This is a genomic window from Nostoc sp. LPT (genome assembly GCF_017115165.1).
Classification (GTDB): Bacteria; Cyanobacteriota; Cyanobacteriia; order Cyanobacteriales; family Nostocaceae; genus Nostoc.
In genome coordinates, this window is sequence record NZ_JABXKF010000029.1 from 1 (window position 1) to 43,785 (window position 43,785).

The 43,785-nt window shown below is 41.9% G+C and carries 40 protein-coding genes, 2 pseudogenes, 1 CRISPR repeat array and 2 riboswitches; of the genes and pseudogenes, 20 read left to right on the top strand and 22 right to left on the bottom strand.

The genetic code is table 11. From position 1 onward, the window contains the following. Positions 1–295, top strand: a 295-nt coding sequence (locus HWQ58_RS05925; RefSeq protein ID WP_292859040.1) for a hypothetical protein, incomplete at its 5' end; no start/stop codon positions are given. 123 nt (positions 296–418) lie between these two features. Here HWQ58_RS05925 and HWQ58_RS05930 read toward each other — a convergent pair. The 3 genes from HWQ58_RS05930 to HWQ58_RS05940 all read right to left on the bottom strand — a co-directional run bounded on the left by HWQ58_RS05930 (position 419) and on the right by HWQ58_RS05940 (position 1,823). Beyond that, a complete protein-coding gene (locus HWQ58_RS05930; protein ID WP_292859043.1) occupies positions 419–547 on the bottom strand; it encodes a hypothetical protein in 129 nt (42 codons plus the stop codon). Next, positions 540–1,142, bottom strand: coding sequence for a hypothetical protein (locus HWQ58_RS05935; protein ID WP_292859046.1), 603 nt, complete (start codon positions 1,140–1,142; stop codon positions 540–542). Before HWQ58_RS05935 ends, HWQ58_RS05930 begins: the two co-directional genes overlap by 8 nt. A gap of 66 nt (positions 1,143–1,208) precedes the next feature. After that, entirely contained in the window at positions 1,209–1,823 is a 615-nt protein-coding gene (locus tag HWQ58_RS05940; RefSeq protein WP_292859049.1) for a Uma2 family endonuclease, read from the bottom strand. Positions 1,824–2,028: 205 nt separating this feature from the next. Between HWQ58_RS05940 and HWQ58_RS05945 the strand changes: the two genes are divergently transcribed. The 3 genes from HWQ58_RS05945 to HWQ58_RS05955 all read left to right on the top strand — a co-directional run bounded on the left by HWQ58_RS05945 (position 2,029) and on the right by HWQ58_RS05955 (position 6,046). Then, entirely contained in the window at positions 2,029–2,238 is a 210-nt protein-coding gene (locus HWQ58_RS05945) for a hypothetical protein (protein ID WP_292859052.1), read from the top strand. An 879-nt stretch (positions 2,239–3,117) separates the two neighbouring features. After that, positions 3,118–4,344, top strand: coding sequence for a pentapeptide repeat-containing protein (locus HWQ58_RS05950; protein ID WP_292859055.1), 1,227 nt, complete (start codon positions 3,118–3,120; stop codon positions 4,342–4,344). 172 nt (positions 4,345–4,516) lie between these two features. Further along, entirely contained in the window at positions 4,517–6,046 is a 1,530-nt protein-coding gene (locus tag HWQ58_RS05955) for a YifB family Mg chelatase-like AAA ATPase (RefSeq protein WP_292859058.1), read from the top strand. A gap of 220 nt (positions 6,047–6,266) precedes the next feature. On the opposite strand, the gene HWQ58_RS05960 is transcribed toward HWQ58_RS05955, so the two are convergent. The 3 genes from HWQ58_RS05960 to HWQ58_RS05970 form a co-directional block, all read right to left on the bottom strand. Further along, positions 6,267–9,344, bottom strand: coding sequence for a tetratricopeptide repeat protein (locus tag HWQ58_RS05960; protein WP_292859061.1), 3,078 nt, complete (start codon positions 9,342–9,344; stop codon positions 6,267–6,269). Beyond that, the gene (locus tag HWQ58_RS05965; RefSeq protein WP_292859063.1) at positions 9,341–9,817 is read right to left on the bottom strand and encodes a hypothetical protein; all 477 of its coding nucleotides are present in this window, start codon (positions 9,815–9,817) and stop codon (positions 9,341–9,343) included. Before HWQ58_RS05965 ends, HWQ58_RS05960 begins: the two co-directional genes overlap by 4 nt. Positions 9,818–10,251: 434 nt before the next feature. Further along, positions 10,252–10,908, bottom strand: coding sequence for a type I restriction endonuclease (locus tag HWQ58_RS05970; RefSeq protein ID WP_292859065.1), 657 nt, complete (start codon positions 10,906–10,908; stop codon positions 10,252–10,254). Between the two features lie 63 nt (positions 10,909–10,971). Between HWQ58_RS05970 and HWQ58_RS38330 the strand changes: the two genes are divergently transcribed. The 6 genes and pseudogenes from HWQ58_RS38330 to HWQ58_RS05995 all read left to right on the top strand — a co-directional run bounded on the left by HWQ58_RS38330 (position 10,972) and on the right by HWQ58_RS05995 (position 16,455). Beyond that, on the top strand, positions 10,972–11,079 hold the full coding sequence (locus HWQ58_RS38330; RefSeq protein ID WP_366837439.1) for a hypothetical protein: 108 nt from the start codon (positions 10,972–10,974) through the stop codon (positions 11,077–11,079). Positions 11,080–11,516: 437 nt separating this feature from the next. After that, positions 11,517–12,218: a microbial rhodopsin family protein gene (locus HWQ58_RS05975; RefSeq protein ID WP_292859067.1), complete on the top strand. Its 702-nt coding sequence runs from the start codon at positions 11,517–11,519 to the stop codon at positions 12,216–12,218. Positions 12,219–12,505: 287 nt separating this feature from the next. Then, positions 12,506–13,522, top strand: a complete 1,017-nt coding sequence (locus HWQ58_RS05980) for a YihY/virulence factor BrkB family protein (protein ID WP_292859070.1) — start codon at positions 12,506–12,508, stop codon at positions 13,520–13,522. Positions 13,523–13,678: 156 nt separating this feature from the next. Beyond that, positions 13,679–14,230 (top strand): DUF421 domain-containing protein, encoded by a 552-nt coding sequence (locus HWQ58_RS05985; RefSeq protein ID WP_292859073.1) that lies wholly within the window; start codon positions 13,679–13,681, stop codon positions 14,228–14,230. A gap of 40 nt (positions 14,231–14,270) precedes the next feature. Further along, positions 14,271–15,566 carry an adenylosuccinate lyase gene (purB, locus tag HWQ58_RS05990; protein WP_292859076.1) on the top strand — a complete coding sequence of 432 codons (1,296 nt, stop codon included), beginning with the start codon at positions 14,271–14,273 and terminating at the stop codon, positions 15,564–15,566. Positions 15,567–15,888: 322 nt separating this feature from the next. Continuing rightward, positions 15,889–16,455: pseudogene (locus HWQ58_RS05995) on the top strand (DUF4126 domain-containing protein). 149 nt (positions 16,456–16,604) lie between these two features. Here the strand turns inward: HWQ58_RS05995 and hemH are convergent. Continuing rightward, a complete protein-coding gene (gene hemH, locus HWQ58_RS06000) occupies positions 16,605–17,771 on the bottom strand; it encodes a ferrochelatase (protein ID WP_292859079.1) in 1,167 nt (388 codons plus the stop codon). A 93-nt stretch (positions 17,772–17,864) separates the two neighbouring features. On the opposite strand from hemH, the gene HWQ58_RS06005 reads away from it, so the two are divergent. The 3 genes from HWQ58_RS06005 (at position 17,865) to HWQ58_RS06015 (ending at position 21,228) form a co-directional block, all read left to right on the top strand. Then, on the top strand, positions 17,865–18,488 hold the full coding sequence (locus tag HWQ58_RS06005) for a class I SAM-dependent methyltransferase (protein ID WP_292859081.1): 624 nt from the start codon (positions 17,865–17,867) through the stop codon (positions 18,486–18,488). A 95-nt stretch (positions 18,489–18,583) separates the two neighbouring features. Next, positions 18,584–19,105, top strand: a complete 522-nt coding sequence (locus tag HWQ58_RS06010) for a DUF29 family protein (protein WP_292859083.1) — start codon at positions 18,584–18,586, stop codon at positions 19,103–19,105. A 5-nt stretch (positions 19,106–19,110) separates the two neighbouring features. Then, a CRISPR array of direct repeats spans positions 19,111–20,090; the repeat unit is 37 nt; unit sequence GTTTCAATCCCTAATAGGGATTTTGATGAATTGCAAT. A 307-nt stretch (positions 20,091–20,397) separates the two neighbouring features. Then, positions 20,398–21,228: a dienelactone hydrolase family protein gene (locus tag HWQ58_RS06015; protein ID WP_292859126.1), complete on the top strand. Its 831-nt coding sequence runs from the start codon at positions 20,398–20,400 to the stop codon at positions 21,226–21,228. Between the two features lie 12 nt (positions 21,229–21,240). Here HWQ58_RS06015 and HWQ58_RS06020 read toward each other — a convergent pair whose 3' ends face one another. From HWQ58_RS06020 to HWQ58_RS06035, 4 genes are all read right to left on the bottom strand, one after another. Continuing rightward, positions 21,241–22,182, bottom strand: a complete 942-nt coding sequence (locus tag HWQ58_RS06020; protein WP_292859085.1) for a PHB depolymerase family esterase — start codon at positions 22,180–22,182, stop codon at positions 21,241–21,243. Positions 22,183–22,300: 118 nt separating this feature from the next. Further along, complete coding sequence (locus HWQ58_RS06025) at positions 22,301–22,543, bottom strand: hypothetical protein (RefSeq protein ID WP_292859087.1); 243 nt, start codon at positions 22,541–22,543, stop codon at positions 22,301–22,303. 280 nt (positions 22,544–22,823) lie between these two features. Beyond that, positions 22,824–23,105, bottom strand: coding sequence for a hypothetical protein (locus HWQ58_RS06030; protein ID WP_292859089.1), 282 nt, complete (start codon positions 23,103–23,105; stop codon positions 22,824–22,826). Positions 23,106–23,416: 311 nt separating this feature from the next. Continuing rightward, complete coding sequence (locus HWQ58_RS06035; protein ID WP_292859091.1) at positions 23,417–26,530, bottom strand: MFS transporter; 3,114 nt, start codon at positions 26,528–26,530, stop codon at positions 23,417–23,419. 486 nt (positions 26,531–27,016) lie between these two features. Between HWQ58_RS06035 and HWQ58_RS06040 the strand changes: the two are divergent. From HWQ58_RS06040 to HWQ58_RS06055, 4 genes and pseudogenes are all read left to right on the top strand, one after another. Next, positions 27,017–27,222 (top strand): annotated as a pseudogene (locus HWQ58_RS06040) (high light inducible protein). Between the two features lie 44 nt (positions 27,223–27,266). After that, positions 27,267–27,470 (top strand): high light inducible protein, encoded by a 204-nt coding sequence (locus HWQ58_RS06045; protein WP_292859093.1) that lies wholly within the window; start codon positions 27,267–27,269, stop codon positions 27,468–27,470. Positions 27,471–27,513: 43 nt separating this feature from the next. Then, positions 27,514–27,726 carry a high light inducible protein gene (locus HWQ58_RS06050; RefSeq protein WP_292859095.1) on the top strand — a complete coding sequence of 71 codons (213 nt, stop codon included), beginning with the start codon at positions 27,514–27,516 and terminating at the stop codon, positions 27,724–27,726. A gap of 43 nt (positions 27,727–27,769) precedes the next feature. Beyond that, on the top strand, positions 27,770–27,982 hold the full coding sequence (locus HWQ58_RS06055; protein WP_292859095.1) for a high light inducible protein: 213 nt from the start codon (positions 27,770–27,772) through the stop codon (positions 27,980–27,982). A gap of 426 nt (positions 27,983–28,408) precedes the next feature. Here the strand turns inward: HWQ58_RS06055 and HWQ58_RS06060 are convergent, their stop codons facing one another. The 4 genes from HWQ58_RS06060 to ntrB form a co-directional block, all read right to left on the bottom strand. Continuing rightward, positions 28,409–29,029 (bottom strand): universal stress protein, encoded by a 621-nt coding sequence (locus HWQ58_RS06060; protein ID WP_292859129.1) that lies wholly within the window; start codon positions 29,027–29,029, stop codon positions 28,409–28,411. Between the two features lie 202 nt (positions 29,030–29,231). Next, positions 29,232–29,448: riboswitch (cyclic di-AMP (ydaO/yuaA leader) on the bottom strand. Between the two features lie 16 nt (positions 29,449–29,464). Next, positions 29,465–30,301 carry a nitrate ABC transporter ATP-binding protein gene (locus HWQ58_RS06065; RefSeq protein WP_292859132.1) on the bottom strand — a complete coding sequence of 279 codons (837 nt, stop codon included), beginning with the start codon at positions 30,299–30,301 and terminating at the stop codon, positions 29,465–29,467. A gap of 50 nt (positions 30,302–30,351) precedes the next feature. Next, positions 30,352–31,794, bottom strand: coding sequence for an ABC transporter substrate-binding protein (locus HWQ58_RS06070; protein ID WP_292859097.1), 1,443 nt, complete (start codon positions 31,792–31,794; stop codon positions 30,352–30,354). 87 nt (positions 31,795–31,881) lie between these two features. After that, positions 31,882–32,733 (bottom strand): nitrate ABC transporter permease, encoded by an 852-nt coding sequence (gene ntrB, locus HWQ58_RS06075; protein WP_292859099.1) that lies wholly within the window; start codon positions 32,731–32,733, stop codon positions 31,882–31,884. A 97-nt stretch (positions 32,734–32,830) separates the two neighbouring features. Beyond that, positions 32,831–33,031: riboswitch (cyclic di-AMP (ydaO/yuaA leader) on the bottom strand. A gap of 443 nt (positions 33,032–33,474) precedes the next feature. Between ntrB and HWQ58_RS06080 the strand changes: the two genes are divergently transcribed. Further along, positions 33,475–34,665, top strand: coding sequence for a HAMP domain-containing sensor histidine kinase (locus HWQ58_RS06080; RefSeq protein WP_292859102.1), 1,191 nt, complete (start codon positions 33,475–33,477; stop codon positions 34,663–34,665). Between the two features lie 346 nt (positions 34,666–35,011). Here the strand turns inward: HWQ58_RS06080 and HWQ58_RS06085 are convergent, their stop codons facing one another. After that, complete coding sequence (locus tag HWQ58_RS06085) at positions 35,012–36,322, bottom strand: aminopeptidase P N-terminal domain-containing protein (protein ID WP_292859105.1); 1,311 nt, start codon at positions 36,320–36,322, stop codon at positions 35,012–35,014. A 396-nt stretch (positions 36,323–36,718) separates the two neighbouring features. Between HWQ58_RS06085 and HWQ58_RS06090 the strand changes: the two genes are divergently transcribed. Together HWQ58_RS06090 and HWQ58_RS06095 are read left to right on the top strand one after the other, a co-directional pair. Further along, a complete protein-coding gene (locus HWQ58_RS06090) occupies positions 36,719–37,003 on the top strand; it encodes an NUDIX domain-containing protein (protein ID WP_292859108.1) in 285 nt (94 codons plus the stop codon). A 702-nt stretch (positions 37,004–37,705) separates the two neighbouring features. Continuing rightward, positions 37,706–38,947, top strand: coding sequence for a VCBS repeat-containing protein (locus tag HWQ58_RS06095; protein ID WP_292859111.1), 1,242 nt, complete (start codon positions 37,706–37,708; stop codon positions 38,945–38,947). A 104-nt stretch (positions 38,948–39,051) separates the two neighbouring features. Here the strand turns inward: HWQ58_RS06095 and HWQ58_RS06100 are convergent, their stop codons facing one another. The 6 genes from HWQ58_RS06100 to prfB all read right to left on the bottom strand — a co-directional run bounded on the left by HWQ58_RS06100 (position 39,052) and on the right by prfB (position 43,483). Next, positions 39,052–39,819 carry an MBL fold metallo-hydrolase gene (locus tag HWQ58_RS06100; protein WP_292859114.1) on the bottom strand — a complete coding sequence of 256 codons (768 nt, stop codon included), beginning with the start codon at positions 39,817–39,819 and terminating at the stop codon, positions 39,052–39,054. 3 nt (positions 39,820–39,822) lie between these two features. Continuing rightward, the gene (locus HWQ58_RS06105; protein WP_292859117.1) at positions 39,823–40,422 is read right to left on the bottom strand and encodes an aminodeoxychorismate/anthranilate synthase component II; all 600 of its coding nucleotides are present in this window, start codon (positions 40,420–40,422) and stop codon (positions 39,823–39,825) included. 476 nt (positions 40,423–40,898) lie between these two features. Then, positions 40,899–41,354 (bottom strand): diacylglycerol kinase family protein, encoded by a 456-nt coding sequence (locus tag HWQ58_RS06110; protein WP_292859120.1) that lies wholly within the window; start codon positions 41,352–41,354, stop codon positions 40,899–40,901. Between the two features lie 153 nt (positions 41,355–41,507). Further along, positions 41,508–42,035, bottom strand: coding sequence for an rRNA maturation RNase YbeY (ybeY, locus tag HWQ58_RS06115; protein ID WP_292859135.1), 528 nt, complete (start codon positions 42,033–42,035; stop codon positions 41,508–41,510). 39 nt (positions 42,036–42,074) lie between these two features. Further along, positions 42,075–42,230 (bottom strand): DUF3285 domain-containing protein, encoded by a 156-nt coding sequence (locus HWQ58_RS06120; RefSeq protein WP_104904774.1) that lies wholly within the window; start codon positions 42,228–42,230, stop codon positions 42,075–42,077. Positions 42,231–42,360: 130 nt separating this feature from the next. Beyond that, a protein-coding gene (gene prfB, locus HWQ58_RS06125) for a peptide chain release factor 2 (RefSeq protein ID WP_292859123.1) occupies positions 42,361–43,483 on the bottom strand; the annotation gives its coding sequence in 2 pieces (ribosomal slippage) (positions 42,361–43,410 and positions 43,412–43,483; 1,122 coding nt in all). Positions 43,484–43,785: the final 302 nt, after the last annotated feature.

The window sequence follows — 43,785 nt, forward strand, 5'->3', positions numbered from 1 at the left end:
CCCGGACGGCAAAACCATCGCCACGGCTTCTTATGACAAGACAGCGCGGTTGTGGACGCTCAACGGGCAACTGCTACAAGAATTCAAAGGGCATCAAGGCCCAGTCTATAGTGTGAGTTTCAGCCCGGACGGCAAAACCATCGCCACGGCTTCTTATGACAAGACAGCGCGGTTGTGGCTTGTGGAGAATTTAGACCAATTGCTGGTGCGGGGCTGCAATTGGCTGCATGATTATTTGCAGAATAACCGGAATTTGAACGATCGCACCAAGCATCTCTGCGATGATATCAAGTAAAAGCCAAGCGAAAAATTATGCATCGCCGGATTAATATCAGCTTGCCAGATAAAACGTCATTGCGAGTGCAACGAAGCAATCACAATGACTCTGCGATTACTTCACTGCACTTCGTTCCGTACCCTACGGGAACGCCAAGGGCGAACGTAATGACATATCACCGAACATTATATAATTGCTCCATCCGGTAGCAATGCGATCGCCAGAAAACAGATTCCCATTGTAGGACAGGCGATCGCCTGCATCAGCCATTTTGCACCATCCAAACCAGTTTGCCCAAAATTTGCTCAACCGGCGGCAGTGGATAATCGGTCAGGTCAATCGTAACAGTTTGCCCTTCCAGTTTAAGAAACCGCCAAACTGTACCACTCGTTACCGTTCCGTAGATGATTGAAATCGGCTGCTGCTTCTGTTGATTAAAGCGTTGAGCTGCCACCATCTCGGCTAAACATTGTCCCAGTGCTGGTTTAAGGTCTTCTTTCTTCGCTGACACCAAAACCACCGCAGGAGCCTTAATAAACAACTGCTCTGGAGAACGACTAATTAGAAAATCGACATAACCCGTCAAATCAATTTCTGGCTGCACGCTGAACTCTTCACCCGAAAAGACACTAATTTGTCCTTTGAACTGACGTTTGACTTCTAACAAAACTGGATTGATAATACCTTCAGAACGCGCTTTTTCAGTACTGACTGCGATCGCCCAAGGCAGCGTTTCTTTGAGTGTATCTTTGAGTAAAGAACTTGGATTGACTGGGGAAATTTCAGGCAGAAAGCGATCGCCTTCAATGATAGTCAGTTGAAAATCCTCTACAGCTTTACTGAGGGTAAATTTACTATAAGGCATCAGGATTTTCCCTATTATTTTCTTATATAAAAACTATTTAATTAACCCGTAGCGAGCAAGATGCTTTCAATCCCACACCCGTCGCAAATTCAAGACAAAACCCGGCAACACCGCTTCACCCGACAACTCAGCAGGATTCTCTAACACTTCCACATCCTTAGCCAGTCGATAAATTTCCACCCGTCGCTGCTGCGGGTCGATTAACCAACCAAGTTTAGCGCCATTGTCGATATACTCCCTCAATTTATCTTGCAGGGACTTGAGGGTATCTGAACTAGAGCGTAACTCAACCACAAAATCGGGGCAGATATTAGCAAACGTTCCTTTTTGTGCCGAAGTAAGCACCTGCCATCGTTCTCCACTCACCCAAGAGGCATCGGGGGAGCGAGTCGCACCATTGGGTAAAATGAAGCCTGTAGAAGAGTCAAAGACCTTACCAGGTTCACCCGCATTACGCCACCACAAATACAATTCGCTAGAAATACTGCAATTTCGCTCTCCAGTTTCCCAGCCTGTTGGTGGGTTCACTATTAATTCTCCTTGTGCGGTTCTTTCCAGTCTCAAGTCTCGGTTGGCTGCGGCTAAAGCAGCAAACTGTTCTTGGGTAACATACAGCCCAATTGACTTAGGCAACTCAATCAATAGGGTTTCGGTTTCTGGACTAGCGGGTGTTTGTACCATCTTGACCTCTTAGGGACTTCCAACTAAAAAAATATCCCATCGCTTTCAGGGCAGGGGGCAGGGGGAAAGAGGGTTTCCTGGTTTTTGCAAAAATGCACCGAATTATAACTAATTAGGCGGACATGATATAACAAATTCTACAAGCTTTCTTAGCGTCCGCCTCCGGCACTGTACGATCGCCCAAGCGTCTCGAACGCAAGCCCAATTGCAGATAATTATAGAAGAAGGAACTGACAAAGCGATCGCTCAACTACGCAAAGAACTATTTACAATAAGATTGCCATGCAAAACAGAGCGAAAAATTATGCATCGCCGGATTAATATCACTTTACCAGATGAGACAATTGAACTAATTGATCGAGTTATTGAAAAAGGCGATTCTCCAGAGGAGATGCTACGCGATTCTCCAGAGTAGAGGCTACGCCAACGCAGTCGATTCATCAACGAAGCTGTGCAATATTATATTGCTCAAAAAGCCTTAGTCAATCTTAGAGAACAGTTAAAAGAGGGAGCCATCCAACGCGCAGAACGTGATTTGGAGTTGGTGAAGTTTTATTGAGGCGATGTCTAGCGACAAACCGAGTCAGCGTCTACGCACCTTCTAAAATTATCTCAGGCGATCGCCATCTTTTCTCTAACCCCCTTCTCCTCTCATGGGATGATCAAGTAAAAGGGACTCTTTATTGGGGATTAGGGATTGGGGATTGGGTAATCTGGCAATTTACGATGACCCAGAAGATTTGCTACAGCATTATGACTCTTCTATTCTGGGCGCAAATGCTTAAATATTAAAAGGGTAAGCGATTCTCCAGAGGAGAGGCTACGCCAACGCAGTCAATTCATCAACGAAGTTGTGCAATATTGTATTACTCAAAAAGCCTTAGTCAATTTTAGAGAACATTTTGGGCAGCGATCAATCAGCCTCCCGTTGGTGCTTTACCTCCCGCACCTCATGCTCAAAAGGAGAGCAACTGATGAATGTTCTCCGTTTTCTCCTTTTGGAAGACAGCGTGTTAGATGCAGAGCTAGCCCAAGCGATACTAACCGAAGAACGCATATTTAACTTTACCAGATGTCTAATCATTCATGAATAATCAGATCCCTGACTTCTCTAGGAAGTCGATAATCTTGTTGATCGTGAATGATTCAGGATTGTTATATAGATAATTTTTATATAGTAGATTTAATATTTCGCCAATTTTATCCGTGTTTGTACTCTATCATAACTTTACGAATACTCTTAGAATCAACCTAAATTTATTTCCGTAAGGAGTCGGATATGAAGACTTATGACATGTCTTTCATAAAGACCAATGGACTCACGACTTTATTGGGATTTGTCTCAGTTATATTTATTTTATCATTCACTCTAATTATATTATTTTTTGAAAATATTCAAGGATTTTCAAATCAAGAAAAAATTGAATATATTACTCAAGCATTAACAACGATTGCCATAATTATTGGGGGATTGGCATTAATTCTTAATGCTTACTATACCTCAAGACTCTCTCTGGATGAGAATCACAGCTTGTTAACGCAACTCCTAGCTGGAACACTAGCTTGGGATAACAATATCGTAAATTGTATTAATCAGACACAACCAACTCCACAAGAAATTGTTTCCGAACGCTTTTCTAAAGCGATTGAACAACTGGGAAATGAAAAGATTGAAACGCGATTTGCCGCAATTTATGCTTTGGAACGAATTGCCAAAGATTCCCCGAAAGATCATTGGACAATCATGGAAATCCTCGCTGCTTTTATCCGCGAGAATGCCCCAGTGAATAGGGAATATGAGGATGAGTCACTACAATCATCAAAACTTCCTACAGATATTCAAACAGCCTTAACTGTGATTGGAAGACGCGACTCATACAAAGATCCAGTCAATCAGAAACTCGATTTACGCAATACAGACCTCAGCAATGCAGATTTAACAGAAGCTAACCTCTCTAGAGCAATTTTTGTCGGGGCTAACTTGCAATGGGTCAATTTTACCAGAGTAAACCTCTCTGAAGCAGACTTATCAGTGACCTGTCTTTGTGGCTCAATCCTTTATGAAGCCAACCTGCAAAAAGCAATCCTCCCAGAAGCCAATCTCCAAGGCGCAGTTCTTAGAAAAGCGAACCTTTCCCAAGCAATCCTTTACGATGCCAACTTGGAAGGGACAGTTCTTTGTGATGCCAACTTAACAGGAGCAGTTCTTTGTGATGCCAACTTGGAAGGAGCAATCCTTTGTGATGCCAACTTGGAAGAAGTCAACTTCGAGGGTAGCAATCTCCAAGATACAAACCTGATTGGCAGTAACTTGCAAAGGGCAAAACTTGCTGGCGCTAATCTAGAAAGTGCATTACTGAGTACAGCTAACCTCCAAGAAGCTAATCTCCAAGAAGCTAACCTCTGTGGAGCCAACTTGAGCGGCTCGGAAAATGTAGAATCACAACAGATTGAACAAGCAATTGGCGATCGCACAACCATCCTACCGGAAAATCTGAAAATACCTCAACATTGGCGGTAACGTAATGTGCAACTTACAACAGTTTTCATATATTTGAACCACATTTGTCATAGGGGCAATTCTAAATACCTGAAAATTGCTGTAATTGAGAAAAATCGTCTATGTGGTTTTACTAATGCCAATCTCCCAAATCATCTGCTAGAGATCCTAAAGGTTTACTCTTATATAAGAAATGCTTGCTAGAGTCTGGAGTGCATCAATTGTGGGCATCGATGCTGTCAAAGTAGGCGTAGAAGTCGATGTGTCAGGGGGATTACCGGGAATAGTTGTCTTGGGACTGCCAGATTCAGCGATTCAAGAATCAAGAGAAAGAGTCAAAGCAACTCTGAAAAATACTGGCTTTGCCTTTCCCATGCGAAAGATAGTAATTAATTTAACTCCGGCAGATTTACGCAAAGAAGGCCCCTGTTTCGATTTGCCTATTAGTGTGGGAATTTTGGCGGCTTCTGAGCAAGTTAGCGCTGATTTATTGGGGGATTATCTATTTTTGGGCGAAGTCTCTTTGGATGGCAGTTTGCGTCCCGTGGCTGGTGTATTACCGATCGCAGCAGCAGCCCAAAAGATGGGAATTGCAGGTTTAGTTCTCCCTGCTGATAATGCCCAAGAAGCAGCAGTAGTTGAAGATTTGGCTGTTTACGGCTGCAAACATCTGTCTGAGGTGGTGGATTTTTTAAATAATCCGGGGCGTTACAAACCTGTGCAGATAGATAGTACAACACAGACAACAACAGTATCCTACCCTGGCGCAGATTTGCATGATGTGAAAGGACAAGCTCATGGGCGTCGTGCTTTAGAAATTGCTGCGGCTGGTGGGCATAATCTCATTTTTGTCGGGCCGCCTGGTAGTGGGAAGACGATGCTAGCAAGGCGCTTACCAGGAATTTTACCGCCGTTGAGTTTTGCCGAATCTTTGGAAGTGACTCGCATTCATTCGGTAGCTGGTTTATTGAAAAATCGTGGTTCATTGGTACGCAATCGCCCTTTTCGCAGTCCCCACCACTCGGCATCCGGGCCTTCTCTGGTGGGTGGTGGTAGTTTCCCTCGTCCTGGAGAAATCTCATTATCTCACAGAGGTGTACTTTTTCTCGATGAACTCACGAAATTTAAACGAGATGTTTTAGAATTTCTGCGCCAACCTCTAGAAGATGGCTACGTCACAATTTCCCGCACCAAATTATCGGTAATGTTTCCCGCGCAGTTTACTTTGGTGGCGAGTACTAATCCCTGTCCTTGTGGCTACTATGGCGATACCATCCAACAATGTACTTGTTCTCCCCGCCAACGCGAGCAATATTGGGCAAAGCTTTCTGGGCCGTTGATGGATCGAATTGATTTACAAGTTGCAGTGAATCGCTTGAAACCAGAAGAAATTACCCAACAACCTACGGGAGAAACATCAACATCAGTACGCGAACGAGTGCAACAAGCAAGCGATCGCGCCATTACCCGTTTTCAAGGAGAAGCAAATCTGCGTTGTAATGCCCAGATGCAAAGTAGTCATCTCCAGAAATGGTGCAAGTTAGATGATGCTAGCCGCAATTTATTGGAAGCAGCAATTAGAAAATTAGGTTTATCGGCAAGAGCAAGCGATCGCATTCTCAAAGTAGCACGAACGATTGCAGATTTGGCAGCAGAGGAAAAACTCAAACCGAATCATGTAGCAGAAGCAATTCAATATCGCACAATTGATAGAATGCAGTAAGAAGAATTCAGAATTCAGGAGTCAGAATTCAGAATTAGAATAGGCTCTGTGTCTAGCTTTGAAGGCTAGACACTGTACTTCATTAACTTGAAATCTGCTGTATGTTTACTACCCTAGATGAGCTAATTGAGTTCTACCAAGCTAGTGCCGGATAGATGCATTTAGAAATCGCCCCTATGCGAAACTAGTACTACCACAATTAAAAACCAATACGCTTGGGTTAAGCCCAACCTCTAATTATCATGAAGACTATGATCGCTAGAATTGCGATCGCCCCTATCTTAAACACTCTTCGCACCAGAGGGACTAAGTGAAGATATTTCAGGTTTTTACGACATTCAACTGTATTAGGATGATTGACACCTAATTTTTGCTCAAAAATTGCCAAAGCTTGCTGTAACAAGGGTTCGGCTGCGGTGTAATTTCCTTGGGAGAAGTAGAGTAAAGCCAAGTTGTTGAGGTTGCCGGCAACGTCGGGATGTTCATCTCCTAGCAGGCGTTTTCTCATTGCCAAAGCTTGCTGATACAAGGGTTCGGCTGCGGTGTAATTTCCTTGGAAATAGTAGAGTGAAGCCAAGTTGTTGAGACTTTGGGCAACGTCGGGATGTTCATCTCCTAGCAGGCGTTTATACATTGCCAAAGCTTGCTGATACAAGGGTTCGGCTGCGGTGTAATTTCCTTGGGAACGGTAGAGTTCAGCCAAGTTGTTGAGGTTGCGGGCAACGTCGGGATGTTCATCTCCTAGCAGGCGTTTTCTCATTGCCAAAGCTTGCTGATACAAGGGTTCGGCTGCGGTGTAATTTCCTTGGAAATAGTAGAGTGAAGCCAAGTTGTTGAGACTTTGGGCAACGTCGGGATGTTCATCTCCTAGCAGGCGTTTATACATTGCCAAAGCTTGCTGATACAAGGGTTCGGCTGCGGTGTAATTTCCTTGGGAACGGTAGAGTTCAGCCAAGTTGTTGAGGTTGCGGGCAACGTCGGGATGTTCATCTCCTAGCAGGCGTTTTCTCATTGCCAAAGCTTGCTGTAACAAGGGTTCGGCTGCGGTGTAATTTCCTTGGGAGAAGTAGAGTAAAGCCAAGTTGTTGAGGTTGCCGGCAACGTCGGGATGTTCATCTCCTAGCAGGCGTTTTCTCATTGCCAAAGCTTGCTGATACAAGGGTTCGGCTGCGGTGTAATTTCCTTGGGAACGGTAGAGTTCAGCCAAGTTATTGAGGCTTTGGGCAACGTCGGGATGCTCATCTCCTAGCAGGCGTTTATACATTGCCAAAGCTTGCTGATACAAAGGTTCGGCTGCGGTGTAATTTCCTTGGGAGAAGTAAAGTAAAGCCAAGTTGTTAAGGCTGCTGGCAACGTTGGGATGTTCATCTCCTAGCAGGCGTTTATACATTGCCAAAGCTTGCTTATACAAGGGTTCGGCTGCGGTGTAATTTCCTTGGGAGAAGTAAAGTAAAGCCAAGTTGTTGAGGTTGCCGGCAACGTCGGGATGTTCATCTCCTAGCAGGCGTTTTCTCATTGCCAAAGCTTGCTGATACAAGGGTTCGGCTGCGGTGTAATTTCCTTGGGAACGGTAGAGTTCAGCCAAGTTGTTGAGGTTGCGGGCAACGTCGGGATGTTCATCTCCTAGCAGGCGTTTTCTCATTGCCAAAGCTTGCTGATACAAGGGTTCGGCTGCGGTGTAATTTCCTTGGGAACGGTAGAGTTCAGCCAAGTTGTTGAGGTTGCGGGCAACGTCGGGATGTTCATCTCCTAGCAGGCGTTTTCTCATTGCCAAAGCTTGCTGATACAAGGGTTCGGCTGCGGTGTAATTTCCTTGGAAATAGTAGAGACTAGCCAAGTTGTTGAGGCTTTGGGCAACGTGGAGATGTTCTTCTCCCAAACGGGTTTTGACTGTTGATAAACACTGCATACGCCAAGGTTCTGCTAACCTATATAAACCCTGTCCTTCATAAAACTTACCCAAGCCAACAAACACCAAAATTAAATCTTCATCCTTGACAACATCAATTAAATTTTGGGCTACTTCTTGAATATGGGGAATAGTATCTTCTACTGACTCGATAACTTTACGGGTGAGAGTTTCAGGAATTTCTTTTGCCTTTGCTACCATCGCTACTGCAAAAGCTTGTTTGAACTCCACCCCTAACTCTTCCCCACCTGCAATGAGGGGAACTTGTCTAAATTTCCCTTGAAAAAATTCCCGAATTAAGGGATGAATTTGATAACAAGCGTTTTTCTCTTTTAATATTTGAATGAGATTACGTTTGTAGAGTTGCTTTCTGGCTTCTGTTACATCTGCTTTTGCCCAATTCAGCAACTCACTGGTAGACTCTACCAATTGCCAAGGTATGACATCAGGGGCAAATAAACTCAATAATGCACCTACTAGCTGGGTTTTTTCATCCAGTTCTCGCCAGCTTAATTCAAAGGCAGCTTTAACTCCTAGCTGTGCTGCACTCAGGGTTGAGTGTCTCCTTTCTAGTGCTTCATCGTCCAGGTGTTGCGCCTTCAGCCTTTCAAGCATTTCTGCTAAAGATAAATCTGGATCTTCTGCTAAATACTGTCCTACTAACTCCAACCCCAAGGGTAAATATCCCAACCATTTACACAAGTCTTTAGCTGTTATTTCTTCTTGTTGTATCCGCTTTTCACCCACAAAAGCTGTTAGCAGTTCTAAAGCTTTGATTTCCGGGAGTACATCTAAGGAAATTTCCTGCACAAAATTGGGGTTGAGGTTGCGTAACCGGGTAGTGATGAGTACCCGGAAGCGGTTCGCTGTCGGCTGTATCTCTCCCAGACTTTCTAAATTCGTGACATCATCTAATACTACCAACACCAAACCCTCAAACGGTTGCCAATGCTGCCAACACCACTGTACTTGTTCTTGGAGATTCAGCAGTTTTCCGCCGAATTCTTTTGGGATTTCTTTACCAATGTACAACCGATAAAATTGCACAATGCTGGCTGCTAAATCCGTTGCTCTCGCATTCAGCCAGCAGATACCGCCTGGATAATCAGCCTCATGTTTTCGTGCATATTCAGTTACTAGTTGTGTTTTACCAACACCACCCATCCCAGCCACCGCCGAAATTGCGACTTTATCTGACTGCTGCAATTGGTGATGGATTTTGGTAAGTTCATCGTCTCGCCCAACAAACTTAACCACGCTTTTGTAAATTAGATTGTTGGGGATATTTGGTGGAGAATTTTGCTCTGGTGAACCAAAATTGATGATTGGGTTGTTGATGTTAGTCTCACCACCCCCAATGTTTACCCCTTGCCAATTCTGATTGGTCATTTGCTGCCAAAGTTTAAGGTTGGATTGCTGATAGTATTCTCGCCACCCTTAATATTTATACCTTGCCAGTTCTCTACTATTGTCGGACTTTGCGCTTTAATAGCTGCGGTTAACTCTGCAATAGCCTTTGCCAGTTCCGGGTTAGCTTGTGCAGCCGTACTGACTTGATTTCCTAATGCTTCTACAGCTTCTTTAATTTCCGGGTCTGCTTCTGCTGCTTTTTTTACCTGTTCTACTAACACTGCCTCACCAATATCTTTTCGTTCTCCCGGTGGTAAGGCTGCTTGTGCGGCTGCGGTTTCTAAAGCTGCGGCTGTTGCAGGTGATTTTTTTGCTAGAATTTGCTTGGCTTTGGCTATAAGTTGCTTAACTTTGGCTAAACCAGCATCCAAAGTCTTTTCTGTTGACCACTCGACAACCTTATTGCCGATTAAAGGTAAAAGAGCGATCGCACCAGAGATAATTGGTTCCATATAATTGAGTATGATACTAGACCATTACAAACGATTCTAGTTAATTTTCTCAGTAAACTTAGGGAGGCAACTCTAAAAACTTAGTAGCACAAAAATTTTCTGCCCCCAACCACGAGATTTCTTATTCTCAGCCGTAGTCTGGGAATAGTTTTTTTAACAACATGTTATGCAATTGAGTCTTTGAACTCCATTAATGAGTCTTTGAGCTCCATTAATGAGTCTTTGGACTCCTTTAATGAGTCTTTGAGCTTCATTAATGAGTTATTGAACTCCATTAATGAGTCTTTTAGCTCCATTAATGAGTCTTTGAGCTCCATTAATGAGTCTTTGAGCTTCATTAATGAGTTATTGAACTCCTTTAATGAGTCTTTGAGCTTCATTAATGAGGCTTTGAACTCCGTTAACGAATCTTTTTTTCTCTTTCTTTAGCTTTATTAAAGCCTCGACTCCGCTGTTCCAAAAGAGATTACCTGACCAATACCCTTGAGAATTTGCAAAACCGCGTACAGTTCTCTCGCAGATGCAAACGGAGCAAAAACTCTTGACAAATCGTACTGTAGTGTATTTGTTTGCGTCACTTTGACAAATAAAATATCGTCTCCATTCGTCACCATCCTAAACACAGGTTTACTGGGGTTGGGGTTAGCCATCATATAAGCTAGGGCTTGCGGTACAGCCGACCAAACTGACAGCGTGATTTTTTTCGACTCTAACACCATCACCCACAATTGATTTTGTAGGACTAAAACATCAATCCGTCCGCGCAGTATCTCCTCGCCATCATCTAGCACTAGTTCCACAGATGATTCAGCCTTAATTCTGAAAGGAGGATCGTAAAATCCAGAGAGTGCAAGTATTGGTGACACCAACAACAATATGACTGTCCCTTCTAGTAAATCACCTCCGGCACGGTGATAGAGATACCTACGCCGCACGACATCCACACAGGCTTTTTCCGCTTCCGTAATTTCAGACAATCCCTCATACCACTCTGGGAAAAATTGCTCGTCTTCAACACGGACAAAACCGAATCGATTTTCTGCATCCTGAAGAGTGGTAATCGCTTCTGTAATTGCTGCCGTCTGTGTCATTGCTTTTAGGTAACAGTTGCTTTGTTATATTATCAACATGGGCGGATCTTTAATTATCGCCAATTGACGCGACGCCGAATAGCCCGTCGTAGACATCGCATTCTCAAACTAGCACGGACTATTGCAGATTTAGCAAGAAAGTATTGCTCTAGACGAGACTGCTTGTACTGAACTAAAGTGCAAGCTACTAAAGTCTAATTTTTGATTGTATTTAAATCAGATTTTTACTAATTTTTTATTAATCTAAAATCTCCCTTAAAATACATTTTTTAATGATTAAGACTAGTACAATAAAAAATACAAATAATGGATTATATGCAAGCAAAAACAAATAAGGGTAATTAGTAAAAGTTCTCCTTAGCAATTTATCATTAATAGTTAGGGACTTCCAAATAAAAAATATCCCAAAACTGACGCAAAAATTCCCTCTATTTCTTCTCTTTTTGTGTTCTCTGCGTCTGGAGTGGTAGTCTGCGGCAAGCCCTCCGGGTTCAGCAGTCGCTCATGGGGGAAACCCCCAAGACCGCGCTGCTTCACCGCTTTGCGTCTACGTTTATTTGGATAATTTATTTCTTGGAAATCCCTTACCAACAAGCAGGAAAATATTTATGGTTCAAACTTGGCTGTGGATTGGTGTCATCAGTATGGCGCTGGGTTGTGCTTTTTTCGGCATAGGCGCACACAATGGTAAAAATGAACGCTGGAAAATACTGTATACACTTAATTTTTTCATCTGCTTGATTGCTAGTGGGCTGTACTTAGCAATGGCACTTGGTCAAGGAGTTAACATCATCAACGATCGTCCAACTTATTGGGTGCGATTTGTCACTTGGTTTTGTTCAACGCCGCTGTTGTTGTTGGATCTGACTTTCTTAGGAAAAACAAGCCTGCTGATTACAGGTAGCTTGTTAGGAGCAAACGCCTATATGCTTGCCACTGGCTTCCTCGCCACAATTACACCCAAGCCGATCAGCTACATCTGGTATATTGTGAGTTGTGGTGCTTACCTAGCGGTTTTCTACTTATTAGTGAAGCCCTACCGGATCGAGGCAGAACGCAAACATCCCAGATCCAAGCAAGCATTCCGCAAGCTGGTAACTGTGCATCTAGTGCTGTGGACACTTTATCCAATTGTGTGGATTCTTAGTCCAGAATGGTTTAACGCTTTTGGTCAAGGTGGGGAAACAATGGGTTATACGCTACTAGATATTGCCTCTAAAGTCGGGTTTGGTTTTCTATCGTTAAACACCCTACGTAATTTAGAACAGGCAGGAGAATCGGTTACTGAATCGGAAGCGTTATATGAGTAAGTAATAAATTTTCAGTCCGAGGCAATAGAATAGCTAACCGAATTAGGGGAATCAATCAAGGGATTATGTGATCGCTGCCACTGCATTTTATATACTAAAGCGATCGCCCTACCTATTTTCTACCAAAAAGCAAATTATTTATAGATATTCTCGTCAAAAAATTACCGACTCTGCTAAATTCCTCCCCAAGGACGCTTCACAAACTCCCTTGGGAGGATGCCTCTACTTATGAAATCAGTATCCAATATATCAGGAAGTAAGCGATATCTCTTAAGGAGACTGATTGGATGAATTTGCAGGCGATTTGGAAGTTATTACAAGAGACATTCAAAGAATGGAGTGACGATAAAGCCTCACGGTTAGCGGCGGCCTTAGCTTATTACACGATTTTTTCCATTGCACCGTTACTAATTATTGTAATTGCGATCGCAGGGGCAGTATTTGGAGAAGAGGCGGCAAGAGGGCAAATCGTTGGACAAATTCAAGGTTTAGTCGGCCCAGATGGCGCAGAGTTTATCCAAACAGCCATTCAGAATGCTAACAAACCAAAAACAGGAGCGATCGCTTCGATTATTAGTATTGTAGTTTTGTTATTGGGTGCTACTGGTTTATTTACTGAATTGCAAGATTCCCTCAACACGATTTGGGAAGTGAAACCGAAACCCGGACGCGGCGTAACTAACATTATTCGCTTACGCGTTTTGTCCTTTGCAATGGTGATCGGGATTGGCTTTTTACTTTTAGTTTCTCTGGTAATTAGTACGGCATTAGCAGCATTAGTCACATACTTTAGTAACTTGCTGCCAGGTGTCGATTTCCTCTGGCAGATTCTCAATTTCATCCTCTCCTTTACCATCACTACGTTCCTGTTTGGACTCATTTTTAAAGTCCTACCAGATGTCAAAATTGCTTGGAGTGATGTTTTAATTGGAGCTATGCTCACCTCCTTTTTGTTTTCTATTGGTAGATTTTTGTTAGGACAATATTTAGGTAATGGCAGTTTTGGTTCAGCTTATGGTGCAGCTGGTTCACTGGTGGTAATCTTAGCTTGGGTTAACTATGCCGCACAGATTCTTTTCTTCGGTGCGGAGTTTACCCAAGTTTATGCCAGAAGATACGGTAGCGGCATAACCCCATCTAAACATGCCATACCTTTATCTGATAACACGGAATATAATGGCAAGACTCCAACGGGGCAATCGTCCACTAAGAAAAAGCCTTCTTCTAGCTTTATTAATCGCTTGTTCCAGTCTTTCAAGAAGCCCAAGCGCTTAAAACAGAGAAGAAAAAATCAGCGATTTTAATCCCTTAACACTGGGATTATACATTTGTAACTTTGATAGATGTTGAAGTATTTAACCTCTAATAAAAGTCAGTTTTATGAAATAAGACCACAGATAAATAACCTGATACTGGATTTTTTCCAGAAGTCTATTGAAAAAGGAAGAAAATCAGTGCTAATGGAAAAATGGTTTTTTATCAATTGGCAGGCAATCTTTGTTCCTAGCATCAGCGTCTTTGAGTTGATTATCCGTGGTTCGCTGGTTTATTTAGCGCTGTTCTCAGTGCTACGCGTGCTTCCTAGCCGACAACTAGGAACACTAGGAATCACTGATTTACTCGTAGTAGTGCTATTTGCTGAAGCTGCTCAAAATGCTATGGCAAGCAATTATACATCTATTACTGAGGGGGCTATCCTGGTAGGAACTGTGATTTTTTGGAGCTATTTGCTGAACTGGTTAGGCTACAAAATACCCCAGTTCCAACGTTTTATGAATCAGCCACCGCTGCTACTAGTAAAAAATGGTCGGCTGATTGAGCGCCATCTGCAACGAGAGTTAATTACAGACGATGAGTTGATGAGCAAGTTACGTCAGCAAGGTGTAGAATTTTTAGCTGATGTGAAGTTTGCATATATGGAGGCTGACGGTAGGATTAGTATCATCACGTCGAATTCAAAAACTGCTTCCGTCCCTGAGCAAAAAGTAGCCTTAAAAAGCGATGTACATTAATTAAACTGTAAAATATGACGGTTGTATTCTGTGCCGAACTGTGATTGAGCGTTATACTTTGCCCGAAATGGCTAATCTGTGGAGTGAAGCCTATAAACTAAAAACTTGGCTGCAAGTCGAAATTGCTGTTTGTGAGGCTCAAGCTGAACTTGGTTACATTCCATCTGAAGCCGTTGAGGAAATTAAGGCTAAGGCAGATTTTGATCCAAAGCGGGTACTGGAAATTGAGGCTGTAGTCCGCCACGATGTCATTGCTTTCTTGACAAATGTCAATGAATATGTTGGTGATGCCGGACGCTACATTCACCTGGGTTTAACGAGTTCGGATGTTTTGGATACAGCTTTAGCATTGCAATTAGTTGCCAGTTTGGATATATTATTGCAACGTCTGGAAGATTTGATTCAGGTAATTCGCCAAAAAGCACGGGAACATCGTCATACAGTGATGGCTGGCCGATCGCACGGTATTCACGCTGAACCGATTACTTTTGGTTTTAAGCTAGCTGGTTGGTTAGCAGAAGTGTTGCGACACCAAGAACGTTTGATAATACTCCGCGAAACTATTGCTGTAGGTAAGATTTCCGGTGCAGTGGGAACCTATGCTAACGTTGAACCGCGTGTAGAAGCGATAGCTTGTCAAAAACTCGGACTCAAACCCGATACGGTCTCAACCCAAGTTATTTCCCGCGATCGCCACGCCGACTACGTGCAACAATTAGCTTTGGTAGCTGCAACCATCGAACGCTTTGCTGTAGAAATTCGCAATCTCCAAAAAACAGACGTTTTAGAAGTCGAAGAATTCTTCGCCAAAGGTCAAAAAGGCTCCTCAGCAATGCCACACAAGCGTAACCCCATCCGTTCGGAACGACTGACAGGAATGGCACGACTCATCAGAAGTCATGCTGGTGCAGCTTTAGAAAACGTTGCTTTATGGCATGAGCGAGACATTTCTCACAGTTCTGTAGAACGGGTAATTTTGCCAGATACTTGTACTTTGACCCACTTTATGTTGTCAGAAATAACCGATTTGGTGAAAAACTTGTTGGTCTATCCTGAGAACATGAAACGTAATCTCAACTGTTACGGCGGCGTTGTGTTCAGCCAAAAAGTGTTACTGGCTTTGATAGACAAAGGAAGCAGCCGAGAAGAGGCTTATGCGATCGTTCAAGAAAGCGCTCATGCCGCTTGGAATCAGCCAGAAGGAAACTTCCAAGACTTGATTAGCAAAGATCCGCGTGTTACCCAAAAGTTGTCTCCAGCAGAACTAGAGGTTTGTTTCGACCCCCAAGAACATCTGCGGCATTTAGAAGCAGTTTACCAACGATTGAGTATTTAGGATTAATTTCCTTGTAGTAAGCGTTTAAACGCTTACTACAAACCTCTTACCCAAAAAATACGCAGATATTATCAAAAAAGATATATAGCAATCCGATTTGATTTTTGAACTTATTTGCGTGGTGCGCGATAGACAGGCAAGAGGCAACCGGAAAAAGGCTCTTTAAGTTGTACGGAGTTTTTTCACACAATCAAATATGAGTTCTATATGAAGATACTAACAACATTTAAGATTGGAATCTTTTTGATGCTCGAATTATTGCCAGCACTGGGTAGTATACATAACAAATACTTGCTTATTTATTAATATTACGAGTGCTTTGATGATTGAAATCCTAGCCACACTTTCTGCTTCTGCGGCAGCAGGAATGAGAATAGGCATACCTTTGCTGATTATTGGATTATTGCAGGGTAGTAACTTGTGGTCGCAAGTTCCAATTTTATCTCACATTTCTCCACCAATATTATTAGGCTGCCTCACCAGTTGGTCATTAATTGAATTATTTTTCTCAAAAAAGCTATGGGGGCAAAGATCGCTCCAACTGATTCAGTTATTCATGTCTCCCCTGGTGGGCGCAATTATGGGGTTAGGAGTAGCTACAGCAACAGCAACGCCAAACTGATTGATTGCCATAATTGGGGGTTTGTTAGCTTTGGTACTCCAGCTCGTCCAAGTTGGTTGGTTCTATCGCTTACGTGGCTTACCTCTGTGGGCAGTCTTCCTTCAAGATACCTTGTGCATCGCTCTAGTATTATTTGCCTTTGATGCTCCTTGGCAAGGAGGAGTGATTGCTTTAATACTGCTCTGGTTTGCAGTTCGTAGTGCGAAGCAGTGGTATGACTGGTATCACAAAGAGAGAAGGCATGGGGCATGGGGTATGGGGGACTAGGGACAAGGAGATAGGTCTGAAGATCGGCCTTCCTTAGATGGCGTAGCCATCCCCAACAGGGTACAGAACTCCTCCTAACAAAGACGCGCAAGGGACGGGAATACAAGGGAAGAGTTTTCCACTGCCCAATGCCCAATGCCCAATGCCCTTTACTGCAAAAGCCCAATCATGTGCAAGAAGCCGTGACCGGTAATCAACTCTACGATTAAGGCAATAAAACCCAGCATCGCAATCCGACCATTCCATACTTCAGCACTAGTTGTCAGACCCCATTCCCAACGCTCTTGAGGGTACATTTTTACCATTTTTTTCATTTGGGCAGCTTGCGAAAGCTTGAAACTGGGATTTCTCAGTGCATCAATCACTAGTTCAGCTAGTGCATTAATAAATACTGGATGGGTATTGGGAGCCGGTACGCGGCGGAAGTTGTGAATTCCTGATTCTTCAGCTACTTCTCGATACTCAATATCAATTTCTTGTAGTGTCTCGATATGCTCTGAGACAAAACTAATTGGCACGACAACCAAATCTTTCACGCCTTGTGCGCCTAGTTCTTTGAGGGCGTCTTCAGTATAGGGTTGAAGCCATTCTACTGGGCCGACACGACTTTGGTAAGCTAAGGTGTGGACATTGGGTCGATTGAGAGTCTGCATAATCAATGCAGTACATTCTTCAATTTCCATCTGGTAAGGGTCGCCAGCTTCTTCAACGTAGCTTTTCGGAACGCCGTGGGCGCTGAAGAATATATGAACCTCATCCGGGTTCGGGAATTGCTCAAGTTCCTGGGCTATAAGTTGCGCCATTGCTTGAAGATAGCCTGGTTGTTTATACCAAGAAGGAATGACGGTGTAATCAATAGGTTGAAGTTTTGGATCTTCTTGCCAAAGTTTGTCTAAAAGCCGGAAGCTGGAACCACTGGTGCTGATAGAAAACTGGGGATATAGTGGTAATATTACCAAGTGTTCTACCTTATCTTGGGTAATTTGTGCGATCGCCTCTTCTGTATACGGATGCCAATAACGCATTCCCACGTAGATATTGGCTTCTTGTCCCAAATAACCCAACTGTTCTTTTAGGGCTTCCCCTTGCGCTTCTGTGATCCTCCGCAGTGGGGAACCACCACCAATTTGCTTATAATTCTCTTTAGATGTTCTGATTCGCCTTGAGGCAATAAACCAGGCTAGGGGCTTTTGCAACCAGCGAAATGGTAGGCGAATAATTTCCGGATCGGAAAATAGGTTGTACAAAAACGGCCCAACATCCTCTAGCTTATCGGGGCCACCGAGATTGAGTAATAAGACGCCTACACGACCCATAGCAGTTACTTTCCCCCAATCTTTTCAGGTTTTTTACTAATGTTAACAATATATCTTTATTAAATATAAAGCTTAATAGCAAGGAAATATGCAATGGCAACAATTTTAAGAGATTGGAGTTACCGCTATCAGTGGTTATATGATGGTATCTCTCGTTTAGCAGCCTTAAGTGTAGGTGGTGAAGCCCGTTTTCGGCAACTTGCTTTGCAAGGCTTAACAATTCACTCAGATTCTCAGGTTTTAGATTTATGTTGTGGTAGTGGCCAAACGACGGAGTTTTTAGTAAAAACTTCACAAAACGTAACAGGATTGGATGCTTCACCCAAGTCTTTGCAACGGGCGCGGCTAAATGTACCGGAAGCTTCATACATAGAAGCTTTTGCTGAGGAGATGCCATTTGCAGATAATTTGTTTGATATGGTGCATACCAGCGTTGCATTACACGAGATGCAGCCTCAGCAATTACGAAAAATTATTAATGAAGTTTATCGGGTACTGAAGCCAGGAGGAGTGTTTACGCTGGTGGATTTTCACGCTCCGACAAATCCGATATTTTGGCCTGGGATATCGGTGTTTTTGTTGTTGTTTGAGACGGAAACAGCTTGGGAACTGCTGAAAACTGATTTAGCTGAGTTGTTAGCTAAGACTGGCTTTGAAGTGAGTATGTCTACTTTATATGCAGGTGGAAGTTTGCAAGTGATACAAGCTAATAAATGAACAATACTACTTTATTAATGGCAGTTAAGAGACTCTGCTATTAATAAAGTATAGGTTATTTTTATATAGTACTTAAGCAGGTAAGCGGTGAAAAAATGACGCAGGAACTAATAGACCTCAAAAAGAGTATTTTGGAAGGACGTTATGCAGATGCCTTAGCAATTGTAGACGAATTAGAAGGCATGAGTAAACAAGCTATTCTGCGGAATATCCAAGCTTATTTAAGGATTTTGCTGATTCATTTGATTAAGAACCGGGTAGAACAACGATTAACTGGTTCATGGGCAAATTCTATTCGTAATTCAATCCGAGAAATTAAAAGTCTTAATATCAAAGATAATAAAAAATCTTACTATATTAATTTAGGGGAGTGGGAGAGTTTGATAGAAGAGGAAGTGATTGAAGATGCGATCGCAGATGCCAGCGATGAAGTAAAGAATGGAGTATATAATCAATTCCAACTGTCTGAAATAGTGGATAGGAACCAAATTATTCAGACTGCGTTAACGTTTTTGGCGCTAACTTATTCCTATTCAGCTAAGGAGTTACCCACAGTTTTGGCTGAAAATTTAACTCAGTTATGCGGTGGAGAAGATTGGAAAGCAGGTAGGCGGTAAAAAATGTTTCAACCCCTAATAGGGATTTTGATGAATCGCAATAGGCGATCGCGTATTTATCAATTACTTGTTGATTGAGTTTCAATCCCTAATAGGGATTTTGATGAATTGCAATTCCTAAAAATGTTGGTAAATTAGCGCGGTCCTTTAAGTTTCAATCCCTAATAGGGATTTTGATGAATTGCAATAGCTTTGCTCCACCGCAGGTATCACTCCCGGATTAGTTTCAATCCCTAATAGGGATTTTGATGAATTGCAATATTTTGTGGGTACTTCGTGGATCTCCAAAGTGGAAGTTTCAATCCCTAATAGGGATTTTGATGAATTGCAATATTTTACTGTTAATAGCTAGCTCAATCTTCTAAGTTTCAATCCCTAATAGGGATTTTGATGAATTGCAATTTAGCGCAAAAAGCAGAAGCTACAACACTTACAGCGTTTCAATCCCTAATAGGGATTTTGATGAATTGCAATTCCATATATACCACCCAATTGATCAGCAAATTCAAGTTTCAATCCCTAATAGGGATTTTGATGAATTGCAATGAGGAAGTACTAGAAGAACTACGCCAGTGTCAGCATTGGAGTTTCAATCCCTAATAGGGATTTTGATGAATTGCAATCTTACGAGTTACACGAGGCTTACCATAGATTACAAGTTTCAATCCCTAATAGGGATTTTGATGAATTGCAATACGCATAGCAAATTAGTTAAATGCGATCGCGACGTTTCAATCCCTAATAGGGATTTTGATGAATTGCAATCGATTAAGCCAACACGGAGTAGGAGAATATCTTTGTTTCAATCCCTAATAGGGATTTTGATGAATTGCAATACACAGCAGCAAGAATACCAGCCGCCGCCCATAAGTTTCAATCCCTAATAGGGATTTTGATGAATTGCAATGTAAATGCGGTGCATACTCTCCTCTCTCTTGTAATCTTTTTGTTTCAATCCCTAATAGGGATTTTGATGAATTGCAATAGCGGGAGCCTGAAAGCCAAGCTATATTTAGTTTTCAAGGTGCGGTTGCGCGATTCTAGAGCAATCATAGCATTAGAGAATTTCTTTGGGAAGAGTGTCGGGAAAGGTTGAAGGCTGAAACTCAATTATTGTAAGCATTTCAGAGATTGCGCGGATGAATTTGGACAATTAGTCGGGTGAAACGCTTGCTGGTGTTGAGATAGAAGCACTTTTTTTAGGTTGTGAAATTTGTACACCTACCCCTCCGCGCTATTTGACCATACAGTAACCTAAATATAAGGGAACTTAGTAATTCAACGTAGAGATGATGAAAGAAATAACGCGCCGCAAATTTATTGCAACAGCTACAGTGGCGACAGGTTTTGCCCTCGCAGTACAACCCATTTCTGCCGGAGTCATCACTACTGATGCCAAGGGGTTAGTAGCTGGTGCAGTAAAAATTCCCGTCAAAGATGGCGAAATTCCTGCCTATAGAGCAGCACCATCTACTGGTGATAATTTCCCAATCATTCTGGTAATCCAGGAAATTTTTGGTGTACACGAGCATATCCAGGATATCACTCGTCGCTTTGCTCGGTTGGGATATTTAGCGATCGCACCCGAATTATTCGTGCGTCAAGGCGATGTCTCGAAGTTAAGCAACATAGACGAAATTCGTCCAATTGTCGCCAAAGTACCAGACGCCCAAGTATTATCCGATCTTGATGCCACACTAAACTGGGCAAAGAAGTCAGCTAAGGGTAATGGCGAGAAGTTGGGAATTACAGGTTTCTGTTGGGGCGGTCGTATTATTTGGTTATATGCAGCACATAATCCCCAAGTGAAGGCTGGTGTAGCTTGGTATGGGCGACTGGTGGGCGATGCTACCGAACTTCAGCCCAAGTATCCTGTCGATATTGCATCAAAACTGACAGTCCCCATTCTCGGACTCTATGGTGGGAAAGATACAGGTATTTCTCTTGATACAGTAGAGCAGATGCGTGAGCGCTTACAGTCCAGCAGTAGCAAATCTGAAATCATCGTCTATCCCAATGCACCCCACGCATTTTTTGCCGATTATCGCCCTTCCTACCGTGAGAAAGAAGCTCAGGATGGTTGGAAACGCCTCTTGGCATGGTTTAAGCAAAATGGTGTTTAAAAAATTAGCTACTCATGAACTGTGACGCTGAAAAAAGTCCCAAATTGTTTCACTGGCGTTCAGCCCCAGCTTTGCATTGAATTTGTTCAGGCTCTTGTCAGTTGAAGAACCACCAGGCCAGAAATGTCCACCGTTTACTACCGCTAGCTGCCAAACTTCAGAGTTGCCACTACAACCTGTGTAGATAGCGGTTTTCACTTTATCTTTAGAAAACTTCAAAGATGCATTTGATAAGGTACATCGATCGTGCGATCGCCAAAAATCTACCATGTCTGAGATCGAAACCAGCGCTCCTCGTTGAGTGTAGTCATCACCTTCATAAAGGACATCGCGATCGTTTGTACCGTTGATCGTTAACATCGAGATGGAAGTTTGAGGCTGGCAATTAGGTTTTAGTCTAGCTGGGAGCGAACCAGCTACTGATGCAAAACCAGCAATTTTATCAGGTAACTTACAAGCCAGTGCTTGGGTAAGTATGCCACCTCTAGAAAAACCGGTGGCATAAACTTTATGACTATCAATATTAAGTTGCTGCTGAAGATGACTAATCAAAGCACTGACAAACAAAACATCATCCACCTTTCCTTGAGTGTTAGCTCTAAGGCTCCATGTTTGGTCAATTCCATCTGGATAAACAACAATAAATCCTTTTTGATCTGCTAATTCATTGAAGCGAGTCACATTACTGATAGACCGACCATTACCATCATCTCCATGAAACACTAAAACTAACGGCATTGGGCGGTCTAGATTATAAGATTTTGGGGTATAAAAATAGTAGGTACGTAACTTTCCTTGATCGTATAGTTCTCCATAATTGTCACCAATCAAGATTTTTTCTTTAGTTATACTGTTTTCTTCAGCCTGAATGGAATCGCAGGCTGTTATTAAACTAATTCCTAATAGAAAGATTAAAAATTTTTTAACAAGCCGAAAATTCTGATATATATTCATGTTGATTAAGTTGACTGATGTCAGCTACTTATATTTACTTCAAAATCTTATTCAGCAACAAATTTTTACCTAACAGAGGCTAACAACTCTAGTTGAGTTGTTAGCCTCTATTTAGATATTAAACTCTGACATTTACATAACGAGCAGGAACTCTAACCTTAACCCACCTATTACCACGTCGTACTGTTTCCCAATGTGCAGGAATTAACTTTAGTTGAAATCGGGCAACACCAGGTTTATGCACAATAGCAGCTCTATGAACATTGGGTCTAACAATGATTTCTGCTGCTGATGCTTGTGACGGCAAGGAGGAAATTGCAAATGGGAGAGCAAGTAATGTACCTAATAGAATACGTTTCATATTCAAATCTCCATCAATTTATTTTCTTGAGTTTTATACAGTATTTCTCAATAATTTGTGAACAAATATTCTTACTCATTAACTTTCCAGTAAGTTTTGTTTGTTACACGACTTAATTGATTTGCTGTATTGCTCTCAGTTTAAAATGCTGAATAAGAAAACACAGTGGAACAAAGTCATAATTTCAGTATGACTTTATTCACATTTTGAATTTTGGACAAAAAAAGGGAGTTTAGAACTCCTATTTTATTAGTATTATTTGCTACTCAATTATGTATGTTTACTGGATTCTGTATGCGATCATCCCAATCAATACGGCAAGACCTAGCGCTCTGCGAAAATAATTAACGCCTTGAAATAGCTCCATCCATGCCCAAGTAAACAAGGCACCATTTGCCAGAAAGTCTAAGACTGTATTGATTTTACCTGTTGTCAAAACTAGAGTTAGTAAACTAGCAACTATCCAAAGAATCAGTGGTGGGTTTGGCATTTGACCCAAAACAATGTTACCATTGCTGTCACGGAAGGTTTTATCAATTAATGTATTTTCTGTATTTTCCATTGTTTGAAATTGCTACTTAGGTAAAAATTATTAACTTGCAAAAATTACAGGTATATTTATTGATAGTAGGCTGAAATTTAATTGCAAGTTATTTAATCACATTAAAACATTAAAGTAAATCTATTTACACCTATCTAATTGCTGAGATTAGAGAGATAAAAGCTGTTGAAAAGTTTTGCAGCACTATTACTTATTAAGAAATAGTTGATGACCTTAACCTGCCAAGGATGCCCTACTCTCTACTCGTAAGTCTGCAAAACATAGAAAAGCCCCCCATACCGGGAGGCTGAAAAGTTAGCGGAGACAACTTGTTAAACTACAGCGATCGCTCCTCCTAATGCAGAGAAAATGGCGGAGACGAATGCTGTAGCAAACAGCCACCACGCTGCTGTAGCTGCGGCTTTGCGGGTTTCTTCTGCTTGCCGCTGTGCTTGATGCTTCACCTGTTCTAGGCGGCGTTGGGCTTCCTGCTGTATGCGTTCTGCACGTTGCAATACTGTGTTGCGTGCCCGTTCAATTTGGTCGATGATCCGGTTAGCATCTTCTTCGGAGATGTCCTCACGAGAACTCATAATTGCCACTAGGGTATCACGGTCAAAGGAGGACAGGCGATCGCGCAGGGCATCAAACCCCGCTTGGGGATCGTCAAAAACTGTGCGAACATCGCGCTTAATACCATCATAGTTAAGTTCCGGGCGATCCAGGGAGTTGAGATAGTTACGAATGCGGGCAAAAACCCCATCAATTGCATCTTGAATGCCGCGTTGGATACTCCGCACTTGTTCAACAAATTGATCCCTTACGGACACTATATTATCGGCAATCCGCGCTGCTTCTTCATCAGAAATATCTTCCCGAATTTTCAGCAGGGCGATGATCGTAGAACGGTCAAACTGTCCAAGGCGATCGCCAAAGCTTTCTACGCCAACTCGCGGATCGTGCAACAATAATTGCAAGTCGCGTTTGATACCTTCAGGATTGAGTTCTTCTTTGCCAGTTTGGCGCAGATAATCTTCCAAATAACCTTTGAATGATTCTACTCTTTGCTGTGTGCGGCTAGCTAGGCGACGAGGCGCACGCACAAAGTTACGAATCGAAGTTTGGGTGGAATCAATGATTTCATTGACTTGTTCTTCACTCAAGTCTTGGCGTTGACTGAGCAATTTCACTAATGTATCTCTGTCTACCTGCGACAACCGACGGCGCAGTGCGACGGCTCCCTCTTTGGGATTTTCAAACAATCTGGTCAAGTCTCGCCCAATACCTTCTGGATTCAGTTCTTGTTTGCCAGTATTCCGCAGATAATCTGCGATTGTTGTCGTCACAGAGTCGTATTGCTCTTTTGCTTTATCGACTACAATTTGGGGTGTGTGGCGAATACTATACCATGACTCCTCAGTAGCATTGATGATTTGATTAACTTGATCTTCACTCAAATCTTCCCGCTGACTCAACAATTGCACTAAGGTATCGCGGTCAAAGCGAGACAAGCGTGCCCGAATTGAGCTAATTCCAGCTTGAGGATCTTCTAGTAGCTTTTTGAAGTCGGCGCGAATACCATCAGGATTCAGTTCTGATTTTCCGGTGTTACGCAGATATGATTCTACATTTAGCCACAGGGTTTCTGCTTGATATTGTGCCTGTTCTGCTAGTCCTTTGGATTCTACCAAGACGCGATCGCGTTGTTTTTCCAACTCATCGAGAATGCTGTCTACTTCATATAACTGGACATCATTACGTTGTAGCAATATCTGCCGAATTTCTTGGCGGTCAAGGTGCGCTAGTCGTAATGTCAGGGTTTCATAATCTGCCTCTGAGTCTTCCAAAAGTGGTTTAAAATTCTGCTCAATGCCTTCAGGTGTCAAATCTGCCTTCGGAGTAATGAGCAGATAACTTTCTACTGCGCGTTGCAAGTCTTGGACGATATCTCTTTCTTCAACAGCTCTGACTGTTATTAGCACTTCTTGGCGGACAGTTTCTAGCTGATTTACAATGCGCTGAATTTGACCTTGGGTAAGCAATCCCCGTTGTTGCAAAATTTTGGCGAAATCATTGCGGGATAGTCGTTCTAGTTCCCTGCGGACGATTCCAGGGTCAGCTGCTGGGTCGTAGATGACATCATGAAATTCCTGGGCAATTCTTTCTGGACTCAGTTGCCAAGCATAAGTATTGTACAGGTAGTTTTCGACATCAGCCCGAATTGGACTATAGGGTTGTGATGGTGTTGGCAAGCCTAGCTTATCTGCTTGTTGGGTGACTTTATCTTTAGCGCTAGTGAGACTACCTAAGATTTTTTCCACATCCAAATCAGGCAAATCTGCCCGTCCCAGCACAGTGGCGGTTAAGGCGGATAGTCCTTGCTGGATTGTACTTTGAATTGGCCCAGAGGCTGCCTTTTGGTCAGATTCTTTGGAATCACCCTTTTCTGCTAATAACCGATCCAGCTTGGCATTGAGTTCATCTGTTTTGGTTTGTCCTGGTGGGAGTGATTTCAAATAATCCATCAACTCACCCAAACGGTCTTCGGTGGGTGGTTGTTGACTTACCACTTGCTGCCAAACTTTATACAAAGTATCAGCAATGCGGCTAACGTCTTTTTTAGAAAGATCGGTGCGGCTGCTGACTAACTCAATAAACTTTTGGCGGTCGATGTTGCGGATATCTGGAGTCCCGGCGATCGCTTTTAATTGCGGATCGTTGAGTAAATTTTCAAAATCACTCCGAATTTTTGATACATCTAGCTCTGGAGGACGGATCTTTTCTAAGTAATCTTCAATGTTTTCCCGGATACTCACGGGGTCGATGGCGCTTCCTAGTTCTCGACGGACGGCGGCGGCGGCGGCTTCAGCTGTGGCTACCACTTGGCTATTCACAGCTTTAGCGCCTAGTGCGGCGGTAGCAGTCCCCATAATCGCCTGAAACCCAGATGTTGCCGTATTGACAACTGAGCCAATTAAGGAGCCTACGGTGGTGGAACTTACCCAAACTAAAAGCAAAAAGTAAGCACCCCAAATCACCAAACCGAGAATCGCTCCCAATCCTCGGTCTGAGATCACAAGGCTCAATTTTACTGCTAGATAAGAAGCGATTAATAAGGCGACCGTCACAGTGAGTAATGTCCAAATCCCTACTGCTGTGCCGATTTTGCGAATGCTGCCACCCAAACTCCCGACTTCCCCATTATCTGAATCCGAATCAGATGAGTGCCCCAGGTAGGAAATACCGGCTGCAAGGGAGAGATTAGTTAGAACTAATTGGAAAGCAAAGGCAAGAATCACCCCGGAGATTAAAGCCACAAAAAAGCGCGGCCCGGAAATGAGAACCGATGCTTGTTCTGGTGTGACGTTTGAGCGTTCTACTGGAACCTGTGCTAACCACAATAGTGGTTTATGCAGTCCCACCATGATTTCCGTACTTTGGAACATTGGATTTCCTTCTACTAAGTTTAGATTTGGGGGAATTAAGAATTTCTTGAGAAGTAACTCTTAGTATTTATTATGTTTGTACCTATGGCAATACCTAACCCTTTAGATCAGAATCGTAGAATTTAGCTATTTAAAGCATCTCTCCAAAGGCTGAAAACTCTATCCAGCGTAAGATATAAATTTTAGTCTCCTTCAGTATAAATTTTAATAAAATTGGCAACACTATTAATTAATTACCACTAATTTTTAATTTTAATTGCTTACTTGAGAGGGAATGATTCTATTGAAATACTAGTTAATTCTTAAATTATTTAAATCTATTTAAATATCTATTTTTTATCACCCTCTCCAGGTGGATTTGTTTCTGATAATACTTTCTGATAATCGTCCCTAAGAAGTGCTTGTGGTTTGTGTCTATGGGCAGAAAGGATTTTAATTATTAAAAGGTACATTAAAGTTAACAAACGAATTGTTGAGGATAAAAAAATGGCAACTCGCTTTTCCAGTAGAGATTTGCCAATAATTTCAACAGAATACAATGGTTGCGATCGCAATTATTTTGTGTTTGGTTGGACTCTTCAAGCCGAAATTTAGAACGGTCGTTTGCAATAATTGCCTTTCTTGCCTATTTAGTTTGGGATTTAGTTCGCTATGGCGTTCTGTGTGACGTTTTGCGCTTGATTGATTACTAAAGCATTAAAGAATAAAAACCAACTTGATTAGGAAGGAAAAAACAATGGAAACTCGTCCATCTACTGATTTATCATCTACTACTAAAGCTTACAATGGCCGCGATCGCAATGAATTTCTGTTTGGTTTTACTCCCCAAGCCGAAATTTGGAATGGTCGCTTGGCAGCTATTGGTTTTCTTGCCTATTTACTTTGGGATTTAGCTGGTTATAGCGTCCTGCGCGACGTTTTACATCTGATTGGCTACTAGAAAAACTAAACACTTAAAAAACTACTAGATTTTGGAGAAAAAAATGGCAATTAAAGAAACTCGTTCCTCTACTGATTTACCACCTGTTGCATCCGAATACAATGGCGTAGACCGTAATGCATTTCTGTTTGGTTTTACTCCCCAAGCCGAAATTTGGAATGGTCGCTTGGCAGCTATTGGTTTTCTTGCCTATTTACTTTGGGATTTAGCTGGTTATAGCGTCCTGCGCGACGTTTTACATCTGATTGGCTACTAGAAAAACTAAACACTTAAAAAACTACTAGATTTTGGAGAAAAAAATGGCAATTAAAGAAACTCGTTCCTCTACTGATTTACCACCTGTTGCATCCGAATACAATGGCGTAGACCGTAATGCATTTCTGTTTGGTTTTACTCCCCAAGCCGAAATTTGGAATGGTCGCTTGGCAGCTATTGGTTTTCTTGCCTATTTACTTTGGGATTTAGCTGGTTATAGCGTCCTGCGCGACGTTTTACATCTGATTGGCTACTAGTAGCCTTACCATAACCATTATGATAGATTAAAATAGTCCTTATCTAAGCACTTTAGTGCCTAGATAAGGACTAAATTGTTTACTACGAACTTATCAAAAAATTGAGCAACTTGCTTACCGAAAACGACTCATGATACAAGCCCCTAAATTTATTTATGGGGATCAATAATGCAAGAATTTTGAATTTTGAATTCGGAGCGTACCCCTTTGGGGAAGCAAGCTACGCGTAGCGTCTCGTAGAGAAGCGACGTGACTCTTCTCTTCTACTTATTTACCAATTGTTGTACTAGGATATAACGGTATCAGTTTTCCACACCCACCTCCCGAAGTTTAATTGGTTGCATAGTAGCGAAAAAAGCCACCTAGTTTTAGGTGACTTATCTACGATCAAAATTTGATAAAAATTACTGAAATTTTAAACAGTTATTATTCCTCAATAGAACTGGGAATACCCAAAACAGCACAGGGAAAATTAGAACCTAGAGCCCCAATCATCGGATGATTGACAGAGTTGCAACCTAGAAACAGAATATCGGCAGCTTCTGATTTAACAACTTTGTTAAGTTCTGTGGCAATGGGGCCGAAGCGCAGGTGAGATTTGAAGGAACCTTGCCATTCTTCAGCTAAACTCCGGGCTTGCCAGAGAATTATATCTGCTTGTTGTAGGGGAGCGATCGCTGTCTGTAATTTGGGTTGAGTTAATACCTGTGTGACAGACTTTGATATTTCACTGACTTGACATTCCAATGAAGGCTGTTCTTGGGGAAAGCTTAAAATATTTGGATACTGACTGCTTTGATTATCTTCTACCACATAAACAGCTTGAACTGTAACTTCTGTATTGGTGGCCAAACGCGTTTGATGGGCAATCCAAAATGCAATATCTAATGCCGTATGACTGTTGGGAGATGCGTCATAAGCAACAATTAGATTAACTGCTTCCGCCTTTTGAGGTTTTTTAGAAAAAGGTTTGTTTGGTTCTGGCAACAGTACCATTTGTTCAATTAAGTCATCTCGACCTGTGGCACTTTGCAGACGTGCTAACATTGGCTTGATTTGCACAGCTTTACTTCTCCTAATGAAATGAATTAGCAATGAGAAGCAGGGCGACCAATTTGAGATTTTGGACTTCGGCTACGCTCAGTCGAACGATTTTGGATTTTAGATTGAGTGGTGATAACCAAAATTTCAAATCTTAAATCAGTTAAGGAAACCCCAATAATAACTGTATTACAGCCAAAGTCTTGGGGGTTCCTTCCATTGCCTACGGAGTTAGCTGACGGGCTAAGACTGGAAGGTGTCTCTCTCTTAGGAGTGCTGAGTGCTGAGTGCTGAGTGCTGAGTTAATATTAATAATTCTTAACTTTTGACTCTTAACTCCTCATTTTCTATGAGATACGCCCCACAATATGGTTCCTCCGTTCCAAATCCAGCTTTCATGAATTTGAATTAGGCTACCCACTAAAAAAATGATAATCTAATTTACTCGTCTTGGGTAAAATATCGATCGAGGAAATTTAAGGCATGGTTGCGGAGTTCAAAATACTCTTTTGAGTTTCGCATGGCGGCGCGATCGCGTGGACGCTCAAAAGGAACTTTTAAAATCTCCCCGATATTAGCAGCTGGGCCATTGGTCATCAAGACAATGCGATCGGACATATAAATTGCTTCGTCTACATCATGGGTAATCATCATCACTGCTTGACGATTATTTTCCCAAATATCCAATACCTGCTGCTCTAATTTGCCACGAGTTAGTGCATCTAATGCTCCAAAAGGCTCATCCATCAGCAACATTTTGGGACGAATTGCTAAGGCTCTGGCAATACCTACTCGTTGTTTCATACCTCCAGAAATTTCATCGGGATATTTGTCAGCCGCCGCCGTCAAGTTTACCATTGCCAAGTGTTGATTTACAATGCTAATTTTTTCAGCCCTCTTAGCATTTTTTAACACTTCATCCACGGCTAAACGGATATTTTCTCGCACTGTTAACCAAGGTAACAGCGAATAGTTCTGAAATACCATCATCCTTTCTGCTCCCGGCTGACGAATTTCTTGCCCATCTAGCCTGACTGAGCCGGAAGTTGCTTTTTCTAAACCAGCTACTATTTTTATTAGAGTTGATTTCCCACAACCTGAGTGACCAATTACAGAAATATATTCATCTTCACCAATCGTCAGATTAACTCCATCTAAAACGACAAAGTTATCTTTATCAGGTGTCGGATAAGACTTGACTAAATTTTCAATTTCTAAAAATCCAGGGCGGGGCATAACTTCGGTCTGGGTATTAATAGGTAATGAGGTATATTCCATCATCAAAGGCTCCGGAAATAATTTAGTCAATCAAAATTTAAACTTGGGATTTAAGACATGAAAAAACGAGTGGGAGCGTTAGCCCTGATGGCAAAACTATTCAGATAACCCACCGGATCGCTGGGATCGAAGCCTTTCTTATCTATAAATACTTCTGGTGGTTCGACCTTGTAATCATCCTTGGGACACTCGATGCCCATGTCAGATGCTATCTCTCGATATAAATCTGCTCTCCAGCCAAGTTCTGCTAGTTTCTCGGCATTTTTGGGGAATTGCTTAATTTGTCCCCACCGTGCTGCTTGTGTCATCAACCAAATACTTCTGGATCTCCATAAGAATGTAGAGTGTTCTCCTGGCTGTTTGGGAAAATTATCAGGGATATCGAAGAAAATCGTGGTGTCAGCAGCTTTGATGGTGCGGTCTTTGCCGTCAAAGCCGCCATAGTTATAATTGCCGAGAATTCCGGGACTTGTCAACTTAGCGATTGGGGCATCTTTATTTTTAGGTCTAGCACCTGTAAAGGAACGATCTGTAAGCAGTTCGGCTACTTCTTGGCGGTTCTCTACTTTGCTGCAATACTGACAAGCTTCAATCATCGCTTTGACGAGGGAACGATAGGTTTTGGGATATTTGTCAATAAAGGATTCCATCACCCCCAACAAACGATCTGGGTGTCCTAGCCAGACTTCTTTACCTTGTGCGAAGGTAAAGCCGATGTTTTCGTTACCTGTAATTGCTCGTGTATTCCAGGGTTCTGCAACCATATAAGCTTGCATCGCACCAATCCGCACGTTTGTTACCATTTGGGGGGGCGGAACGATGATGATCCGAAACTCCTTGAAGGGATCGACACCAGCGGCGGCAGATACATAGCGGACAAAGTATTCGTAAATGGCGGAACTCAGAACAACTGCCCAAACTTTGCGTTCTGGCGGCTGCTTGTCAAAATAGCCTCGGAAATCGCGCCCAAAGGCTTCTAGGGCGCCATCGCCATGTTTTTCTTGATACTCATACCACGGACGCAACCCAAAATCCCACATAGCTTTGTTCATCGTCATGGCGTTACCGTGGCGATGAATGGTCATGGCTGCACACAAGGGGGCGTGGCGTGCGCCTTCAGCACCAATTCTGGCGTTGGTGACTGCACCGGAGACTACGGGTGAGGCATCCAGGCGACCAAATATTACACCGTCGCGGGAAGTAGCCCAACTCGCTTCGCGGTTGAGTGTGACGTTCAAACCATATTTGCGGAAGAAACCTTTTTTCCAGGCGATTGCAAATGGCGCACAATCATTAACGGGAACATAACCAATGGTAAGGTCAGATTTTTCTAGATCTTGGGATCTAACTAATGGTTGTACAGCTAAGGCTTCTTCAGTTAGTCCTTTAGCGGATCTATCTCCTGAAATCGCACAGGAAGATAACGCTATTCCGGTTGTGGTTGCTCCGATTCCTTTGATAAAGTCTCGTCGAGTCCAGTTATGAGCACCCATTCTTGTAGCTCCATTGGTGATTAATTACTCACGCTCCAGGTGCAGAGTATCGTTATATTTTGCTATTTTGAACGCAACCAAATTTTGTTAGTTGGAAGTTGTAGGGCGATGGGTGACAAATTCTTGGATTTTACCCACAGCGTAATCTAAAATTAACCCAGTTAAGCCAATTATGAACACAGCTAAAAAGACTGAACTTAGGTTTAAGCGACTCCATTCATCCCAGACAAAAAAGCCGATACCAATACCGCCTGTAAGCATTTCTACAGCAACAATTACTAGCCAAGCTATCCCTAAACTAATTCGTAAACCTGTAAAAATATACGGTAAGCTTGCAGGCCAAATTATTTTTATAATTCGTCGTGAACGCGGCATTTCCAGGACTCGTGCCACATCTAAATAATCTTGGGGAACGCTAGAAACTCCTAAAGCGGTATTAATAATTGTTGGCCATAAGGAAGTTATGAATATGACAAAAATGGCGGAAGGATCTGCTAAGTTGAAAATTGCTAAGGCGATGGGTAGCCAAGCTAGAGGCGATACTGGTTTAAAAATTTGAATGATCGGATTAAACGCTAGCATTGCCCGTCTGGACATACCAATTAGAAACCCCAAAGGAATTGCTACTACCGCACCTAATAAAAAGCCTAGTAATACTCGACGCAGACTTGCTATTAACAACCAACCAATCCCTAAATTACCTGGGCCTCGCTTGTAGAAGGGATTTAAGATGTAGTCTAGATTTGCGATTAGCGCTTCTGGTGGGGTGGGCATCAATTCATGATTGGCAAGTGCAATAATCCACCACAGTATAATTATTCCCAAGAAGCCCAATACAGGTAGAATGAAGACATCTTTAAGGATAATAGGTTTTGCCTTTTTCCAAGTTGCTTCTCCAGCGATCGCTGCGATCGCTGCTAAATTTAGTTGAAATATCATTTACGACCTCAACAGATTTAAGTGCAGGTACAAAAAATTCGAGCAGTACCAGCCTTGGACACCGATGAGATCGGAACATTATAAAAATGCCGTCTCTTCAGTCTCCTCTCAATGCCTACGAAGTTAGCTGACGGGCTAGGGCTGAGAGATGCCCTTCTGAAAAAAGTTATGAGTTATGAGTTGAATATTTACTAAAGTAACTTCTAACTCCTGACTTTCTCTGAGATACGCCCCACAATTTGGTTCCTCCGCTCCAACATCACGCACTGTGATCTGTTGGATTAGGCTGACTTACTCTAAGTAAATACTAAGTTATGTACATTCTAACATTGATATACATAATATAACATAGATGGTACTTCAGTGAAAGTATCTGTCTGCTGATAGTTGTTGTTTATTTTGTTACTTCAGTCGTCTGGTTAACCTAACTTTTCGCTAATCCAGAAAATTGATAATTTTAATTATCTTGTGGATTAAATCCTTGCACAGTGAGCTAAATAATTTTGTTAAGTCAAGTCACAAGGCTGTTAATTGCTAGACTAATTTTAATAAGCTCAAGATATATATTATACTTTTATAATATTATGTATGAGTATTAATGCTCATAAAAATTAAATTGTGTTAAATCTATTTCTTTTAGTAGATGAAAAATATTATTAATTGTGGTATGGCACCACTATAGTCGCTAAACTATTTGGATATGGAAGTTTACTCATCTATCTTCTAGCTGAATTTAACATAATGGATTTTAGTCAAGTACTGGCTGAAAAAACGGAAACCATCCTTGATAAATGGATTTTAGCGGTTCGTAGGGATAGACGGATTGAAAGTGCTGATGACCTATCTTATACAGCGGTAAAAGATCACATTCCTGATGTTTTGAAAGCTATGGTGACAGTGCTTTCAAAATCTCAAGAGAATGATATTCAATCAATAGTTACTGCCAGTTTTCAGCATGGAGCGATTCGAGCCGAACAAGGTTTTGATCCAGCAGAAATTGCCAGAGAATATCATCTGCTGCGAACAGTAATATTTGATGCTCTACAACCAGATTTATTAGAGGGAATTCCGTCAGAGATAATTCGTTCCATGCGTTTGATTGACGCTATTATAGACGAAGCGATCGCTCGATGTTTCAAAAGTTATGTTGAGGAACGCTTACGGGAATTACAGAAGTTGCAAGCATCACTAACGCTCCATAATGATGAACTGACGCGGCTAATTAGCGCTAATCAAGAGTATCTTTCCCAACTAGCCCATGAATTGAAACATCCCCTAACTTCCATTATTGGTTATTCGGATCTATTTTTACGCCAACAACGACGAAAGACTGATATCAAAGACAGCTTTAGCAATTTAGAACATATTGAGCGGGTACTACGCAATGGTAGACAGTTACTCCATCTAATTAATGATGTACTAGAACTTTCGCGCTATGACGCCGGGCAGATAAAACTCCAATCAGCACCTACCGATGTGCGTGAATTAATCGATAATGTGTGTGAAATGTTGCAACCTTTAGCTACGGGAAAAAATTTACAACTCGTAGTCGATTGCGATCGCATTCCCGAAAAATTAATTACAGATTCTTTTCAGTTGCAACAAATTGTTACAAATCTTATTAGTAATGCGATTCGTTATACAGAGTTGGGGACTGTTATTATACTGTGTCAGGTGTTGGAGAACCAGAGATGGGCGATCGCAGTTTCTGACACTGGAGTTGGCATTGCACCCGAAAACCAAGCCCAGATATTTGAACCCTACTTTCGCGTGAGTTGTAGCGATCGTCCCTATCTTCCTGATAGTACAGGATTGGGATTAGCGATCGTCTCGCGTTTAGTAAAACTATTGCAAGGTCAAATTAATCTAGCCTCGCAGGTAGGCGTTGGTTCTACTTTTACCGTAATTTTTCCTTTAGAAGTGGGATTTTAAAAGCGACTGGAAGTCGCGGCTACACAAAGCTTAGTCCACCTGCGTGGACTAATACAAAATCAAGGGTTTTAAACCCACGCAGGTGGGTTTTGTCTGTATAGCCGCGATTTCCAATCGCCAAGGCTTTACAAACATCCTCTAAGCTCGACTTTATCCAAAATTAAGAACTCGCTTTCTTTATCCGGCAAAAACCCTAGCTTTTTGGCAAATACTTTTTCCACGTCACAGATTATAGATGAAGTTAAAAAAGTAAAACTACTGTCCTACAAAGGTTTCAGCTTAAGCGATCGCCTTGCGAAAAAAATGGATAAAGTCGAGCTTAGGGATGATGTCTCATCCCCATTTTTTATTTTTCTATTTCATCTACAGCTTTGGGAACCCCCGCAGTTAAAATCTCATGTCCCCCAGGTGTAACTAACACATCGTCTTCAATACGAATACCAATCCCAACCCATCGAGGATCGGTCTGTGGCTGGTCTTCTGCTAGTTTGGTATCTGGCACAATATATATTCCTGGTTCCACTGTCAAAATTTGACCTGGTTGTAAAATTTGAGGTTTGTCTTCACCATGCTGATAAACACCGACATCATGGACATCTAAACCTAACCAATGACTGGTGCGGTGCATATAATATGGTTTATATTTTTCTTCTTCAATTAACTTATCAATTTCACCTTTGAGAATGCCAAGTTCGACTAAACCTTCTGTAAGAACGCGCACTGCTGTATCATGAACTAATTTGAAAGGATTACCTGGTTGGACTTGAGCGATCGCTTGTTTTTGTGCCTCCAAAACAATCTCATACAACGTCTTTTGTTCTGGCGTAAACTTACCTCCAACAGGAAATGTCCGGGTAATATCGGAGTTGTAATAACCATAAGCACAACCGGCATCAATTAGCAGTAATTCTCCATCCTGCATTTGACGATTATTCTCAATGTAATGCAGTACGCAAGCATTTACACCAGAAGCCACAATCGAAGGATAAGCAGGCCCTAACCCACCCCGCACTCGAAAGATGCGTTCCATCTCCGCCTGTATTTCGTACTCATAACGTCCCGGTGCGGCGATTTCTTGAGCATAATTGTGTGCTTCAGTTGCGATCGCAGCTGCTTCACGCATCAATTCCAACTCAGCTTCGCTTTTGATCAATCTCATGCTGTTGAGGACAGGGCCAGTATCTTCAATAGCGATCGGCCCAGTACCGCGCTTCGGATAAGTCCGCAATAAACTTTGGTAATGTCTTAGAATTTGGTCGGTAAAATTGCGATCACGTCCTAAATGATAATAAATCCGGCTGGCTTTTTCTAAATACTGCGGTAACTTTTCATCTAACTCGCTAATCGGGTACGCTTCATCAGCACCATAAATTTCCTTGGCTGCATCTACCCCACAAAGATAACCAGTCCATACTTCCTTTTCGCGATCCTTCGGTTGGACAAACAGCACAAACCGATGTTCTGAATGATGCGGCGCTAACACTGCTACTGCTTGTGGTTCATTAAAACCAGTCAAGTAAAAAAAATCGCTATCTTGGCGATAAACATACTCGACATCGTTGTGCATCACTGCCATTGGCGCACTGCGAAAAATGGCTGTCCCATCACCAATTTTTGCCATTAACTGCTCGCGACGCTGCCGATATTCTGCTTGCATAGTTGATCTACTTTTAAAAGTATTGTGTTATTTTACACTTTTAACAACTAGCAGATGCACAGATGATGCCTCTTAAATAGTTGCTAATCTAAGTTATTCTAACCAATATTTGTTTCCACTCAAGTTATACACCAGAATACAGAATTCAGGAATAAAACACTCTTTATACTTGGGTAACAGATTTAGCTTGTGTATCTCACTTTCCTTGAAATCTGCTGTAAATTATGGGATAAAAATCAATTATCTCGAAAGACTCAGATTTTCTAGTTTTTAAACAATTCAGAAATCTTGTTGTTATCGAATGATTTAGGATATTCATAAAGTTAAATAAGTTTTAAATGTTTATTTTATACAAATTTTGGTTTTTCATAAATTTAGCAACACACAGTAAAAAATATGTCCACTCAACCCTTAATAAAAAAAGCGATCGCTTACGTAACCAACAAAGATAAATTAATGGTGTTTACACATACTGATTTTCCTGAAGCTGGCGTGCAAGTACCTGCTGGTACAGTTGAAGAAAGTGAGGAGCCATCTGATGCTGTACTGCGAGAAATTTATGAAGAATCTGGTGTTAAGGGAGTTCGCATTATTGAGTTATTGGGTATTTATCAATACAATATGACTCCCTATCGGAATGAAATTCAAGAACGTTATGTTTATCATCTCGAATTAACGTAAGTGTTCACCATCTACTTGGCGGCATTGGGAAATACATCCAAGTAGCAGCAAAAACCCTATAGCCTTTGATTTTTATTGGGTTAAGTTGGATAGCTCAGATTTCGGTCTAGCTGGTGGTCAAGGTTACTTTTTATCTAAGCTTGTTCAGAAATTAAAAAATAGTGGTTCTTCAGCCAATACTTAAGAAAGTGCCAAGAAAATAAAGGCAAAATTATACAAATCTATTAGGAATAATGTAGCGATCGCTTTTATCTTAAGTAAGTCGGTATAGTTAAACATAAAATAAAATTCTAGTTTGTAGTTAGAGATTCATCGTCAAAATAAAGATTATCAGGACTATCTAAGTTTAGAAAAAATATATGGCTAGTGCGTATATTTTTATCTGACTGATTACCATTTAAAAATATAAGTAGATTTTTGATACAACATTTAAATATTAAAAAAACTAGATAAAACAATAGTTTTTTCTCTATCAATAATTATATATAAAGTACAAACAATATTTTATAATTGCTTGTCTAGAACTTGAAAAATTTAGAATAATAGTTTATAACAAACAGATATTTATATTCAAATAGTGACATTAATAAATAAAAAATAGTTATAAAGAAATCTTGAAAATCAGGTAAATGTTATTTCGTTACAGAAAGAGATTGGCAAAAAAAGTTAAAAGAATATAACAACCAATCATAAAAATAAACCATGTCTGGAAATCAAAATTCCTCACCTTTAGCTTTGAATACATCTCGATTAGTATCAGATTCTTTTGCCAAATCAGAAATCTTGACAACTTCTCTTAAGAGTTTAAATTATGATTTGGGGTTTGGAAATAAGAGTTCTTCACTAGCACTAGAAAGTAAACAGGTGACTGCGCCTGTTAAAACGTCAGCAAATCCCAATCCTAATCCTTACTTAACTAGCGCGGCGATTACTCCTGACTTTAACGGTGATGGTAAAACAGACAAAGTTTGGGTCAATTCTTCAACTGGTGAGATTATCATTCGGTTAATGGATGGTGCAACAGTTCTCGAACAGGGTTCTTTGGGTCAATTTGACCTATCCGCCTATGATTACAAAATTGCTGACTTCAATGCTGATAGCAAAACCGACTTCTTGTTACGCAATAAGACAACCGGTGAGAATAGCGTTGTCCTGATGGATGGAACAAAAGTTGGTAGTGCGGCGGCTCTAAGTAGCGTCGATCCCGCCTGGACTCCTCAGATTGGAGATTTCAACGGCGATCGCAAAACCGATATCTTCTGGCATAATGGCACAACTGGCGAGAATGCTATCTGGGAGATGGATGGCAGTACAGTTCTGAATGCAACTGTTCTAGACACTACAAACACAGCACTAACTCCTACCATTGTTGATTTCGACGGCAATGGTAAGAGTGACATCTTCTGGCGCGATCAGACCACCGGCGATAACACAGCTTGGTTTATGGATGGTACGCAAAAGACTGAATTGGCGCTGCAATCACAAGATCCCGCCTGGACTCCTACCCTTGGTGATTTCAACGGCGACTATAAGACTGATATTCTGTGGAGAAACGCTCAAACCGGTGAGAACAAGGTTTGGACGATAAATGGTATCTTAGTCACAGAAGGTGCTTTGGGCACACTTGACTCATCTTGGACTTCCAAAATTGGTGACTTCAACGGTGATGGCAAGACTGATATCTTCTGGCACAATGGAACCACAGGTGCGAACACCGCTTGGTTGATAGATGGCACAACAGTTGCGACTGAAGCTTTCTTACCAGCTAATAACGCCGCCTTGACACCATCCCTTGGCGATTTCAACGGCGATGGCAAGACTGATATCTACTGGCGCGATCAGACAGCAGGTACAGACAACATTTGGACTATAAATGAAACCACAGCAGTTGAGACTCCAATCAGCGACGCAGATAAACTTGGCCCAGAGTGGTATACGTTCTAAAATCAGAATTTAGAATTCAGAATTCAGGGGATGCAGGCAGGAGTCATTATTCTCCCTCTGCTTCCTCTGCTTCTTTTTTAGTCTCCAATCACCAGTCCCTTTATTCAAAATTTGTAACTCAAAACCTGAATTTCCCCATTCTCCGGCAAATCTTTAGGGCTAATGGAAATACTATCTGCACTGCTACGCCGCACTTTCATACCTTGCATTAAGGTTAGAAAATTATCCAGTGGTGAAAGATCGCACTTAGCAGCATCAGCCGCTTGTGTCCGATAATGAGTCGGAATTACCAACTTGGGATTTAATACTTGAACAGCCTGCTTTGCTTCCTCAGCATTGTAGGCTTTTGCACTGCCTCCCACTGGAATAAATGCCACATCGGGACGCCCCATCAAGATTTTTTGCTCAATGGAAATAGGTGCAGCAGCTCCGCCTAAGTGTAGGATATTAATTCCGCCTTGCTTCCAACTCCAAGCAGTATTTGAACCAAACTGCTTACCGCCTTTGCGATCGTGGTCTATGGCAATTCCTTGGAATTTAATCCCTTTAAACTCATAAACTCCCGGCTCGTAGATGAGTTTTGCATTTCCCGGTAGTACATCTACTGCACCTTCATCTAGCAGTTGGCTGCTAATCAGTACCAAATCTGCTGCAACTTTTGGAGGACGATACTTAGCTGTACAGCCGATTGAGCGAAATGGATTGACGAGAACTTTCGCACCACCACCAGTAAAAAGAAAGCAAGTATGACCCAACCACTGAACTGATAAACCGCTAGATTGTGCGTCAGCTTGAGATTCAGAACCCAAGGTAGTAACTAAAGCTGTTACCAACCCCGCCCCAGCATAGCCCATCAACTGTCGTCGTTTCATTAATTATGCTCTCGACTGTAACTGTTCCAGAAAATTTCGCAATAACTGTTTTCCTGAAGATGTCAGGACACTCTCTGGGTGAAACTGGACGCCCTGAATGTGAGGATAGTTCCGGTGTCGCACTCCCATAATGGTGTTATCTTCAACCCAAGCGGTGATTTCTAACACATCTGGGCAAGTCTCACGTTCGATTACCAAACTATGATACCTGGTGGCGGTTAAAGGATTTTCTAATCCCCGGAAAACCCCCACTCCAGTATGAGACACTTGAGAGGTTTTGCCATGCATCAACTCTGGAGCAGAAATTATTTTACCACCGAACACTTGACCAATGCTTTGATGTCCTAAACAGACACCCAAAATTGGTAACTCTTGTCCTAGCTGTTCAATCAATTCTAAAGAAATACCAGCATCTTCCGGGCGACCAGGCCCAGGAGAAATAACTACGGCTTCTGGCTTTAATGCCTGAATCTCATCTATGGATATCTTGTCGTTACGAAAAACTTTAATATCATTTGCCACTGGGAACTCTGCTGCCAATTCTCCCAGATATTGCACTAAGTTATATGTAAAACTATCGTAATTGTCGATAACTATAATCAAAGTTTATAACTCCTGGCTTTTATCACTCATCAGTTGCAACAGCATAGACAAATATCTCATACTAAGTGAGTGGGCGTGAATAATTAAAGGTTTGTATTAAGTGACTTTAACCCTTAAAATAGAGTTAGAGTTGGTTACTACGAACCAATTTAATTAATTTCAGATTGCATAACATAGTTTGATTTATTCTTGCCTACTTATTTATTTGTTCGCTAGATGTCAAAATAACGCTAAAGTGGACACGTAAATATGAAGCGGCTACTCTATGATCAGCCACTTGTTCAATTCTAAATTGCTTATAATGTGTTCTCCAGGGGATCGGACATGTAGATCCTCTTATCGGCTCACTTGGCGATGCCTGCGGTGGTCACTGAGCTTTGTCGTACTACTTGCCTACGGCACGCTACACGAACGTGGAAGCAAGCTAGCAAGAGCGTCCCGTAGAGAAGTACGGGCTACATCCGAGCAAATCACCTCTACAAAGTCGATATAATTAACCTTACCAGGGGAGGGAGCAATAGCGTACCTGCTACTAACATCGCTACGAAAGCAGAGACAAGCACTGCACCAGCCGCACAATCTTTAGCAATTTTTGCCAAATCATGGTATGTCTGCTTAACGGTTAAGTCCACAACGGACTCGATCGCTGTATTTAGTAACTCTAATGCCAAAACTAAACCACTAGTTATACCAATTACCGCAATTTCCACCGCTTGCAGATGCAAAAAAACGCTTAAAGCGATCGCCATTGCACAGACACTTATGTGGATGCGAAAATTACGTTGAGTTTGAAAACTATAGCTGATTCCAGCCCAGGCATATTTAAAACTAATAAATAAATTAGAGGCTACTTTCCAGGAGAATTCCCGTTCGTTAGACACTAGTGTTTGTAACGAGGTAGGCGTTGGTGAGGGAGAAATTTTTTGGGACATACACTTAAAAACACAAGAACAGAGTTGCTACAGTGGGAACATTCGCCGATTTTAATCGTGGAATTAACTTTGAGGCAATCTTTAAGCAAATTTCCACAAAAGTATTATAAAAGTATTACCCAAAATTAACATTAAAGAATACATGAAGTACTACTATTCCATGTCAATAGCAATACCTATTGCATTCAGCAATCTCACTTGCTGTTCTAACATTCGCCCCAAACTTTTTTCATCAGGATGATCCCAGCCCAACAGGTGCAATAAACCGTGAGCAGCTAACCAGGCTAGCTCGGTTGGTAAGCTATGTTCCTGCTGTTGAGCTTGACGTTGTGCTGTATCTACAGACACAATAATATCACCTAAGTATAAGGGGACAGAGGCAAGCATTTCTTTGCTTTGAGGAAAATCTACCTCCAAAGCAGCAAAAGCTAAAACGTCTGTCGGCTTATTTTGCTGACGATATTGAGCATTCAGTTCTTGAATTTGCGAGTCATCTGTCAAACGCAGCCCGATTTCATAACTTGGCGCTGGTGGAATCTGAGGCTGAAGTATTTCCAACCAGTGATTAAACCAGTTTTCCCAAGTTTCAGGAGTAATTCGGGCATTAGTATCGTCAATCTTTACAGATATTGTCGGAGACAACTCATAAAAATACTCCTCCACATATAGTTCAACTCTCAGGGGCACATAGTCTCCTTGTCTGAGGTTTACGATTTGTCGTTAGTGAGTGAGGTAAGCAAGACCAACAAGCAGAGCTAAAAGCCCTACAGCAGTCAACGCAAAATGCTTTAGGGAAGTTCCACCTTTTCGCACCATGTTTCGCATGGCGAGTTTGACGTAGCTAGGTTGAGGTTCTGTTGAAGGAGAGTTGCTCATAGTTATTTGTCTACAGACTCTTTTATAACTGTAACAGTTGGTCTGGAATAGAATTGCGATCGCCCATATATTGCTAAGGCGCTTCTGTGTGAAACGCCTTAGAAATCGAGATATTATGTAACAACTGCCTCTATACTAGAGTGTTTTCTACTAGTTTATTTTCTTGGCGTAGATAAGCTTGGATGAATGTATCAAGTTCGCCATTCATCACATCGCCAATCGCTGTTGTTTCTGTGTTTGTACGCAAATCCTTCACCATTTGATAAGGGTGAAACACATAGTTACGGATTTGGTTCCCCCAAGAGGCTTCCACCATATCGCCACGAATTTCGGCAATTTCTTGGGCACGTTGCTCTTTGGCTATGACCAACAGCTTTGCTTTGAGGCGATTTAGGGCTTTTTCTTTATTTTGCAGCTGCGATCGCTCTTCTGTACAGCGCACGGCAAGACCTGTAGGAAGGTGAACAATCCGTACCGCAGTTTCTACTTTGTTGACATTTTGCCCACCTTTACCACCAGAACGAGTTGTGGTGATTTCCAAATCTTTGTCTGGAATATCCAATTGCACAGAGTTATCAATCTGTGGCATCACTTCTATCCCTGCAAAACTGGTTTGTCGCTTACCGTTAGCATTAAAAGGTGAAATCCGCACTAAACGATGTGTACCCATCTCCGAACGCAAGTAACCATAAGCATAGCGACCGGTAATTTCTAGGGTTGCCGATTTAATTCCGGCTTCATCACCTTTTGACTCCTCAGCTAAAGTTACCTTATAGCCGTAAGTTTCAGCCCAACGGGTGTACATCCGCATCAGCATAAATGCCCAGTCTTGAGCATCTGTGCCACCAGCACCAGCGGTAATCGTCAGTACAGCACCTTCCGCATCATAGGGGCCAGAAAGTAATTGTTGTAACTCCCACTGGTCAAGGTCACGATTCAGTTTAGTGATGGTAGATTCGGCTTCTTGGAGTAGTGCCTCATCGGTTTCTAACTCCAACAACTCAACAACTGCCTTAGTATCTTCCAAATTGGCGTGCCAGCGATCGTATTGCTGGAGGTGGGCTTTCAGGTCGTTAAGTTTTGAGAGCGTTTGTTGGGCCTGGGTTTGGTCATTCCAGAATTCTGGCTGTGCTGATATTTTTTCGAGGTCTTGAATTTTGGCTGTCAGTGCAGGTACGTCAAAGATAGTCCTGGGTTTTACCCAGGCGGTTAGACAACGTTTCGATTTCGCGTTTGAGTTCTAAGACTTCCATAGTGCTTGCTGAATGATAGATAGAGCGCTTTAGATTGGAAAATCGCTCTTTATTCTACTTGTATTTATTAATTTTAGCTGTAGTTGGGCAAATTCTCTTGGCACCACTTAGTAAGTTTCAAAAATTACTTGAAATTATCAAGTGCTTCTTTGGTGAAAGAAGTGGTTTGATTTTGTTGTTGCAGATAGGCTTTGATAAACAAATCAATTTCACCGTTTAATACTAATTCTCTAAAAGCTGGCTACAGATGAGATAATAAGATTTAATGAGAAGAGGGATATCCAATGTCAGGGGTCTATCAA

Excerpts from the sequence above, each read along its gene's own strand:
- HWQ58_RS06070 (WP_292859097.1), bottom strand. The coding sequence starts at position 31,794 with ATGGGTGCTCATAACTGGACTCGACGAGACTTTATCAAAGGAATCGGA.
- HWQ58_RS06015 (WP_292859126.1), top strand. The coding sequence starts at position 20,398 with ATGAAAGAAATAACGCGCCGCAAATTTATTGCAACAGCTACAGTGGCG.
- HWQ58_RS06110 (WP_292859120.1), bottom strand. The coding sequence starts at position 41,354 with ATGTCCCAAAAAATTTCTCCCTCACCAACGCCTACCTCGTTACAAACA.
- HWQ58_RS06025 (WP_292859087.1), bottom strand. The coding sequence starts at position 22,543 with ATGAAACGTATTCTATTAGGTACATTACTTGCTCTCCCATTTGCAATT.
- HWQ58_RS05980 (WP_292859070.1), top strand. The coding sequence starts at position 12,506 with ATGAATTTGCAGGCGATTTGGAAGTTATTACAAGAGACATTCAAAGAA.
- ntrB (WP_292859099.1), bottom strand. The coding sequence starts at position 32,733 with ATGATATTTCAACTAAATTTAGCAGCGATCGCAGCGATCGCTGGAGAA.
- HWQ58_RS06100 (WP_292859114.1), bottom strand. The coding sequence starts at position 39,819 with ATGAAACGACGACAGTTGATGGGCTATGCTGGGGCGGGGTTGGTAACA.
- hemH (WP_292859079.1), bottom strand. The coding sequence starts at position 17,771 with ATGGGTCGTGTAGGCGTCTTATTACTCAATCTCGGTGGCCCCGATAAG.
- HWQ58_RS06090 (WP_292859108.1), top strand. The coding sequence starts at position 36,719 with ATGTCCACTCAACCCTTAATAAAAAAAGCGATCGCTTACGTAACCAAC.
- HWQ58_RS06120 (WP_104904774.1), bottom strand. The coding sequence starts at position 42,230 with ATGAGCAACTCTCCTTCAACAGAACCTCAACCTAGCTACGTCAAACTC.
- HWQ58_RS05935 (WP_292859046.1), bottom strand. The coding sequence starts at position 1,142 with ATGCCTTATAGTAAATTTACCCTCAGTAAAGCTGTAGAGGATTTTCAA.
- HWQ58_RS06080 (WP_292859102.1), top strand. The coding sequence starts at position 33,475 with ATGGATTTTAGTCAAGTACTGGCTGAAAAAACGGAAACCATCCTTGAT.
- HWQ58_RS06045 (WP_292859093.1), top strand. The coding sequence starts at position 27,267 with ATGGAAACTCGTCCATCTACTGATTTATCATCTACTACTAAAGCTTAC.
- HWQ58_RS05975 (WP_292859067.1), top strand. The coding sequence starts at position 11,517 with ATGGTTCAAACTTGGCTGTGGATTGGTGTCATCAGTATGGCGCTGGGT.
- HWQ58_RS06035 (WP_292859091.1), bottom strand. The coding sequence starts at position 26,530 with ATGTTCCAAAGTACGGAAATCATGGTGGGACTGCATAAACCACTATTG.
- HWQ58_RS05930 (WP_292859043.1), bottom strand. The coding sequence starts at position 547 with ATGGCTGATGCAGGCGATCGCCTGTCCTACAATGGGAATCTGTTTTCT.
- HWQ58_RS05955 (WP_292859058.1), top strand. The coding sequence starts at position 4,517 with ATGCTTGCTAGAGTCTGGAGTGCATCAATTGTGGGCATCGATGCTGTC.
- HWQ58_RS06065 (WP_292859132.1), bottom strand. The coding sequence starts at position 30,301 with ATGGAATATACCTCATTACCTATTAATACCCAGACCGAAGTTATGCCC.
- HWQ58_RS06055 (WP_292859095.1), top strand. The coding sequence starts at position 27,770 with ATGGCAATTAAAGAAACTCGTTCCTCTACTGATTTACCACCTGTTGCA.
- HWQ58_RS05965 (WP_292859063.1), bottom strand. The coding sequence starts at position 9,817 with ATGGAACCAATTATCTCTGGTGCGATCGCTCTTTTACCTTTAATCGGC.
- HWQ58_RS06020 (WP_292859085.1), bottom strand. The coding sequence starts at position 22,182 with ATGAATATATATCAGAATTTTCGGCTTGTTAAAAAATTTTTAATCTTT.
- HWQ58_RS06060 (WP_292859129.1), bottom strand. The coding sequence starts at position 29,029 with ATGTTAGCACGTCTGCAAAGTGCCACAGGTCGAGATGACTTAATTGAA.
- HWQ58_RS05985 (WP_292859073.1), top strand. The coding sequence starts at position 13,679 with ATGGAAAAATGGTTTTTTATCAATTGGCAGGCAATCTTTGTTCCTAGC.
- HWQ58_RS05950 (WP_292859055.1), top strand. The coding sequence starts at position 3,118 with ATGTCTTTCATAAAGACCAATGGACTCACGACTTTATTGGGATTTGTC.
- HWQ58_RS05970 (WP_292859065.1), bottom strand. The coding sequence starts at position 10,908 with ATGACACAGACGGCAGCAATTACAGAAGCGATTACCACTCTTCAGGAT.
- HWQ58_RS06095 (WP_292859111.1), top strand. The coding sequence starts at position 37,706 with ATGTCTGGAAATCAAAATTCCTCACCTTTAGCTTTGAATACATCTCGA.
- HWQ58_RS06005 (WP_292859081.1), top strand. The coding sequence starts at position 17,865 with ATGGCAACAATTTTAAGAGATTGGAGTTACCGCTATCAGTGGTTATAT.
- HWQ58_RS06085 (WP_292859105.1), bottom strand. The coding sequence starts at position 36,322 with ATGCAAGCAGAATATCGGCAGCGTCGCGAGCAGTTAATGGCAAAAATT.
- HWQ58_RS05960 (WP_292859061.1), bottom strand. The coding sequence starts at position 9,344 with ATGACCAATCAGAATTGGCAAGGGGTAAACATTGGGGGTGGTGAGACT.
- HWQ58_RS06030 (WP_292859089.1), bottom strand. The coding sequence starts at position 23,105 with ATGGAAAATACAGAAAATACATTAATTGATAAAACCTTCCGTGACAGC.
- HWQ58_RS06050 (WP_292859095.1), top strand. The coding sequence starts at position 27,514 with ATGGCAATTAAAGAAACTCGTTCCTCTACTGATTTACCACCTGTTGCA.
- HWQ58_RS06010 (WP_292859083.1), top strand. The coding sequence starts at position 18,584 with ATGACGCAGGAACTAATAGACCTCAAAAAGAGTATTTTGGAAGGACGT.
- HWQ58_RS05940 (WP_292859049.1), bottom strand. The coding sequence starts at position 1,823 with ATGGTACAAACACCCGCTAGTCCAGAAACCGAAACCCTATTGATTGAG.